Raw genomic sequence first — 57,014 nt, 5'->3', positions numbered from 1 at the left:
ATGTTCTGGCTGAAGGCGCTGGGGTCGCTGGATTTGGCGGCGTTCTGGAAGCCGGCCAGTAGGGCGGCGCCGCTCTTGCCGCGCAAGGCGGTCTGGGCAGCGTTGATTTCCGCGGTGTTGAATTGAGCGGTGCCGTCGAGCACGATGGATGACAGGCTGCGGCTGTCGAATTTGGCCATGTCGATATAGGTGCCGACAGTGGTGGCCTTGTTGAAGGTCGGCGCCTTGCCGTTTTCCAGCGCCGTCGCATAGAGCTGGTCGAGCACCTTGCGGGTGCCGGTCGCCACGTCGGCAATGTCGGGCGGGGCGGTCTGCTTGCCGGCGTCGAGCAGCACCAGATAGAGCGCCACCGGATCGTCGTCGCCGGCGTCGGGCATGGTCTTGGGATCGGTCTGCAACTGCTTTTGTGCATCGGTGACGGCGGCGCGACCGGCGATCCAGTCGGCGCCGGCCTTTTCCTCGGCGCTGAGGCTGTCGAGATAATCGGCGGCGGCCTTGTAGAGGCCAGTGAAATTGCCGGTGACCTTGGCGACGGCGGCGGGGCCGGACAATGCCGCCTCCAAGCGACGCTGCATTTCGAGGCCGGCGGCGGTCCGTTCATCGGGGCTGAAACTGTCATCGCTGGCCATGGCGAAGAGTTCGCGGGGGTCGAGGCTGGTCAGGTCGAGGGCGAGTTTGCCGGCTTGCAGCGGCGAGGTGCGGTCGGCGTCCTTGAGCAGGGCGGTCAGCTTGGCGCGGGTGTCGGTGATCACCGTGGCGAAATCGCGCTCGGTCAGAGCGGCGCGGGCCTCGTCGGAGAGGGTCACCATGGTCGCCGCAGAATCGGTGGTGCTGCTGCCGGTGGATGCAGCGGAAGCGGTGCTGGCCTTGCTGGCAGCGTGATTGGAGGCGGCGGCCTGATAGTAGCTGCTGGTGGGGTAGGTGGTGTTGATGCCAACCATCGGACACTCCTGCATTCGGTCAGGGACCGTCATGCAAGCTCTATGCCGACAAAAAACCGTGCAGAATCAATGACGGGTGGAGCAGGGGCGGCAGAATGTGCCGGGTGGGGGACAAAAAAGGCCCCGCCCGAGGGGATGGGCAGGGCCTAGGGGTCATCAGCCGAAGCATCTGACCTTGGAGGAACGGCGCCACGAACGCCGTTGATCTGGTCGAGATGACTATCTGATGACGGCAGGCGCGACACAAACGCGCAATGGGAAGTGCTGCCATGCAGATTCGCTGGTCGGCGCCGGCATATAGGCAAAAAAAAGAGGCTCCAACCGAAGTTGGAGCCCAATGATAGGGCCGAAGCCAAATCTTAGTAATGGCCCAGCGCAAGGGAGGAGGATATGCGCCGAACCGGGTGGACAGAGGCCGAGGGAGGAGAAAAGGCCTAAGTCCGGTGTCGCAAGAAGCGGGTCCGAGGGAGGAGGTACGGAGCGGCTTCACCAGCGACAAGGCCAATATAGGTTTTGACCGTCTGGTCAGCAAGGGAAAGGTCAGCATGACTGCCATGCAATTCTGACAGCGGCAATCTGTCCATGCCTTTCTGAACGCTCAGAATATCGCCAGATATTTCAGCAGCGAGATGATGCCGATGACGATCACCACGATCTGCACGATCTGGCGCATGCGCGCTTCGATCGGCAGGCGCTGAACCAGCCAGAGAATGAGGACGATCACCAGGAAGGTCAGGATGCTGATCAGAACGGAAGTGCCCACGGAATTCTCCAAACGCGCAGGTTGCGCGATGCTCAACGCGGCGGTTGGTGTTTCGTTGCGTCCAGCGGCACCGACGAAAAAAAAAGGCCCTGTCCGAAGACAGGGCCTGATGACTGGGCCGAAGCCAAATCGAAAGTGGGGCAGAGAGCAAGGGAGGAGGAGATGCGCTCTGCCATTGAACCTGGATCGAGGGAGGAGGATACGATCCCGGTTCGGTGTCGCGATACTTGGTCCGAGGGAGGAGGGTTCAGACCGCGTCTCAGCGACAGGTGCAATATGTACTCTAGTGAGTTGGTAGACAATAGGATCACCAACATGTCAGCCATGCAAATTTCGCGTAGGCCGAAAATGAATGTGGCCCCACTCGAGGGGAGAGTGGAGCCACATCAGTTTGCAGGGGCAAGCCCCCGCAAGGAGGGAACGCAGCAGGCGCAAGGGAGGAGGAGAAGCGCCCGCTGTGCTGGTGGGCATATAGGCCGCGAGCTTCTGCTCATCAATCGAGCAGGTGACATGGAAGCCATGCGTCTTGCGCATGTGGTTTTAAAAGAGGTCGGTGAAAGGCTTGGCAATTAACCGGGTTATTGCAGCGAATCGAAGCTGGCGATGGCCGCAGCCAGCTCGCCCAGATGGGCGATTTTGATGTAATGCGGCTCATTGGCGGGTTCTTCGGCCTGCTCATAGGCCCAGGTGAGGTCATGCGGCACATAGGCGGCAAAGCTGCCGGCAGCCAGCGCGGGCAGGATATCGGAGCGCAGCGAATTGCCGACCATGATGGTGCGCGCAGCGCCATCGGTGTGACGCTCGAAGATGCGGGCATAGATCGCCGAATTCTTGTCGGCGACGATTTCGACGGCGGCGAAATACTCGGCGAGACCGGAGGCGGCGAGCTTGCGCTCCTGGTCGAACACATCGCCCTTGGTGATCAGAATCAGCCGGTGGGTCTGCTGCAACTGGTCCAGCGCGGCATCGACATAGGGCAGGGTCTCGATGGGGTAGCGCAGAAGTTCGCGGCCGGCAGCGAGGATTTCGGCGATGACGGTGCCGGGAACGCGGTGGTCGGTGACCTCCAGCGCCGTCTCGATCATCGAAAGGGCGAAGCCTTTCATGCCGAAGCCGTAAAATGACAGGTCGGGCGCGTCGGTATAGTCGCGCAGCAGATCAACGAAGCGCTGCTCAGTGAGGCGGAAGAACTGCTCGTTTTGCCAGAGGGTGTCGTCGGCGTCGAAGGCGATGGTGGTGATGGGCATGGGCATGGGGCTATGCCGTCGTGTGCTGGAGCAGGGACCGCCATTCGGGCGTAGCCCTCATGGCCTTCTGACCTAAAATCACGCCACTGGCGTGATTTTGCCTTGGCCGGTCAGAAGCTCCACTCACGCGCTTTGCCGACGAGGAAGTCGCGGAACACGCCGACGCGCTTGGAGTTTTTCAGGGCTGGCGGATAGACGAAATAGGCCTCGTAAGCCGGCAGCTCGACCTCGGGCAGCACCTGGATCAGGCCATCGGCCTTTTCGGTGACATAGGCGGGCAGCATGGCGATGCCGATACCGGCGCGGCAGGCCTGCAGCATGCCATAGATGGCATTGACCTTGAGCGCGGCGCGACGCGGGCTCGAATCGGTGCGGCCCATGCGTTCGAGATAGTTGATGTCGCCCAGATAGGACGGCACCGGCTCGCCGAAGCTGATGATGCGGTGATCATCGAGCTGCTCGGCGCTGGTGGGCACGCCATAGGCGTCGAGATAGGCGTTCGACGCGTAGAAGTGGTTGTGCACGGTGAACAGCTTGCGCTGGATCATCTCGGACTGGTTGGGGCGGTGCAGGCGGATGGCCACATCGGCCTCGCGCATCGCCAGATCCAGCTCGGCGTCGTTGAGGCGGATTTCGAGCTGGATCAGCGGATAGAGCTTGAGGAATTCATCAAGCCGCGAGCTGAGCCAGGTCGAGCCGATGCCGACGGTGGTGGTGACGATCAGGGGACCGGTGGGGACATCCTGGCTTTCGGACATCTGGGTTTCGACCTGCGCCAGCTCCCAGCTCATGCGGTGGGCGGTGCGGAACAGCTGCTCGCCCACTTCGGTAAGCACGAGGCCCCGGGCGTGGCGAATGAACAGCTTGAGACCCAGATCATCCTCAAGCGCGGAAATCTGCCGGCTGACCGCCGACTGGCTCATGCCGAGTTTTTCGGCGGCATGCGTGAAACTGCCCGACTCGGCGGCGGTGTGGAAAATCCGGAGTTTGTCCCAGTCGAGCATTTCGTTTGACGCTTTCTAATTTGGCCGGCTGTTACTCCGCCGCCTCGGCAAGTTCGTGTTCGGCGAGATAGCGCTCGGCTTCGAGCGCTGCCATGCAGCCCATGCCCGCCGCCGTCACTGCCTGACGATAGACATCATCGGTGACGTCGCCGGCGGCATAGACGCCGGGGATATTGGTTTCGGTGGTGCCCGGCTTCACCAGCAGATAACCGCCGGGCTTCATGTCCAGCTTACCTGCAAAGATGGATGTGGCGGGGGCATGGCCGATGGCGACGAAAATGCCGTCGATCGGCTGCTCATAGGTGCGATTGGTGGGGATATCGCGCAGCGTCACCGAATTGACCGAGGGCGGCATGGCCGTGCCGCCGATATCGGCGATCTCGGTATTCCAGCGCACTTCGATCTTGGGGTGTTTGAACAGGCGGTCCTGCAGGATGCGCTCGGCGCGGAACTCGTCGCGGCGATGCACCAGGATGACCTTGCTGGCAAAATTGGTGAGGAACAAAGCTTCCTCGACAGCGGTATTGCCGCCGCCGACGACCAGCACTTCCTTGTTGCGATAGAAAAAGCCATCGCAGGTGGCGCAGGCGGAAACGCCAAAGCCCTGGAATTTCTGTTCGCTCGGCAGGCCCAGCCATTTGGCCTGGGCGCCGGTGGCGATGATGATGCTGTCGGCGGTGTAGATGTCGCCGCTATCGCCGGTGAGCACGAAGGGGCGCTTGTCGAAATCGACATCGACGATGAGGTCGTTGACGATTTTGGTGCCCACATGCTCGGCCTGCGCCTTCATCTGGTCCATCAGCCAGGGGCCTTGAACCACGTCAGCAAAACCGGGGTAATTCTCGACATCGGTGGTGATGGTCAGCTGCCCACCGGGCTGCAGACCCTGAATCATCACGGGTTCAAGCATGGCGCGCGCCGCATAGATGGCGGCGGTGTAGCCGGCCGGGCCGGAACCGATGATGATGACTTTCGCGTGCATCGCAACGCTCTCCGACTAAATGCGAATTATCCTCAGGCCCTAGTTAAGGGTCTAAGGCCCACTCTTTCAAGGCAAACCATTGCGTAGAGCTGCATGTGCCTGTGGAACACACGCAAATGTCACAGCCATGCCGGACAGCGGCCCGCGTTTTGGGGCCGGCAACGAGAAGCGGCGGCAGGATGCCGCCGCGAATCGCATGCAAAGCTGGCGTGAGCGCCCGAAGGCGTCAGGCGTATTTGACCTTGAGGATCTCGTAGCTGCGGGCGCCGCCCGGGGCCGAGACCTCAAAGGAATCGCCGACTTCCTTGCCGATCATGGCGCGGGCGATGGGCGAGGAAATCGAGATGCGGCCAGCCGAGGCATCCGCCTCGGGATCGCCGACGACCTGATAGGTCTTTTCTTCCTCGGTATCCTCGTCGACATAGGTCACGGTGGCGCCGAACTTGACGGTGGTGCCGGACAGCTTGGTGATATCGATGATATCGGCCAGCGCCAGAATCGTCTCGAGTTCCTTGACCCGGCCTTCGTTGAGGCTCTGCTGCTCCTTGGCAGCATGATACTCAGCGTTTTCCGACAAGTCGCCATGGGCGCGCGCTTCGGCAATGGCCTCAATGATGCGACGGCGCTCAGTGGCGGTGCGATGCTCAAACTCGACGACCAGCGCCTTATGGCCGCCAATTGTCATCGGGATCTTTTCCATTTCGTCGCCTCCATGCGGCACGGCAGATAAATAGCCTCATCCCCAGCCAAAATCCGTGCGGCATGCGCTTCACGATTAAATTTTAGGGGAATTTGGCCCACGTTGCCCGCCGGCCGCGTTTCGGTCAAGCGGGTGTGTCACTGAAGATGGTCATGTCCACACACGCATTCAAGTTTTGAACCCAATAGCGTCGAAAGGCCCCACCATGCCCGGATTTCGGATTTCCCTGCTTGCCATGCTGATGGCGGGTGTCGCCAGCCTGCCGGTGATGGCCCAGACCATCGAATCAAGCGCCGGCCCGCTCAGTGCCACCGTGGTTGCCGAAGGGCTGGACCATCCCTGGGCGCTGGGCTTTCTGCCGGATGGGCGGATGCTGGTGACCGAGCGCAGCGGGCAGCTGCGGGTGATCGCCGATGGGGTGGTGGGGGCGCCGATTGCGGGCGTGCCCAGAGTCTATGCCGAAGGGCAGGGTGGCTTGCTCGATCTGGCGCTGGCGCCCGACTTTGCCAGCAGCGGGCAGATTTATCTGAGTTTTGCCGAGCGTGCCGCGGATGCGGGCCTGCAACGCGGGCAGGGCACGGCGGTGCTGTCGGCAAAATTGGTGCTGGAGGGTGACAGCGGGCGGCTGGAAAACAGCCAAGTGATTTTCCGCATGAATAATTTCACCACCACCAATCGGCATTTCGGTTCGCGCATCGTGGTCGGGCAGGACGGCAATCTGTTCGTGACGCTGGGCGAGCGCGGCGATGCCGAGCGGGCGCAGGATATGGGCGATCTGGCGGGGGCCATTGTGCGTATCGGCCCGGATGGCTCGGTGCCGGCGGATAATCCCAAGCTGGAGGGTTGGGCGCCCGAATTGTGGAGCAAGGGCCACCGCAATCCGCAGGGCGCGACACTGCGCGAGGATGGGACATTGTTCACCGTCGAGCATGGGGCGCGCGGCGGCGATGAGGTGAATATGCCGCAGCCGGGCGGCAATTATGGCTGGCCGGTCATCACCTATGGCGTCGATTATTCCGGGCTGGCGATCGGGGAAGGCACTGAGAAAGCCGGGATGGAGCAGCCGCTACATTATTGGGACCCGTCCATCTCGCCTTCGGGACTGGATTTTTACGAGGGCGATTTGCTGGCTGACTGGCAGGGCGATCTGCTGGCCGGGGGGCTGAGCGGGCAATTGCTGGTGCGGCTCGATGTCGAGGGCGATGCCATTGTCGGCGAGGAACGGCTGTTCGCCGGACAGCTGGGCCGGATTCGCGATGTGCGGGTGGGGCCGGATGGGGCGATCTATCTGCTGACCGACGAGGCGAATGGCCAATTGATCCGGGTGGCGCCGGAGGGGCAATAGGCGCAATCGGGCTTGCTTCGTCGGGACGGTCCGTCGAAACTGCGCTAACAGCAAGCCGGAGCAGATCAATTGGCCGATACCAGCCACATCGTCGGGGGCGGACCCAAGAAGGTTCTCTATACCCTCGCCACCATTTCCCGCATGGGCGTGGGCAAGGCGGCCAAGGCGCTGACGGCCAAGAATACCTGCAAGGCCTGTGCCTATGGCATGGGCGGGCAGCGCGGCGGCATGACCAATGAACTCGATGAGTTTCCCTCGGTCTGCAACAAGAGCGTGCAGGCACAATCGACCGACATCCAGCCGGCGATTCCGCACGAGATTTTCGAGCATGAGCTGGCCGACCTGCAGGAACTGACCGGGCGCGAAATGGAGCATCTGGGGCGGCTGGGCACGCCATTGTTCAAGGCGGCGGGGGCGGACCGCTTTGCCCCGGTGGATTGGGATTTCGCCATTGCCCATGCGGTGAAGAAGCTGGCGGCCACGGCGCCGCGCCGCAGCTTTTTCTATTCGTCGGGGCGCTCGTCCAACGAGGCGGGCTTTATTTTCCAGCTGCTGGCGCGGGCCTATGGCACCAACAACGTCAATAACTGCTCGTATTATTGCCATCAGGCGACCAGCGAGGGGCTCGGCAGCACCATCGGCAAGGGCACGGCCGGCGTCGAGCTGGAGGATTTGACCGGGGCGGATCTGATCTTCGTCATCGGGGCCAATCCGTCGTCCAACCATCCGCGCTTCATCCACATGCTGAAGAATTGCCGCGACCGGGGCGGCGAAGTGATCGTGATCAACCCGGCCAAGGAGCCGGGACTGGTCAAGTTTGCCGTGCCCAAATCGCCCAGCTCGATGCTCAAGGGCGGCAGCGAAATCGCCTCGGACTATGTGCAGCCGCGCATCGGCTCGGATATTGCCCTGCTCAAGGGCATCGCCAAGGCGGTGCTGGAGCTGGGGTTTGCGGCGGATGAGTTTATCGCGGCGCACACCTCTGGCTTTGCCGCGTTCAAGGCCGATATCGCGGCGCTGAGCTGGGACGCGGTCACCGATGCCTGCGGGATTTCGCGCGACGAAATCGAGCATATTGCCCGTCGTTACGGGCAGGCCGAGCGGGTGGTGTTTGCCTGGGGCATGGGCATGACGCACCATATTCATGGCGTCGCCAATGTGGAGGCCATTGCCAATCTGGCGATGCTGCGCGGCATGGTCGGCAAGCGCTATGCCGGGCTGTTGCCGCTGCGCGGGCATTCCAATGTGCAGGGCATCGGCACCATCGGGGTCAAGCCGGTGCTGGCCAAGGATGTGCTGGCGAAGATGGAAGCCGAGTTCGGCGTCAAATTTCCCGAGGAAGTGGGTTTCGACACCATGGCCTGCCTCAAGGCGGCCGAGGCGGGGGAGATCGATAGCGCGGTGATCATGGGCGGCAATCTGTGGGGCGCAACGCCCGACACCGCTTTTGCCAGTCGCGCCATGGAAGCCATCGGCTTCAAGCTGTTCCTGACCACGACGCTGAATATGGGCCATGTGCACGGGCTGGGCGAGGGCGAGGTGCTGGTGCTGCCGGTGACGGCGCGCGACGAGGAATGGGAGCCGACGACCCAGGAATCGATGTTCAACTATGTGCGGCTCAGCGATGGCGGCATTCGGCGGCTGGAGAATGTGCGGCCGGAAAGCTGGATTCTGGGTGAAATCGGCCAGCGCCTGCTGCCGGACTCGCCGATCGAATTCAAGGCGTTCAGCGCGCATTCCAAGGTGCGCGAGGCGATTGCCGCGATTGTGCCGGGCATGGAAGAACTGGCTGATATCGACGTGGCCAAGCGCGAATTCCACATCAAGCACCGGCTGATGCACACGCCCGAATTCGGCACGCCGGACGGCAAAGCGCATTTCGTGGTGACGCCGCTGGCGCAATTGGCGCGCGAAAAGCTGCATCTGGCGACGGTGCGCAGCGAGGGCCAGTTCAACACCATCATCTATGAAGACAAGGATAGCTATCGCGGTGGCGCCGGGCGGCATGCGGTATTCCTCAATGGCGAGGACATGGCGGCGTTCGGGGTGAGCGAAGGGCAGGCGGTGACGCTGGCGTCGGACACCGGGCGGATGACGGCGATTGTGACGCAGTTCGACCTGCCGCGGGGTAGCGCCATGGCGTATTATCCGGAGGCCAATGTGCTGGTGGGGACCGAGGTCGATCCGCGCAGCAAGACGCCGGCGTTTAAGTCGGTGCCGGTGTGGATTGAGGCGGGGCTGTAGGCCCTCTCAATTACCCAACCCCTACCGCGCGTCACCCCGGCCTTGAGCCGGGGCCCATCTCCATATCATGCCAGCACCGCCATCTCAGGATGGGTCCCGGCTCAAGGCCGGGATGACGCCGTGGTTGTGGGGACGGCAGCGACCGGACTGGCCTCCTCCTCTCCACCGCCGAATTTCTGCACCAGATCGGCTGCTGCGGCGGCGAGGCGGGCGATTTCGGCTTCGGTGAAGGCGCGCGGTTCGTAGTCGAGCAGCACCAGGGCGCCGACGCAGGTGCCGTCGGGCAGGACCAGCGGGGCGCCGGCATAGAGGTCGATGCCATTGGTTTGCAGATAGACATTTTCGCCGACCAACGGGTGGGGGGCGGCGGAATGGACGATCAGCGGGGCGGCGGTTTCGGCGACGATGCTGGTCAGCTGGTAGGCGCCGTCATCCTCGATATGGCGCTCGTCATTGAGCAGGTTGATGGCGGCGACGGGAATGTCGAACTCATCGGCGATTTGCTGGATGGCCTGGCCGAGCGCGTCGTCGCCGCGACCGGCGCCGGCAAAGGGCTGCTTTTTGTTGCTGACCGCGCGGGTGGCGGCCTGCTGGCGCATCTGGCCGATGACGGTGCTTTCCACCGCGTCGTCGAGCGTGCGGAAGATGGCGTTGACATGCAGCGTATCCGGCGTTTCCTCGAGATTGAGGGCGGTGAGCGCGCAGACCAGGATGCGGATATCGGGCGCCATGCGGTTGATGCGGCGCGAGACATAGCGCACCTGGGCGCGGATATCCTCGCCCATGAACACCAGCGCGATCACCTCCACCCCCTCCAGATCGAGCCGGCCGATGGCTTCCTGGCGGATGGCCAAAGGCGGCAACACGCGGCTGGGCAGGTTTTCCTCGGCCAGATTCAGGGCGAGCAGAGTGGCAGCGCATTCGTCGATTTCGGTGCGGCCGCCGATCAGCAGGATCTTGCTCCGGTCGGGCCTGTCGATGTCGGCGATTTCGGCGATGATGGCGTCGAAGGATTGCACCAGCTGGCGGCGCTGTGGCAGGGCCTCAGGGCGATCGGACAGCTCGTTATTGGCTAGCGTCAATGCCGGCATCATCACCTCGCTCAGATAGCGATTGGTGTCGTGATCCTCGATAAAGTCCTCGCTCAGATCGATGGCGTCCTCGGCGTCGCCCTTGAGCATGCGCTGGTAGAGCCGTTCGGCGGGGGAGAGCACGGGTTCGCTGCCGAGCATGGTTTCGAGGAACTGGAATTGCGGCAGGTGACGGCCGATGACCACCAAGCACACCGTCATTGGCGTGGCGAGGATCAGCCCGACCGGGCCCCAGAGGGTGGCCCAGAACATGGCCGAGAGCAAGATGGCGATGGGGGAGACGCCGGTGCTGGAGCCATAGAGGCGCGGTTCGATGACATTGGCGGTGGTCAGGTCGAGCGCCAGAAACAGGCCGACCGACATCAAGAGCATGCTCCAGCCGGGATCGACGGCGAAGGCCAGCAGGAAGGGCACGGTGGCGATGATCAGCGCGCCGACAAAGGGGATGTAGCGGAAGAGGATGATCAGCAGCCCCCAGAGCACGGCGCTGGGGACGCCGATGAGCCACAGGCCGAGGCCGAAAATGATGCCATAGGTGACGTTGACTGCCAGCTGGATCAGCAGATAGCGGCCGACCCGGCGGCTGGCGTCGGCGATGGCGATATTGGTCTTGGAGTAGCGGCCGGCGCTGACCAGCCGAATGAAGCGCTCCTGCAGATCGCCCCGGCCCAGCAGCAGGAAAATCAGGAAGACGGCGACGATAGCGACGGTGGCCACCGGACCGATGATCGAGCCGAGCAGGGAGCTGACAATGCCGAGCGGGCCGATTTCGTTGGAAATGGTGACCGGCAAGGGTGCGCCGGCGCGGCGCGGTTCGTCGGCGCTGGTGCCGGACAGCCGGGCGCTGAGCTCGCCGAGGGTATTGCTGATTTGTTCGAGGAAGCCGCCACCGCCGAACTGGGCCTGCAGCGCGGCGATCTTGGTCGAGATGGTTTCCTGATAGCCGGGCAGTTCCTGCGCCAGCTTGATCACCTGATTGCCGGCGATGTAGGCAAAGCTGCCAAGCAGGCCAAGCGCCAGCACCACGGCCAGGATCACCGCCAGCGCATCGGGCAGATGCAGGCGGCGATTGAACCAGGTGACCAATGGGGCCAGGGCAAAGGCGAGCAGAATGGCCAGCACCAGCGGCACCAGAATGCCGGCGCCCAGATAGAGTAGGGCGGCCATCAGGGCGAAGGTGGCGATGCCTTGAAAAATCGCCGTATTCGGCCGCTCGTCCGGATGCTGCAGATGATGTTCAGACACAGGCCATTTCCCCCAATGAGCCTGCTCAATGCCGGCGGGAGGGAAACGTTCCGCGTTCCGGGCAGCAGGGAGGGGTGATGCGGCGCGCTACCCGTTGCCCAGTGCGTCGGCTTGCCTTACATAGACGGCCAAATCTCCCAACACTGCGAAGAGGGTCAGCAAGCCTATGGCTCGCCAGTTCATCTACCACATGCACGGAATGTCCAAATCCTATGCCGGCGGCAAAAAGGTGCTGGATAATATCCATCTCAGTTTCTACCCCGACGCCAAGATCGGCGTGCTGGGTCCCAACGGCTCGGGTAAGTCGACGCTGCTCAAGATCATGGCCGGCGTCGATACCGAGTTCCAGGGCGAAGCCTGGGCCGAAAAGGGCGCCAAGGTCGGCTATCTGTCGCAGGAGCCCGAGCTGGACCCGGCGCTGAACGTGCTCGGCAACGTCATGGTTGGCGTCAAGGAAAAGAAGGCCGTCATCGATCGTTACAACGAGCTGATGATGGACTATTCCGACGAGACCGCCGACGAGGCCAGCAAGCTGCAGGACCAGATCGACGCGGAAAATCTGTGGGATCTCGAATCGCAGGTCGAAGTGGCGATGGAAGCGCTGGGTTGCCCGCCGGGCGATGCCGACGTGACCAAGCTGTCGGGTGGCGAACGCCGCCGCGTGGCGCTGTGCGCGCTGCTGTTGAGCAAGCCCGATCTGCTGCTGCTTGACGAGCCGACCAACCATCTCGACGCCGAAACCACTGCGTGGCTGGAACGCCATCTGCGTGAGTTCGCCGGCGCCGTGCTGATCATCACCCACGATCGCTACTTCCTCGACAATGTCACCGGCTGGATTCTCGAGCTCGATCGTGGTCGCGGCGTTGCCTATGAAGGCAATTACTCGGCCTATCTCGGGGCCAAGGCCAAGCGCTTTGCCCAGGAAAAGAGCGAGGACGCAGCACGCTCCAAGGTGCTCGAGCGCGAAAAGGAATGGATGGGCCAGAGCCCGCAGGCGCGCCAGACCAAGTCCCGCGCCCGTCTCAAAGCCTATGACGAACTGGTCAAGATCAACGAAGCGCGTACGCTGTCGCACACCGCGCAGATCATCATTCCGCCCGGCGAACGGCTTGGCCACAATGTGATCGACGTGGAAAATCTCTCCAAGTCGTTTGGCGATCGGCTGCTGATCGACAATTTGACCTTCAAGCTGCCCCCGGGCGGTATTGTGGGCATTATCGGGCCGAATGGCGCCGGCAAGACCACCTTGTTCAAGATGCTGACCGGGCAGGAACAGCCTGACTCGGGCACCGTCACCGTCGCCGAGAATGTGCATCTCGGTTACGTCGACCAGAGCCGCGATAGCCTCAACGCCAACAAGACCGTCTACGAGGAAATCTCGGAAGGCGATGAAGTGCTGATGCTGGGCAAGCGCGAAGTGAACGCGCGCGCCTATACCTCGTCGTTCAACTTCAAGGGCGGCGATCAGCAGCAGAAGGTGGGCAACCTCTCGGGTGGGCAGCGTAACCGCGTGCATCTGGCCAAGATGCTCAAGTCGGGCAGCAACGTGCTGCTGCTTGACGAGCCGACCAATGATCTGGACACCGAAACCCTCGCTGCGCTGGAAGAAGCGCTCGAGGAATTCGCCGGCTGCGCCGTGATCATCAGCCACGATCGCATGTTCCTCGACCGTCTGGCGACCCATATGCTGGCCTTTGAAGGCGACAGCCATGTGGAATGGTTCGAAGGCAACTTCGCCGACTATGAAGCCGACAAGATCCGCCGGCTTGGCGCCGACGCGGTCAATCCCAAGCGCGCCACCTACAAGCCGCTGACGCGCTAAGTTCTGCCGGGCGCTCCACTGCTGTGGAGCGCCCGTTTGCCTTGGAAACCATGCGCTCGCAGGGATGGTGCGGGCCTGGCAAAACTATGCGACATAATAGGCGATATGGTGGTGATTGCCGGGCGCCTGCGGGCAGGCCTCACGGGCTTTGGGGGTAAGATGAGACTTCTGACGGCGACCCTGATCTGGGGCGCAATGGTGACACTGGCAGCGGCCGAGCCAGCGCAGTGTACCGTCACCGGCTACGACACCTTTGATTGCGATGTGGTGCTGGATGGCGGGGGGCTGACTTTTGGCCTGCCGGACGGAAGTATATTTGCCTTCACGCTGGAACAGGACGGCGTGGGATCGGCTTTCATCGTGGCGGCCGATGCCAGCCCCGGCTGCTGGGCGCGCGACGAGGAATTCGCGTTCTGCGTGCTGGTCCAGCAATAGGACTGCGCACACACCACAGGGAGATTAGCCGTGGTGGGCGAAACATTTTCAGTTTCCGTCGGCAAGGCGAAACTCGCCGGCCGGCAACTCGGTGCCGGCGGCCTGCCGGTGGTGTTTCTGCATGCCGGGGTCTGCGACAAACGGATGTGGGACAGCCAGATGGACGTGGTGGCCGAAGCGGGCTGGCACGCCATCGCCTATGACCGGCGCGGCTATGGCGAGAGCGTCAGCGCCGACGAGGCGTTCAGCCATATCGACGATCTCGAAGCGGTGCTGCAGGCCTTCGATATTCATGCCGCCGTGCTGGTCGGCAGTTCGCTGGGCGGCGGGCTGGCGCTGGATTTCGCGCTGCGCCATCCGGGTCGGGTGATAGGGCTGGTGCTGATCGGCACCTCGGTCACCGGTGCGCCCTGGAGCGCCACCGAAGTCGAGCAAATGATCGAGGACGCCGAGGAAGATGCCTGGGAGCGCGGCGATGCCGATATGCTCAACCGGGTGCAGGCGCATGAATGGCTCGATGGGCCGCGCGCCAGCAGCGGCCGCGTTGGCGGCGCAGCGCGCGAGCTGTTCCTCGAGATGAATGCGCTGGCGCTTAATCAGCCCCGGCTGACTCAGGAAGAAGCCCCGCCCGATGCCTGGCGCCGGGTCAGCGCCGTTGGCGCGCCGACGCTGTTGCTGGTGGGCGACGAGGATTTCACCGCGCTGATCGACCGGCACGAGCATTTGTCGGAGGAAATGCCCAACACCTTCGCCGCCATGCTGGAAGGCGTGGCGCATATCCCCAGCATTGAGCGGCCGGAACTGGTCAACGCCATGCTGCTGGAATTCCTCGATGCCATCGAGGGGGATGATGAGGATGAGGGCGACGGCGACGAGTGAATGGGCACCCACCGTGATCGAGCCGGGTGGGGGTGCGAGAGCCCCGATATTGGGGCCAAACCACCCCCCACCCTTGATCCCTCCCCGCAAGGGGGAGGGTGTCGACTGGGCGTTTGTGGTTCCAGTTATTCCGAGATGTACCCACTTGCGCGATCTCAGGATGGGCCCCGGCTCAAGGCCGGGGTGACACCGTGGGTGGGGGAATTCCCAGCAAAGCTAAGCCGCCAGAATCCCGTCGAAATGCTGGTCCAGTTGGGCGGTGGGGGTGTTGGTCAGGTCCTTGTTCAGCTCGCCGACGATGGTTTTCTTGACGGTGGGAGAGATCGCCTTGCGCAGATCGCCCAGGGCGATGGGGGCGGCGGCGAGGATCAGGCGGTCGAAGGCGCCCTGCTGGTGCTGGCGGTCGAGCGTGGCGGCGACGGTTTTGAGGAATTCGGTTTCGCGATAGTCCACCGGGTCGGTGCGTGGCTCCATGGCGCTGCGGGCGCCGCCGGAGGAGCGGCCGCGGCCGGGCTTGTCGCTGACGATGTCCTGCGCCTGCAGCGGATCAATGGACCAATCCAGCCCGTCGACCTGTCGGAGTCCTTTGCCCGGGCCGGTATTTTCGACAATCCGCGCTTGCGCGCCGTTGGCGATGAGAACCCAGGTGACGATCTTCCGCATGATATGCTCCTGCTGGTGGTCGTGGTAAGGGCGGGCTCAGCGCTCGAGGCCTGCCGCGCCGACCTTTAGAAGGTTGGCCAAGACCATCAGCTTTGCAAGGCCCGCCGATCACAAACTCTGATTGGCCGACGCGCTCCGGCACTGCTATCAGAAGGCTTTCAGGCATCCGACCGGATGCGGAGTTTTTTATGTCCCTTCCCGAATCTGCCCCGGCGGCGATTACCCCGGAGGCGGCCGCGGCGCCATCCAGCGCGACCGCGCATGATGGCCGCAACGGCATTCTGGCGGCGCTGGCGACCTATACGATGTGGGGTTTCCTGCCACTGCTGTTCCGGCAAGTCGAAGCGGCCGGTTCGGTGCTGATCGTCGCCGAGCGGACCGTGTGGTCGCTGGTGCTGCTGACCGTCATCCTCGTCTTTTCCGGTGGCTTTGGCGACGTGCGGGAGCTGTTCAAGGACCGGCGGCGCGTGTTGGGCACGCTGCTGTCCTCGGTGCTGCTGGCGGGCAATTGGCTGCTTTATGTCTGGGCGGTAGAAACGGGGCAGGTGCTGGAAGCCAGCTTTGGCTATTTCATCAACCCGTTGGTCAATGTGCTGATGGGCATGCTGCTGCTGGGCGAGCGCCAAAACCGGCTGCAGACGATTTCCATCGGCATCGCGGCAGTGGCCATCGCCATTCAGGCCGTCGGGCTGGGCAATATTCCCTATATTTCGCTGGGATTGGCGCTGTCTTTCGGGTTTTACGGCTATATCCGCAAGACTGCCCATCTTGGGCCGGCCTCGGGCCTGTTTGCCGAGACGGCGCTACGCCATTGGCGGTGGGCTATGTGCTGTATAGCCTGGTGACCACCGGGCCGGGCATTCACGCCGATCCCTATCACATGACGCTGCTGGTGCTGACCGGGCCGGCCACGGCAATGCCGCTGCTGCTGTTCGCCCTGGCGGTGCGCCGCCTGCGGCTGACCACCATCGGCATGCTGCAATATATCGCCCCGTCGATCCAGTTTCTGCTGGCGATCTATCTGTTCGGCGAGCATCTCAACGCGATTCGGCTGTTCAGCTTCGGGCTGATCTGGGTGTCGCTGATGGTGTTCAGCTATGACAGCTTTCGCCGCCGCAAAGGGGCCGTCGCGGCTTAAAGCTCACAGCCGCCGCGTGGTGCGGATCAGTTCGGCCATGGTCTCAAAGATCTGGCCGAAGGGCGTCGCCTCGCGCCAGACCAGCGACAGCAGCCGCCCGGCGCCGGGCGAGATCAGGCTGTGGATGGCGATGCGCGGGTCGGTCGCTTCCTTGCGCAGGGCGATGGCTGGCAGCAGCGTCACCCCCTGACCATTGGCGACGAATTCGACAATGGTCGACAGCGAGGTGGCGGCAAAGGTGCGGCCGGACGTGTCGCTTTCCAGCCGGCAGGCGGCAATGGTCTGGTCGCGGAAACAGTGCCCCTCATCGAGCAGCAGAATGCGGTCGGGGTCGAGGCTGGCGAGCGAAACCGGGGTGGTGGTGGCCTCGTTGCGGCTGGTGGCCAGCACGAAGGCGTCGTCAAACAGGGGACGCTGCACCAGGCGCGGGCCACTGCCGGGCGGATCGGTGCCGATCAGGGCGACGTCGAGGCTGCCATCGGCAAGACCGGCGAGCAGCGCGTCGGTGCGGTTTTCGCTGACGATGAACGTCATGCCGGGCAGGCCCTGGGTGAGGGCGGGGAAAATATCGGGTAGCAGATAGGGCGCGACGGTGGGGATCAGGCCGAAGCGGATCGGGCGGGCCGGATGGCCGGCCTGGTGATAGGCGAAGGCGTTGAGGCTATCGGCCCGGTCCAGCACCTGGCGGGCGCGGGCGACGAATTCGGCGCCGAACGGGGTGAGCCGCGCCCCGGTGCGCAGCCGGTCAAATAGCGGGGTGCCGCAAAGCTCTTCGAGGCTCTGTATTTGCTGGCTCAGTGCCGGCTGGCTGATGCTGCAGGAGGCGGCGGCGCGACCGAAATGGCCGGTTTCGGCCACCGCCACGGCATAGCGCATCTGCTTAAGGGAAATTGTCATGATAGGCACAGCTTATCACAATGAGAGGATCAATCAATTTGCCTAATGGTGGTGTGTGAGGCACAACGGGAGATGAGTTTAGAATCGTTACAAGGAGCGCCGACATGAGCGACAAGATCAGAATGACCACAAGCGCTGGCGCGCCCGTGCCTGACAACCAGAATTCGGAATCGGCCGGTCCGCGCGGTCCGCTGCTGATGCAGGACTATCAGCTGATGGAAAAGCTGGCGCACCAGAATCGCGAGCGGATTCCTGAGCGCGCGGTGCATGCCAAGGGCTGGGGCGCGTTTGGTACGCTGACCATCACCAATGACATTTCCAAATACACCATCGCCAAGGTGTTTGGCGAAGTGGGCAAGCAGACCGATCTGCTGATCCGGTTTTCCACCGTGGCCGGCGAAGCCGGTGCGGCGGATGCCGAGCGCGACGTGCGCGGTTTCTCGCTGAAATTCTATACCGATGAGGGCAATTGGGACCTGGTGGGCAACAATACCCCGGTATTCTTCGTGCGCGATCCGCTGAAGTTCCCCGACTTCATCCACACCCAGAAGCGCCATCCCAAGACCAATCTGCGCTCGGCCACGGCGATGTGGGATTTCTGGAGCCAGAGCCCGGAAAGCCTGCATCAGCTGACCACGCTGTTCTCGGATCGCGGCCTGCCGGTGGCGCCGATGTTCATGAATGGCTATGGCAGCCACACCTATTCGTTCTGGAACCAGGACGGCGAGCGCTTCTGGGTGAAGTTCCACTTCAAGACCCAGCAGGGCCACAAGCATTACACCAATGCCGAAGCCGAAAAGATCATCGGCCAGAGTCGCGAGAGCTATCAGGAGCATCTGTTCGGCACCATCGACCGGGGCGAGTTCCCGCGCTGGACCATGAATGTGCAGATCATGCCCGAGAGCGACGCGGACCAGACGAGCTATAATCCGTTCGACCTGACCAAGGTGTGGCCGCATGCCGACTATCCGCTGATCGAGGTCGGCGTGGTCGAGCTGAACCGCAATGCCGAGAACTACTTCGCCGAAATCGAGCAGGCGGCGTTCTCGCCCTCCAACAAGGTGCCGGGCATCGGCTATTCGCCCGACAAGATGTTGCAGGCGCGGGTGTTCTCCTATGCCGACGCGCAGCGCTACCGCCTGGGCACGCATTACAACTCGATCCCGGTCAACCAGCCCAAGTCGCCGGTGCATCACTATCATCGCGGCGGGCAGATGAACGTCGATGGCGGTCTCAAGACCGGCAATCCGGACGTTTACTACGAGCCCAACAGCTTTGGTGGCCCGGTGGAAGACAAGTCGATCCAGGAGCCGCCGCTGCGTCTCAATGGCGATGCGGACCGCTACAATCACCGCGACGGCAATGATGATTACGGCCAGCCGCGCGCGCTGTGGGCGCTGTTCGATGACGCCCAGGAGGGCCGGTTGTACGACAATCTGGCCGCAGCAATGGCCGGGGTTCCGGATGCGATCATCGAGCGTCAATTGGCGCATTTCCACCTGATCCACCCGGATTACGCCGAAGGCATCCGCACGGCTCGCGCCGCGCTGTCCGCACAGGTCAAGGACAGCATTTCCACGCAGGAAAACGTCGCGGCTGAGTAAGGCTGTTTGGCAGACGATGGCGTGGGCGAAAGTCCACGCCAAGCCCCTTGCGGCAGAATTGATCCTCGGCGAGATTGTTGCTGGGGGCTATCATGATACAATTCACGCCAGAACGCAGGCAGATTTTACTCTGCGACTACAATATGGCCGGCGTAGATCCCGAGATGCGTAAGGTGCGGCGTGTGGTTGTTGTCTCTCCGCGATCCTATAATAGGGCGGGGCGATGTGTTGTTGTCCCATTTTCCGCTACGCAGCCGCGTTCGCTTGAGCCGTCTCATGTGCCATTCGCCGACGGTGTGTATCGGGCCCTGACGATCGCCACCTGGGCAATTTGCGATACTGTTTCCCACGTATCGTTCACGCGGCTGGACCGCGTAAAATCTGGGCAAACCTATCTGCGCGAGTTCTTGTCGCGGGATGATATGGCACGTGTCGAGCAAGGTCTTGGGCATGCCCTGGGGCTGGTCTTATCTTGAATTTGTGCCCGCATTGGACTATGTAGAGAACACATCCCGAAAGGGACCTGTGGGGCCCGTGTGAACTGGAAACAGTTCCCGGGCCCTAAACTTTGTCCACATCCCCTAAAATTTGAATCAAATCTCGCTGTTCGCCTTCAGGGCGTGCAAGACACTGACGGCGCATGTTCAGGCTCTAGAGTGACGGCAGAAGCCGGGAGTGCGTGAAAATGAGCGAACTTGACCAGGGCCAACGGGCGTTTTCGAGTTTCCGGGTGCTGAATGGCGAGGATAACCATTCCGAGCGCGAGCAATTGTTCCGCAACATGGCGCAGCTCTTCAGCTATGTGTCGGATCGCTGCGACGACGACCAGGTTGCCCAGTATGACGAAGTGCTGTGTCAATTGGCCGAACTGGTCGAGGTCGAAGCGCGGGCGCATGTCGCCCAGCTGCTGGCGCCGCTGGAGCGGGCGCCAGGCACGGTGGTGGTCATGCTGGCCAATGACACTATCGAAGTGGCAAGGCCGCTGCTCGAATTCTCCACCGTGCTCTCCGACGATGATCTGATCGACATCATCGGCCGCCAGAGCGAAGAGCATCGCATCGCCATTGCCGGACGGGCCAAGGTGCCCGAGCGGGTGGGCGAGGCGATTGTCGCGCATGGCGAGACTTCATCTGTGGTGCGCCTGGTTCGCAACAGCAGCGCCGAGTTCGACAAGGCAACGCTGGAAAAGCTGGTAGAGCGCGCCGCGCGGGACGCTGAAATCGCCGCCGATTTGCGCAACCGTCCCGAGATTGACTGGAAGTCGCTGCGCGGGGAAATCGACTCGGTGGCCAGCAAGGTGCTGGAAACGCTGGGCGAGGTAAATCGTGGCATCGATCCGGTGGCGGCCGGCAAGGTCAACGCCGTGGTGTATAACCGGATGCGCAACCGCGCCGGCTTCTCGGCCACCGAATGGAAGGTCGCCTACAATCAGGTGAAGGCCCTGAGCGACCGCAAGCAGCTCGACGACCGGGCGCTGGCCCGTTTCGCCCGCTTCGGCTACGGCCACCACGCCGCAGCCGCGCTCACCGTGATCCTGCGCGTCGGCCCCGAAGTGTTCGTCAAATGGCTTGCCGGCCAGGATTATGTGGCGATAACCGTGGCGCTGAAGGCGGCGGGCCTGGCCTCGGATCTGTTCGAGGCGATTGTGGCGACGTTGCCGTGGCGCGACCTGCCTAGCGAAGCCGACAAGGCCATGGTGGTGAGCCGCTTCGAAGCGATCGATACGGACGAAGCCATCGGCATTTTCGAGCTGTGGCGGGCGCATTCCTTCCGCAAGCGCGCCGTCAGCGAAGGCCGGACCGCGGTCGCTTAATCTTCGCGTTTGATTTGATGGCATGGAGGCCCCGCGAAAGTGGGGCCTTTTTGTTTTCAGCGGAAGGCGGGTGCGTTGCTCCCCTTGTATCCATCGCATAACCCGCACATCCCTCTGGACCTGCTCCTCAAAATCAATATAAAGATATCTTTATATCTCGTGAGGGAGTGGATGGCGGCTTTGGATGAATTGGTGAGCGTATTGAAGGCGGCGGGCGAGGGCACGCGGCTGCGCCTGCTGGCGCTGCTGGCGGATGGCGATCACTCGGTCAAGGACTTGACCGAAATCCTCAAGCAAAGCCAGCCCCGCGTGTCGCGCCATCTCAAGCTCCTGGCCGATGCCGGGCTGATCGAGCGCAATGCCGAGGGGGCCTGGGCCTATTACGGGCTGGCGCAGGAAGGCCATGGCGCGGCGCTGGCGAGCTGGCTGATTGCCCGCGTCGATTGCAATGATCCCGACCGCAGCCGCGATATCGAGCGGCAGCAGGCGGTGCGCGCCGGCCAGCAATCGCGGGCCACCGAATATTTCGCCAAGGTTGCCGGCAGCTGGGATTTGCAGCAGCGGCTGCATGTCCCCGAAGCGGCGGTGGAAGCCGCCGTGGTGGCGGCGCTGGATGGCCGCAAGGTCGAGACGCTGATCGATCTGGGCACCGGCACTGGCCGCATGCTGGAGGTGCTGTCCGACGCTTACAAGCGCGGTATCGGCATCGATGCGAGCCGCGAAATGCTGGCGGTGGCACGCTCGCGCCTGGCCAGTTCGGGCATCAGCCATGCCCAGGTTCGGCTCGGCGATATCGGCGATGTCGAACTCAATGCCGGGCCGGCGGATGTCATCGTCATCCATCAGGTGCTGCATTATTTCGACGACCCGGGCCGCATGCTGGCGCAGGCGCGACGCCTGCTCAAGCCCGGCGGGGAGATGATCATTGTCGATTTTGCCCCGCATGACCTCGAATTCCTGCGCAGCGAGCATGCCCACCGGCGGCTCGGCCTGTCGCAAACACAGATGAGCGGCTGGGCCGCTGCCGCCGGCCTTGAGGTTGCGGCGGTGCGCGAGTTTCCCAGCAATAACAGTGAACGCGGACTGACGGTTTGCCTGTGGCGCCTCAGCGACAAGACCTGAACGGAACGATTATGCTCGACGACAATCTTCGCGCCAGCCGGCTGACGGCAGACCAGCGCCCGGAGCTGCAGATTTCCTTTGAGTTCTTCCCGCCCAAGACCGACGTCATGGAAGAAAAATTCTGGGACAGCGTGCACAAGCTGGCGCCGTTGCGGCCGCGTTTCGTCTCGGTGACCTATGGCGCCGGTGGCTCCACCCGTGAGCGCACTCTGCGCATGGTCAGCCGCATCAAGGCCGATACCGGCGTCGATGCGGCGGCGCATCTGACCTGTGTCGGGGCCACGCGTGACGAGGTCGACGCGGTGGTGCGCGGCTATCAGGAGGCGGGTATCAACCGCATCGTCGCTTTGCGTGGCGATCCCCCGGAGGGGGTGGGCCAGCCCTTCACGCCGCATCCCGACGGCTATCAGAACGCCGCCGATCTTGTGGGCGGGCTGCGCCGTATTGGCGATTTCGATATTTCGGTGGCCGCCTATCCGGAAAAGCATCCGCAAAGCCCGGACTGGGCGACCGAGATCGACAATCTCAAGCGCAAGCTGGATGCCGGCGCCGACCGGGCTATCACCCAGATGTTCTTCTCCAATGGCGATTATCTGCGCTATCTCGAACGCGCCCGCGCTGCCGGGATCACCGCGCCGATCGTGCCGGGCATCCAGCCGATCCACAGCTTCAAGCAGATCGCCAATTTCGCCGGGCGCTGCGGCACGTCGATTCCAGCCTGGCTGGCCGAACGCTTTGACGGGCTGGATGACGAGCCGGAAACCCACGCGCTGGTGGCTTCGGCCGTGGCGGCCGAGCAGGTGACCGAATTGCTGGATGAGGGCGTCACGGAGTTCCATATCTACACCCATAACCGCTCGCCGCTGGCGCTGGCGCTGGGGCGAATCTTGGGCCGGCGGCCGTAGGGGTAGGGGGACACGCCACTCAGTAAGGCCGGTGCGTGTGACACCCCCACCCTTGATCCCTCCCCACAAGGGGGAGGGAGACGATGAGCACTGACACCGCAACCTGCGCCTCCCTCACCTCGATGGGGAGGGAATGAGGGTGGGGTGGGGCCAAACACGCCGATCCAGCCCACCAGCCTTTAACCATACGTTCACCATGATCTGGTGCCATCAGCGTCTGGTCTGTGGGTCGGGAAGCGGAACGGCGTCATTCAGCTTCGGTTCAGCTCGCAGGCCGCATTGCTGGGCTTTGACCGCCATTTCATAAAATGGCCACGAAAATCCGGCTCTTTCGCCCTGCGGGCGGAGCAAATCGGGACGTAGAACCATGAAGATCGACCGTCGCATCACCAATGGCCTGGCTTGGGCCGGGGTTCTTCTTGTTGTCGGCGTGCCGGCAGCGGATTTGCTGTCGGCGCAGTTCATGGGTGGGCCAGATCGTTCGGCGCCGCCCCAAATCGCGGTGATCGAGCCCGAAGCGCCGGTGCCGGCGCCGCTGGAGCAGCGCCCCGATGCGGAGGAAGCAGCATCCGTTGCGCCGGTGGTGATCCAGCCGGCGGCGCAGACAGGCGATGCGGTCGACAGCTTCGTGCAATCGGGTCGTCCGCTGCCCAGTTATATTACTGGTGCTGACGCGCCGGTTGCGACTGCGCCGGTCCAGCCCAGTGCGCCAGCGCCCAAGCCTGCGGTCGCTACCCCGGCAGCGCCACCAGTGGTCAATACCGACCCGGTGGAGGTCGCAGCCCTGCCGCCCAAGATCGCGCCGGTGCCGATGCCGCTATCGATGCGGCCCCGGCCGGTCGCGCCGCCGCTGGCCAACGCCCAGCCTGCCGTGGTCATTCCGCCCAGCGTCACGGCGCCGTCCGCGATCACCGCTGCCGACCTCGAAGACTGGGAAAGCGGCCCGCTTTCGGAGTTTCTGGCCCGGCGCCAGCAGCAGGGCAGCGCTCCCGTTGTGCAGCCCGATTATGATCCCAACGGCTTCTTCCTCGATCAGGCCCCCAACCAGCCGCGCAATCGCGTCATCGCCCGCGAAGTGGACCCGCCATTCTTCTTCGGCAACTGAGGCAAGGCCGCCCTGCGTCCTCGGTGATGGACCGGGCGGCGGCCAGCCGGTATCGTGGTGGTCTTAATCGGGCAGGGCGGCTGTTCGATTCCCTCCAACCGCGCGGCGGATAGACAAGTGCATGCGCCAGCCTAGCGAGACGACGGACATGTGGCAGAGACTCGGCGAGCTGGTCGGCTCGTTCAGCCAACGCACTGGCCTAGCGGGATCGCTGGTCAATGCCCTCGACCCCGACAATTGGTTGCCGGGTGGGCGCGATGCTGCCTTTACCCTGGCGCTGATCGCGCTGGCCGCCAAGATGGCGGTCGCCGATGGCGTGGTGACGGCGTCCGAAGAGCGCGCCTTCCGCGCCACGGTGGAAATCGCTGCAGGGCATGAAGAGCAGGTGGCCCGGGTGTTCAATCTCGCCAAGCAGGATGTGGCCGGCTACGACGCCTATGCCCGCAAGGTGACGCGGTTTTTCGCCGATAGCCCCGATACGCTGGAGCATGTGCTCGACAGCCTGTTCTACATCGCCACCGCCGATGGCATGGTGCATGAGGCCGAGCTGGAATATCTCAAATCGGTCAGCGACATTTTCGGTTTTGACGATGTGCGCTTCGAACAGTTGGCCAGCCAGCATGTGCGGCTAGAAGCTGGCGTCGACCCCTATGCCGTGCTGGGGCTGGCGCCCAATGCCGATCCTGCCGAAATCCGCCGGGTCTATCGCCTGCTGGTAGCCGAGCATCACCCCGACCGGCTGATCGCCAAGGGCGTGCCCGAAGCGCTGATCGATGTGGCGACCGACCGGATGAAGGCGATCAACCTGGCCTACCAGGCGCTGACCAAGCCGCCGCTTTTGCCGCAGCTGACTGCGAATCCCGTCGCATAACGCCCCGCGAACGGCTTGACGCCCAGAGCGCGCTCCCGCACAACAGCGCCTGCCAGTTGACCGGGTGACCGCTGGCAGTGGGGTAACCCATTGCTGGAGGAAAGTCCGGGCTCCTTCGAAACACGGTGCCGGTTAACGGCCGGCGGGGGCGACCCCAGGGAAAGTGCCACAGAAAGTAAACCGCCAGCCTTCGGGCAGGTAAGGGTGAAAGGGTGCGGTAAGAGCGCACCGGGTGCCTGGCAACAGGGATCGCACGGTAAACCCCACCGGGAGCAAGACCAAATAGGGATGACGCGGGGCTTTATGCCCCAGCTTGTTTTGAGGCCAGATCATCCGGGTTGGTTGCACTAGGCGTCTGGTAACAGGCGTTAGAGATGAATGGTCACCACGTCGCAGGCCTCGGCCTGGGGCCCTACAGAACCCGGCTTATAGGTCAACTGGCGTTTTCCTTTCGGGTGGTGGCCTTCACCCCAAAAATCGCACGACCACCCGTGTGCCGGGGGCGGCGGTTTCGTAGTCCACCGTGGCGCCCAGGCTTTGGGCCATGGCTTTGACGATGCGGCTGCCGAGGCCCGTGCCCTGCGGTTTTCCGGTGCCGTCCCAGCCGATGCCGTCATCGGCCACGATCAGTGCGATGGACTGGCCGTCACAGCGGGTCATGGTGATGCGGATGTCGCCGCGGCCAAGGCCGGCATAGGCGTATTTGATGGCGTTGGTGACCAGTTCGGTGACGATGACGCCGATGGAGGCCGCTTTTTCGGTGGCAATGGCGAGGTTATCGGCAGTCACCAGAATGCGGGCGTCGTTGCCGGTGGCGCGCATGGTGGCTTCCAGCTCGGCGCCGAGGCCATGCAGATAGTCGCCGATCTGCACCGAGCGGACGTCGTCGGTGGTGTAGAGGTGGCGATGCACGCCGGCGATGGCCTGGATGCGGGCCTGGGTCTCGGCCAAGGCGTTTTTCGCCTCTTCATTGGATACGGCATTGGCCTGCAGCCCGACCAGGGCGGCGACCATGGCCAGGCTATTGGCGACACGGTGGTTCACCTCGCCGAGCAGGATTTCGGCGCGCTCCCGCGCTTCACGAATCTCCTGCACCGCCTGCGCCTTGGCGCGGTTGAGCTGCATCACCTGGACGGCCTGCTCGACAGCGCTGCCCAGCAGCTCGCGGAAATCGTCATCGACGGTCTTGAGGACATAATCGTCGGCGCCGGCCTTGAGCGCGGCGATGGCGACATCGGTTTCGATGGTGCCGGTGACATAGACCACCGCCGGCCGGTCGGGCAGGCCGACCATCTGCGCTAGCACGTCGAGGCCGGTGCCGCCGGGCAGATAGTGGTCGAGCACCACGACGTCGATGCCGCCCTGCCGGATGCGGGCCAGGCCCTCGGCACCATCCACGGCGTGTTCGACGATGAAGTTACGTCGCTCCAGCGCCTTCTGCACCAATCGGGCGAGGCCGGTATCGTCATCGACATAAAGCACGCATGGCGACCGGCTGGGCATGGTCAATCGGATTCCGGCACTTGCATCACCGAGAAGAACAGGCCGAGCTGACGGATCGCATTGGCGAATCCGTCATAGTCAACCGGCTTGGTGATATAGACATTGGCGCCCAGATCGTAGCAGCGCTGGATTTCGCGCTGGTCGTCGGTGGTGGTCAGTACGACCACGGGTGAGCGCCGCGTGTGTTCGTTGCCCTTGACCTTTTCGAGGATGTCGACGCCGGTCATGTCGGGCAGGTTGAGGTCGAGCAGCACCAGCAGTTGGCGGCCCTTGTTGATGGCGCCGGTGCCGTCCGGGCCCATCAGATAGGCCAGCGCTTCGGTGCCATTGGTGAAGGCGACGATCTGGTTGGCCACCCCGGCGCGACGGATGTTTTTCTCGATAAGGCGGGCATGCCCCTCATCGTCCTCGATCATGATGATGGTGACCGGCTTGCCGTCATGGCTCATGTCGTTTGACTCCCGAGATAGAGGCGCAGATCGCGCGGCAGGGTGATGGTGAACGTGGTGCCAACGCCCGGTTGCGAGCGCAGGATGATGTCGCCCCCGAGGCTTCTTACCATGGTGCGCACATGGGCGAGGCCAATGCCTTCGCCCGGCTGGGTCTGGGTGCCGGCGCGGCGGAACAGCTCGAACACGCGTTCGTGGTCGGTGGCGGCGATGCCGCGACCATTGTCCTCGACCTCGATTTCGATGTGATTGCCGGGGGCGGGGCGGGCGCGCAGGGTCACCGCTAGCGGCCGGTCAGGCTGCTGATACTTGACCGCATTGTCGAGCAGATTGCCCAGCACCTGCTCGAGCGACAACCGGTCGGACATGATGCGCGGGGCCTTCACGTCGACAGTCACCGAGCCGCCATTCTCGACCACCTGATGTTGCACGCTGGCGACGGTGGTTTCGGCGATCTCGGTCAGGTCGAGGGTTTCGGGCTTCAGCCGGCGGCGGCCTTCGCGGGAAATCTTGAGGATGGCGTTGATCAGCCCGTCCATCTTGCGGGTGGCGGCGCGGATGAAGGTGATGGCCTCGGGCAGGTCCTCGGTCGCGGCGACCCTGGCCTCGGCGAATTTGGGATCGCCGTCATCGGGGCGGTCCTTCATATAGTCTTCGAGCTGGGCGACGCTGGTTTCCAGCTCGCTGGTGAAGCCCATGATATTGACCAGCGGGGCGCGCAGATCATGGGTCACGATATAGGCGAAGCGCTGGATTTCCTCATTGGCGCGGCCGAGATCGGCGGTGCGCTCGCGCACCCGGTCTTCGAGGCCGAGATTGGCCGCCTCGATTTCGGCGCGAGCACTGGCGAGCTCGCGCGTATAGACCATCACCGTCCAGGCCGAACCGCCGACCACGGTGAAGATGACGAAGGCGGCGATGACGGTGACCCAGCGCAGGGCGGTGGCGGTACTACGCTGGTCGGTCACGCCCTCGGTCAGCCGGTCGTCGGCGCCGCCGATCAGCGAATCGAACAACACCCGGGCGCGGTCCATGGCGGCCTTGCCGGCATTGGTGTCGACGATGGCGATGGCCTGCTCGGCCTGACCGGTGCGCACCAGCTCGATGGTGCGGGCCATTTCGTTCAGCTTGAAGTCGATATCGGTGCGCAGCTCGGCCAGCGAGTCAGTGACCTCGGGGTAGGGGGCCAGCATCGCCGTCAGACTGGCGTATTTGGTCTCGATCAGCGTCAGCGCTGCCGCGTAGGGCTCCAGATAGGCTTCGTCCTGCGTGATCAAGAAACCGCGCTGGCCAGTCTCGGCGTCCTGCAAGGCAGTGCGCAGATCCACCGCCGTGGCGCGTGTATCGCGGGCTTCGACAACTTCATCGAAGTAAACCTGGGTGCGTTCAACCAGCCAGATTGTAGTCCCGACAATGCCGACCAGCGCCAAAAGGCCGATCAACAACAGCATTACAGTGGACCGCACGAAGGCGTTGGTTGAAATGGGCAAGGCAGGCTCCAGCTGTGTCTCTGTTCATGGCGCAGAACCCGGACCCTCGCAATAGGCAATGGCCTTTCCCCGGTGATTTTGGACTGTAGCGTTGCTGGCGGGCGAAGATCGGTGTGCCAAACCGCTAATGGGAAACAGAATCTTAAGCGTCCTCATTCAAAGTGCTGGGGAATTTACCAACCGGCTTTCTCGGCCGGGATGTGGAGTAGTGGCCTCTATGGGCAAGCGTTCCATGCCCGAAACCAGCCCCAATGCTGGCCCGCATGTTCCCGTCCTGCTGGACGAAGTTTTAGCTGCGCTGTCGCCTTTGGCGGGCAAGCGCATTATCGACGGCACGTTTGGCGCGGGCGGCTATTCGCGTGCGCTGCTGGAAGCGGGCGCCAGTGTCATTGCCATTGACCGCGATCCGTCGGTCCAGCCGTTTGCCGATGCGCTGACTGCCGAGTTCGGCGAGCGCTTCGTCTTTGTCCCCGGCACGTTTTCCGCACTCGACAGCCTCGCCGCCGAGCATGGCTCGATCAATGGCGTTGTGCTCGATATCGGCGTCTCCTCTATGCAGCTCGATCAGGCCGAGCGCGGCTTTTCCTTCATGCGCGACGGGCCGCTCGACATGCGGATGAGTGGGGCCGGCCAGAGCGCCGCCGACCTGGTCAATACGCTGGATGTCGAGCCGCTGGCCAATCTGCTCTATGCCTTTGGCGAAGAGCGCAAATCGCGCCGCATTGCCCAGTTCATCGTCGCGGCGCGTGAAATCGCGCCGATCCAGACGACGCTGGAGCTGGCCCGCATCATCGAAAAATCCATCGGCCGCAAGCCGGGTGACGCCCATCCGGCGACCCGCTCGTTCCAGGCGCTGCGCATTGCCGTCAATGCCGAGTTCGATCAGCTGGTCGAAGCGCTGTTCGCCGCCGAGCGCCTGCTGGACGAGGGCGGGCGGCTGGTGGTGGTGACCTTCCATTCGCTGGAAGACCGCATCGTCAAACGCTTCTTTGATCCCGACAAATCCGGCCCGGCCCAGTCGCGGCATTTGCCGCAGGTGGTCTCCGAAGCGCGCCGCTGGGTCGAGGTGGCCAAGGCGGTCAAGGCCGGCGAAGCCGAAGTGAGCCGCAATCCGCGCGCCCGCTCGGCCATGCTGCGCGCTGCCAGCCGGTCCGACGCGGCGTCGCGTCCGGTCAAGTTCGACGGTCTTGGCGTGCCCCGGATCAGGGGTGAAGCATGATCCGCAATCTCAATATCATCCTGATTTTCACCAGCGTGTTCATGCTGTCCGGCGTCTATGCGCTCAAATTCTCCATCGAGAATACCGCCAGCGAACGCACGGCGCTGATTGCGCTGATCGATAGCCAGGAGGGCGAGCTGTCGCTGGTCAAGGCCGACGAGGCGGTGCTCAGCCAGCCGGGCCATATCGACCCGATCGTGCAGCGGCATCAACTGGCGCTGGCCATCGTGCCGGTCAAGCAGGAGCAGTTCGGCGCGTTTGACGCGCTGCCGATGCGCCCGGCCAAGCCGAACAGCGCCGCCATGGACTCCCTGTTTGAGTCGCTGGAAGCCGGTGTCGATCCGATCGACGCCATCCTCGAACTGGAGGGTATCGAATAATGGCGGCCACGACTGAGGGCAGCGGTTTTACCATCTCGCTCGACGGCGCCCGCAAGGCGCGCGGCAATCTCACCCAGGCCCGCATCCGCTGGATGGTGCTGGCGCTGGTGCTGGGCTTTGGCCTGGTCGGCGGCCGACTGGTGCAATTGGGCATGGTGGTGTCGGATTCCACCATTGAAGGGCAGGCGCGCGACGTCATCACCGCGACCCGCCCGCCGATTCTGGACCGTAACGGTCTCGAAATGGCCGTCGATATTCGCGTGCCGTCGCTGTTCGCCGAACCGCGTCGTATCATCGATGTCGAAGAGGCGGTGACCAAGCTGCGTACCGTGCTGCCCGACCTCAGCGAGGCGTGGCTGCGCACCCGGCTGACCGGCGACAAGGGCTTCGTCTGGGTGCAGCGCGAGCTGTCGCCGGCGATCCAGGAACGCATCATGCGGCTGGGTATTCCCGGCATCGACTTCATCACCGAATCCAAGCGCTTCTATCCGGGCATGAGCGAAGCCAGCCATATCCTGGGCTCGACCAATATCGACAATCAGGGCATTGCCGGCATCGAGCGGCATATGGATGGCGAAGACGTGGCGCTGCTGCAGGAGCTGGGGCTGGCGCGCGGCAATGCGCTGGCGCCGGTGGAGCTGAGCGTCGACATGCGCGTGCAGCACGTCATGCATGAGCAGATGCTGGATGCCATGACCCGCTACCAGGCGGTCGCTGCGGCTGGGGTGATGATGGACATCTATACCGGCGAGATCGTCGGCCTGGTGTCGGTGCCTGACTTCGACCCGAACGATCCCAAATCGGCGCTGGTCAAGGACAGCTTCAACCGCATCACCGCCGGCATTTTCGAGCCGGGCTCGATCTTCAAGACCGTGACCATGGCCGGCGCGCTCGATAGCGGCGCGGTGCGGATCAACGACCAGTTCGACGCGCGCTTCGGCATTCGCTTTGGCCGTTTCACCATCGACGATTTCCACGGCAAGCATCGCATTCTCAGCCTGCCGGAGGTGTATAAATACTCCTCCAATATCGGCACGATCCGCGTCATGCAGGCGATGGGCAAGGATAATTTCCGCGCCTTCCTCACCACCATGGGCTTCGATCAGCGCGTGCCGTTCGAGCTGCCGGAAATGCGCCTGCCGACGGTGCCCAAGGAATTGTCCGAAGTGGGCTCGGCCACGGCGTCGTTCGGCCACGGCCTGTCGGTGTCGCCACTGCACATGGTCACGGCCTATGCCGCCTTCGTTAATGGCGGCAACTATATCGCCCCCACGCTCTACAAGCGCGATGTGGCCGAGGCCGAAGCGCTATATCGGCGGGTGCTGCGGCCGGAGACCAGCGCGGATATCCGCTATCTGATGCGCCTCAACGCCCTGGAGGGTTCCGGCTCGCAGACCAACAAGGCGTCATTGGGCTACCGCGTTGGCGGCAAGACCGGCACGGCCGAAAAAGTGGTGGATGGGCGCTACTCGTCGAGCAAGGTCACCAATTTCTTCGCCTCGGCCTTCCCGATGGACAATCCGCGTTACGCCATGCTGATCATGGTCGATGAGCCCAAGGCGGAAAATCCGCAATCGGGCACCACGGCCGGCTGGAACGCGGGCAATGTCACCGGCCGCATTGTGCAGCGGGTTGCGCCAATGTTGGGAGTTGCCCCAGATTTCTCCGAAATGCTGGATACCAATCTCGTTCCACGTGTTCTCAGATAGCTTGATCCCGAAGGACTCCACCCCGTGTCACTCAGCGTAACACAGCTGCTCGAAGGCTCCGGCGCCCGGCCCAAGAAGGGTTTGGGGGCGGTTTTCGGGCTGAATTCCGACAGCCGCCGCATCGAACCCGGCGATATCTTCTTCGCGCTGCCGGGCGCCAATGTGCATGGCAACCAGTTCGTCCCCGACGCGGTGCGGCGTGGGGCGCTGGCGGTGATCAGCGATACTGCTCCGGTCGGCGATCCCGGCGTGCCGGTGATCATCGTCAAGGATGTGCGCGCCGCGTATGCACGCGCCGCCTCGCGCATTTTCGAGCCGCAGCCGGAAATCACCGTTGCCGTCACCGGCACCAATGGCAAGACCTCGGTCGCCTCCTTCGTGCGCCAGATCTGGGGCTATGCCGGCATTCCCGGCGGTAGTATCGGTACGCTGGGCGTCGAAACCGCCAACCGGTTGATCGAGGGTAGCCTGACCACCCCGGATTCGCGCACGCTGCACCAGTCGATGCGGGCGCTCAAAGCCCAGGGCATCGATCATGTGGCGCTGGAAGCCTCCAGCCATGGGCTCGATCAGCGCCGGCTCGACGGCATGCATTTTGAGGCGGTGGCCTTCACCAATCTCAGCCGCGACCATCTCGATTATCATGCCGATATGGATGCCTATCGCGATGCCAAGCTGCGGCTGTTCACCGATCTGCTGGTCGATAGCGGCCCGGCGGTGGTCAATGTCGATGATCCCGAATACGAGCCCTTCATGTTCGCGGCGCTCAGCGCCGGGGCCACATTGCTGACGGTGGGCCGCGAGGGCGCCTATATCGAAGTGCTGTCGATCCAGCCGGAAGGCTATGGCCAGCGCGTCGAAGTCCGCCATGTCGGCGAAAAGCTCAGCTTCCATCTGCCGCTGACCGGCGAGTTCCAGGTTTCCAATGCCATCGTCGCGGCGGCGCTGGCCATGTCGACCGGCGTCGACAAGGCACAGGCCTTTCCGGCGTTGAGCGAACTCAAGGGCGCCAAGGGCCGGCTGGAGCTGGTGGCCGAGCATAATGGCGCGGCGATCTTTGTCGACTATTCGCACACGCCCGACGCGCTGCGCACCGCGCTGGAGGCCCTGCGCCCCTATGCCACCAACACGCTACGGGTGGTGTTTGGCTGCGGCGGCGACCGCGACAAGGGTAAGCGCCCCCAAATGGGCGCCATCGCCAGCGAGCTGGCCGACGACGTCATCGTCACCGACGACAATCCACGCACCGAGGACGCCAAGACCATCCGCGCCGAAATTCTCGCGGCGGCCAAGGGCGCCCGCGAAATCGGCGACCGCAAGACGGCGATCGCCACGGCGGTCAAGGCGCTGCAGCCCGGCGATGTATTGCTGGTGGCCGGCAAGGGCCACGAGGATTACCAGATCGTCGGCACCACCAAGACGCATTTTTCCGACCACGAAGCGGTGGCCGCAGCGATCAAGGGGTAGGGCAGTGCGCGGTTGGCAGGCACCTTGCTGCACCTCTCCCTTTGGGGGAGAGGTCGGCGCGCAGCGCCGTGTGAGGGGGCCTGTCCCACGCATTTCACTCGGCAAAGGCCCCCTCACCCGACCCAAGAGGGTCGACCTCTCCCCCAGAGGGAGAGGTGCAGCCAGCGGCAAAATTTATTCATGACCCAGCCCCTCTACACCATCGACGCCATCCTCGCTGCGACCGGCGGCAGCACGGAGCTCGATCCGTCCACCCCGATCAATTCCATCTCCATCGACTCCCGCGAACTCGGGCCCGATGCGCTGTTCGTCGCCATCAAGGGCGACCGCTTCGACGGCCATGATTTCGTCGAGACGGCGCTGGCCAATGGCGCGAGTGCCGCGTTGGTCAGCCGGGGCGTGGGAGAACGCCGCATTGTCGTGCCGGATGCGCTGGAGGGGCTCTCCAATATTGCCCGCGCCGCCCGCGCGCGCAGCCGCGCCATCATCGTCGGGGTGACCGGCAGCGTCGGCAAGACCACCACCAAGGAAGCCATCCGCGTGGTGTTCGAGGCGGCGGGGCAGACCCATGCCTCGATCAAGAGCTTCAACAATCACTGGGGCGTGCCGCTGATGCTGGCGCGGCTGCCCGAGACGGCGCAGTTCGGCGTTTTCGAAATGGGCATGAGTGCGCCCGACGAAATCCGGCCGCTGTCGCAGCTGGTGCGGCCGCATATTGCCGTCATCACCACCGTCGCCCCGGCGCATCTCGAAGCCTTCGGCTCGCTGGATGGCATTGCCCGCGCCAAGGCGGAAATCTTCGCCGGCCTCGAAGCGGGCGGCACTGCTGTGCTCAATGCCGACCACCCGCAGATCGACCTGCTGCTCGCAGAGGCCGAGGCAGCGGGCGTGGCGCGCGTGGTGACCTATGGCGAGACCGAGGGTGCCGACTGGCAGATTGTCGATGTGGAAATCGTCGCCGGCCGCAGCTTTGCCACCGTCATCCATCAGGGCGAGCGCCATGCACTGCTGCTCAATGTGCCCGGCCGCCACATGATCGCCAACGCCACTGCGGCGCTGGCCGTGGCCTATCTGGCCGGCGTCGAGCCGGAGGTAGCGCTACGGGCGCTGGCCGGTTTTGGTGCGCAGGCAGGGCGGGGGGCGCAGAGCCGGCTCGGCCCCACGGCCAAGCCGCTGCTGCTGATCGACGAAAGCTACAATGCCAATACCGCCTCGATGGCGGCGGCGCTCGACGTGTTCGCGGCCCAGCCGGCGCTGGGGGGGCGCAAGGCAATCATTCTCGGCGACATGCTTGAGCTGGGTCCGCAATCGGCAAATCTGCATGCCAGCCTCGCGCCGGCGGTGATCGCTTCAGGCGCCGAGCTTGTCTATCTGGTGGGCGCGGAAATGACCGCATTGGCCGCTGCGCTCGGCCCAGACCGGGTGACCGCCCATGCCCAGACGGCAGCGGATATGGCGGAGATCGTGCTCAACGATCTTGCCTATGGCGATGCAGTTATGGTCAAAGGGTCCAACGGCGTGGGGCTGAACAGCATCGTGGACAAGATCCGCCATCGGTTTGACGACAACTGATCCCACCCAACAAGGACCCTCCCTTTCATGTTGTATTTTCTCGGCCAGTTGGGTGACGCGCTCTCGGCGTTCAACGTTTTCCGCTACATCACCTTCCGCACCGCCGGCGCGGTGATCACGGCGCTGTTCTTCGTGTTCATGTTCGGTCCCGGCATGATCGCGCTGCTTCGCCTGAAGCAGGGCAAGGGCCAGCCGATCCGCGAAGACGGTCCGGCCGGGCATTTGCTGACCAAGAAGGGCACGCCGACTATGGGCGGGCTGATGATCCTGTCCGGCGCGGTGTTTTCGACGCTGCTCTGGGCCAATCTCAGCAATGGCTATGTCTGGGTGGTGCTGTTCGTCACCGTGGGCTTTGGCGCCATCGGCTTTTACGACGACTATCTCAAGGTCAAGCGCATGAGCCACAAGGGCTTTGGCGGCAAGCAGCGCCTGTTGCTCGAAGCACTGATCGGCGGCATCGCGGCCTTTGCCATTTCCCAGCTGGCGCAGGGCTCCTATGGCACCTCGCTGCTGTTCCCCTTCGTCAAGGATCTGGCGCTCAATCTGGGCTATTTCTACATCCTGTTCGGCGGTTTCGTCGTCGTCGCCGCCGGCAATTCGGTCAATCTTACCGATGGGCTGGATGGTCTGGCCATCGTGCCGGTGATGGTCGCCGCCGCCTGTTTCGCGCTGATCGCCTATCTCGTCGGTAGCGTGAGCTTCTCCGATTATCTGCTGCTCAACTATGTGCCTGGCACCGGCGAATTGTCGGTGGTGTGCGGCGCGCTGATCGGCGCCGGGCTGGGCTTTTTGTGGTTCAATGCGCCCCCGGCGCAGATCTTCATGGGCGACACCGGTTCGCTGGCCCTGGGCGGCGCGCTCGGCTCCATCGCCGTCGCCACCAAGCATGAAATCGTGCTGGCCATCATTGGCGGGCTGTTCGTGCTGGAGACCGTTTCGGTCATCGTGCAGGTGGTGTCGTTCAAGCTGACCGGCAAGCGGGTGTTCCGCATGGCGCCGATCCATCACCATTTCGAGCACCTCGGCTGGACTGAAAGCCAGGTGGTGATCCGCTTCTGGATCATCTCCTTCGTGCTGGCCCTGATCGGGCTGAGCAGCCTCAAGCTGCGCTAGACGCTGAGGGGCGGCGCGGCCTTCGGCCCCGCCCCTCACGCCGCCGCTTCCGTGGCGGAGTCCCTGCGCGATCCAGCGCAAAACGAACACCACAAATGCCGCCAGCCGCCGCCGCGTCGGCCTCGCCTTGGCGCTCGCATCGCCATTTGCGGGCTTGGGACGTTAGACGAAGGTCTAGTCCCGAAAGTTATCCTTCATTTTCAACTATTAAAACGATTTAACTCTGGCATTTCAGCGTTCTGGCGGCAAGTTTCATAAACTTAAGCTAAAATAGCTGAAGCATAGTTAGCCTTTACATTCCGTCTTCAGGGGGAGGCTTGCGAGCGTAAGTGATTGAGTCCGATCATTTCGCAGCTTTTTATTGGAGATTTTGCCATGAAAAATCGTGTTCTTACGGTTATTGCTGCCGCGATGCTTACGGCGACGGCATTTGCGCCGGCGGCGTCGGCACAGAGCCTTTTGGGTCTGGTCGGCGGGGGTGATAGCGGCGCGCTCATCACCTTGAGTAATGGGTCGGCCGGGGATTCCGGGGCGATCAATCTTGGGCTCGGCGGTGGCAACGGCAATCTGCTGGATGCCAGTGTGCTGCCGAATTCCGGTGGCTCGCTGGTTGATGCCAATGTCAGCCTTGGCGGCAGCAAGGGCCTCGTCGACGCCAATGTTGGCCTGCTCAATGGCGGCGTGACCGTCGATGCCAATGTCGGCGGCAGCAAGGGGCTGGTCAATGTCGGCGTCGGTGTTGGCAATAATGGCGGCGGCGGCAACGGCGGCGGCGGGAATGGCGGTGGCGGGAATGGCGGTGGCGGCGGTGGTGGCGATAACGGCGGTGGCAACGGTAACGGCGGCAATGGCGGTGGCAACGGCGGCAATGCTGTGGCCGTTCGGGGTGGCAGTGGCGGCGGTGGTGCCGCTGTCTGTGCCGGCGCTGATCCGACCAAAGCGTGGGGCCTGTTCGAAGGCACCTCGTTCTCGGGTTGGGAGCGTGCCTCCAATATCGAAATCATCGCAGTGCAGCTGTGCCCCGATGACCGGCAGAAGATCTCCCAGATGATCCGGGGGCAGCACAAGCATGGTCAGTTGCAGCAGGCCGTGCGCTCGGATGCGCTGATCAACGCAGCGCTGAGCCGTTCGCCCTACAACGCGGAGCGGGTGCTGGGCGTCGATCGTTCCGGTTCGCGGCTGAAGGTCTATGTCTATTAAGCTGCCGCTTCCTTGATCCGTGAGGCCCCGCGACCCGTTTGCGGGGCCTTTCTTTTGCAAAACGCAATGCTGATTTGGAAATCGGTAACCAACCGGCTGTTACAATTGCAGCTAGTTTGTATCGAGTAGCCCCGGCCTTGTGATGATGTTCTCCCGTGCTGAAAAGACGCCTCTGGCCGAGTGGTGGTGGTCGATTGACCGGGAACTGCTTGGGGCCCTGATCCTGCTGATGACCTGCGGCATGGTGCTGAGCTTCGCGGCCAGCCCGCCAGTGGCCGAGCGGCTGGGCCTGTCGCCCTGGCACTTCGTCATCCGCCACGCCATGTTCTGCATCCCGACACTGGCGGTGATGGTGGCGACCTCGTTCCTCACCCACCGGCAGGCGCGCATCGGCGCCTTGGTCACGCTGGTGATCAGCCTGGCGCTGCTGTGGGCCACTTTGCGCTTCGGCACCGAGGTCAAGGGCGCGCGGCGCTGGATTTCCTTTGCCGGCCAGTCGATCCAGCCCTCCGAATTCGTCAAGCCGGCCTTTGCCGTGCTGGGCGCCTGGCTGTTCTCGGAATCGATGATCCACAAAAACGTGCCGGGTAAAATCCTGGCCTCGGTGATCATGCTGGCGATTGTCGCCGGCCTGCTGCTGCAGCCCGATATCGGGCAGACCGCACTGGTGGTTGCCACCTGGGCGGTACTGCTGTTCCTGGCCGGAATTTCCTGGTTCATCATTTTTGGTATGGCCGGCTCGGCCCTGGCGCTGCTGTTTGGCGCCTATGTGTTTTTCCCGCACGTGTCGCGCCGTATCGATACCTTCCTCAACCCCGAGGGCGGCGGCAATACCTACCAGATCGACCGCGCCCTGCAGTCGCTGCTCGAAGGTGGCTGGTTCGGCCGCGGGCCGGGCGAATCCATCGCCAAGAAGCTCATTCCCGATGCTCATGCCGACTATGTGTTCTCGGCGGCGGCGGGCGAATTCGGCATCCTGTTCTGTCTGGTGCTGGTGGGGCTGATCGCCTTCATCGTGCTGCGCGCCATGATGGGAGCACAAAGGCAGACCAGCCTGTTTGCGCGTCTTGCCGCATCGACTTTGGCCATCCAGTTCGCCATGCAATCGGGTATCAACCTAGCCGTGAATCTCAATCTCATGCCGCCCAAGGGCATGACCTTGCCCTTCGTTTCCTATGGCGGCACCTCGATGATCGCCATCGCCTTCGGCATGGGGCTGATGCTCGCTTTTACCCGCACCAAACCCGAGGAACGCATGGCCACCGGCATCCCCAGCTACAAGAGCGCCATCGCGCCGCTGGCGCCCGCAGAATGAAGAAATTTGTTTTGATGGCAGGCGGCACGGGTGGACATCTCTTCCCGGCCATGGCGCTGGCGCAGGAGCTGGGGCGACGCGGCCATCTGGTCGAGCTGATGACCGATCATCGCGTCGAAAGCTACGGCGCCGATTTCCCGGCCAGTGCCATCCATATAGTACCCTCGGCCACGCCGTCGCTGCGCAACCCGATCAAATTCATCACCGGGGGCCTGACCATTGTCGGCGGCATTGCCGTGGCCTTTGGCAAGCTGCGCCGGAGCAAGCCCGACTGCGTGATCGGCTTTGGTGGCTATCCTACCTTTCCGCCCTTCATTGCCGCCCATTTCCTCGGCATTCCCGGCATTCTGCATGAGCAGAATGCGGTGATGGGCCGGGCCAATCGGGCGCTGGGGCGGTTTGCCGACCTGCTCGCCATGAGCTTTGCCCAGACCAAGTTTTCCGAGACGCTGAATCTGGAAAAAATCGTCACCGGCAATCCGGTGCGCGACCGGGTGCGCGCCGTATCGATCACGCCCTATCCCGAGCTCACCGTCACCAGCCCCATTCGTCTGGTGATCTTCGGCGGCAGCCAGGGCGCCAAGGCGCTGTCCGACATCGTGCCGGCTGCCATCGCACTGATCCCCGAGGCGCTGCGCCAACGGCTGCAGATCGTGCAGCAATGCCGCGCCGAGGACCTTGACCGGGTGGCCGAGATGTATCGGCGGGCCAAGGTCAATGTGGAGCTGGCATCGTTCTTCGCCGATCTGCCGGAGCGGATTTCGCGCAGCCATCTGGTGATTGGCCGCTCCGGCGCCTCGACCATTGCCGAGCTGACAGTGCTGGGCCGACCGGCCATTCTGGTGCCGCTGCCCGGCGCCATCGATGCCGACCAGAAGAATAATGCGCTGGTGGTGGAAGCCGCCGGGGGCGGGTGGGTGGAAGAGCAGGCCACGCTGTCGCCTCAATCGCTAGGCACTCGCCTCACGGACCTGTTAACCGACCCTGCCAGCCTGATTAATGCCGCCGCCGCCGCCCGTTCGCTGGGCCAGCCGCGCGCCGTCGAGAAGCTGGCGGACCTCGCCGAAATGCTTTCCGGCCGAAACCTCGAAGTGGATACGCGCTCATGAATATGCCGGAAACTCTAGGCCCAGTGCACTTTGTCGGCATTGGCGGCATCGGCATGAGCGGCATCGCCGAAATTCTGCACAATCAGGGCTATATCGTGCAGGGCTCGGACGCCTCGCTCAACCCCAATGTGCAGCGGCTGCGCGACATGGGCATCACTATCCATATCGGCCAGTCAGGCGATAATCTGGGTGAAGCCGAAGTCGTGGTGATTTCCTCGGCGATCAAGAAGGACAATCCCGAGCTGATGGCCGCGCGCGCCCGGGCGCTGCCGGTGGTGCGTCGCGCCGAGATGCTCGCCGAGATCATGCGCTTCAAGAACGCCATCGCCATTGGCGGCACCCATGGCAAGACCACCACGACGACGCTGGTGGCGACCCTGCTCGATGCCGGCGAACTCGATCCGACCGTCATCAATGGCGGCATCATCAACGCCTATGGCACCAATGCCCGGCTGGGCGGCGGCGACTGGATGGTGGTGGAGGCCGACGAAAGCGACGGCACTTTCGTCAAGCTGCCCGCCGACGTGGCTGTGATCACCAATATCGATCCCGAGCATCTCGACCACTACAAGGATTTCGACGGCGTCAAACGCGCCTTCCGCCAGTTTGTCGAGAACGTACCCTTCTACGGCTTTGCCGTGATGTGCCTCGACCATCCGGTGGTGCAGGTGCTGGTCGGCGAAATTCAGGACCGCCGCGTCATCACCTATGGCACCAACCCGCAGGCCGACGTGCGGCTGGTCGATCTGCAGACCATCAATGGCGTCAGCCATTTCGCCATCGAAATCCGTGACCGCATCCGCCAGACGCAATTGCGCATCGATGGGCTCGAACTGCCGATGCCGGGCGAGCACAATGCGCTCAACGCCACCGCTGCCATCGCCGTGGCCGATCAACTGCGCGTGCCGGCCGATGCCATCCGTAGGGGGCTCAAAGGCTTCTCGGGCGTCAAGCGCCGCTTCACCAAGACTGGCGAAGTCGGCGGCATCACCATCATCGATGATTACGGCCATCACCCGGTCGAAATCGCCTCGGCCCTGCGCGCGGCGCGGCAGTCGACCCGCCGCGATGTCATCGCCGTGGTGCAGCCGCATCGCTATTCGCGCCTGCATGATCTGTTCGACGATTTCGCCGCCTGCTTCAACGATGCCGATACCGTGCTGGTCGCTCCGGTCTATGCCGCCGGCGAACAGCCGATCGAGGGCGTGACCCATGAGGAACTGGTGCATCGCATCATCGCCCTGGGCCACCGCGACGCCCGTGTGCTCGACCGCTCCGAAGACCTCGCCAGGCTGATCGCCAGCCGCGCCGAGGATGGCGACTATGTCGTCTGTCTGGGCGCCGGCAATATCACTCAATGGGCCGCCGCGCTGCCGGGCGAACTCGGCGCGCTGCTGGGCCAGGAGGCAAAATGAGCTATCCCGATCTGATCCCGCAGCTGCAGCCCTGGATTGCCGAAGTCCGCGGTCGGCTGATCCCCAATCAGCTGCTGAGCGAAGTCACCTGGTTCCGCGTCGGCGGTCCGGCGCAATTGTTCTTCACTCCGGCCGATGAAGCCGATCTCGCGTTTTTCCTCAAGAACCTGCCCGCCGAAATCTGTACTACGGTGATCGGGCTGGGCTCAAACCTGCTGATCCGCGATGGCGGGCTCGACGGCGTGGTGATCCGCCTCTCGGCCAAGGGCTTTGGCCAGGTCGAAGTGCTGGACGATCACCAGATCCGCGTCGGCGTCGCGCTGCCCGACGTCAAGGTCGCCACGGCTGCCGCCGAGGCCGGCGTTGACGGGCTGAGTTTTTATCGCGGCATTCCCGGCGGCATTGGCGGGGCGCTCTATATGAATGCCGGCTGCTACGGCACCGAAACCCGCGACCGCATGGTCGAGCTGCGCGCCGTGACTAGGCAGGGCGACATCGTCACCCTGAGCAATGCCGAGATGGGCTACCACTACCGCAAGTCGAACGGTCCGCGCGGGGCGGTGTTCACCTCGGCAGTGTACCGGGGATTTGCAGGAAAACCGGAAGAAATCTTGCAGAATATGCGAGAAATCACCGAGAAAAGAGAGAGCAGTCAGCCGACAAAAGCCAAGACTGGCGGCTCCACTTTCAAAAATCCCGAAGGCCATTCGAGCTGGAAACTGGTCGACGCCGCCGGGGGCAGGGGCCTCAAGGTCGGCGGCGCGCAGATGAGCGAACTCCACGCCAACTTCCTGCTCAACGTCGACAACGCCACCGCGCTCGATATCGAAACGCTGGGCGAGACGGTGCGCAACAAGGTCCGCGCCAATTCGGGCATTGAATTACAATGGGAAATTCGCCGCATGGGCCATTTCCTGCCCGGCCAGGAAGTTCGCGAATTCCTCGATGGCGATGTGTTCACGGGGGCGGTGTGACCGCCTTGCTTCATACCCATAATCAAGATCGGACCCAGCCATGACCAAACACGTCGCCGTCCTCATGGGCGGCTGGTCCAATGAACGCCCGGTATCGCTCGCCTCGGGCGCCGGCTGTGCCGCCGCGCTGCGTAATGCCGGCTATCAGGTCAGCGAAGTCGATGTTAATCGCGATATTTTCAATGTGCTGACAGCACTTAAGCCCGATGTGGCGTTCAATTCGCTGCATGGCACCTTCGGCGAAAGCGGCATGATCCAGGGCGTGCTGGAGCTGCTGCAGATCCCTTATACCCATTCAGGCGTGCTGGCCTCGGCGCTGGCGATGGACAAGCACCAGTCCAAGATCATGTTCAAGGCCGCCGGCATCCCGGTGACCGACCACGTCATCGTGTCGCGGGCCGAAGCGGCGCGGGCCCATGTCATGCCGCCACCTTACGTCATCAAGCCGATTGCCGACGGGTCGAGCTTTGGCGTGTTCATCGTCAAGACCGGCACCAGCCACCCGCCGCAGGAGATCCTGCGCGAGGACTGGAACTCGGGCGAGATGGTGATGGTGGAGCGTTATATCCCCGGGCGTGAGCTGACCTGCGCGGTGATGGGCGACGTGGCGCTGGGCGTCACCGAGATCGTTACCGATCTGGGCTTTTACAATTATGAGGCCAAATACGCTAAAGGCGGTTCAGTCCACATTATTCCGGCCCAGCTGCAACCGAAAATTTACGACAAAGTGCAAAAGCTGAGTCTAGCCGCGCATGCGGCTCTTGGTTGCCGGGGCGTGACGCGGGCGGACTTCCGCTACAACGACGCTGCCGGTCCCGATGGGGAACTGGTCTGCCTTGAGATCAATACCCAGCCGGGCATGACCGAGACGTCGCTGGTGCCCGAACAGGCTTTGCATGCCGGGCACTCCTATGAAGATCTAGTCGCCTGGATGGTGGAGGACGCGAGTTGCAACAGGTAAAAAGCGAGACCTTTCTCGCTGGCGCGCGGATGATCGATCCTCGTGCATTGCCTGTTCCTGTCCGTTCGCCCCGGCGCAAGCTCGCCAATAATCTCGGCCGTGCCTGGGTGTTGCACCGCAAGGCCATGTTGCGCGGCGCTGCCATCGCGGCGCTGCTGGTGACCGCTGTCGGCCTTTATGAATTGCGCGCGCCCATCGGCATGGCCGCCGCCACGCTGGGCGATGTGGCGCAGGGGCGCTTTGCCGCCTCGGGCCTCGCCATCGGCGAAATCTCCATTTCCGGCCAGACGCTGACCAGCGAACAGGCCATTTTCGACGCGCTTGGCATCGAGCCCTATACCTCCACGGTCGCCTTCGATGTCGAAGCGGCGCGCCAGCGGGTGGGCGACCTGCCGGCCATCGCCAGCGTCACCGTGCGCAAAACCTATCCGGGTGACGTCATTGTCTCCGTCACCGAAAAGCTGCCGGTGGCGCGCTGGCGCGTCGATGGCATCACCTTTGTGGTTGATGCGACCGGCGAGCAGATTGGTGAGGATCGTGGCGCCTATCACGATCTGCCGCTGGTCGTGGGCGACGGTGCCAATGACGATGCCATGGTGATGATCCGCGCGCTCGACCAGCATCCGGCGCTCAAGGCCGATCTGGTGGCGCTGTCGCGCATTGCCGACCGACGCTGGGACCTGATCTACGACACCGGGCTGCGGGTGCAGCTGCCCGAGCTGGGCGTGGCGCGCGCGCTGCGCAACCTCGAAGCCTACCAGGCCAATTTTCAGTTGCTCGACCGCGACCTGACGGTCATCGACATGCGCGTGGACAGTTTGGTGGCGGTGCGCCCGACCAAAACCGATGCCGAACTGGCCGCCGATGAAAAGGCCCGCAAGGCCGCCATCATCGAGCGTGCGCGGTCGGGTCAGCCCTATCCGATGCCACCCCGCACGCTTCCCTCCCTCACTCTTGGCCAAGCGACCACCCAGCAATGATGACCGATGCCATGACCTCCCGGCTTCGCCCCGTTCAGCCCGGCAAGACCTCGCTGGTCGCCGTGCTCGATATCGGGTCGACCAAGATTTGCTGCGTGATCGCCCGGCTCACCCCGCGCGCCGAAGGCAAGGCGCTGCGTGGCCGGACCCATCGGGCCGAAGTGATCGGCTTTGGCTATGGCCCGTCCTCGGGGGTCAAGAGCGGCGTGGTCACCGATATCGAAAAGGCCGAACAGGCCATCCGCTCGGTCGTCGGCATGGCCGAACGGGCGGCTGGGCTGACGCTGGAAACCGTCATCGTCAACGTCACCGCCGGCCGGCTCGGCTCGGAAACCTTCTCTGCCGCCGTCTCGCTCGATGGCCAGGAAGTGGAAAAGGGCGACATCCATCGCGTGCTGCGCGCTGTCAACGAGCGCAGCGTCCGCCCCGAGCGGTCGATCATTCATGCGCTGCCGATAGGCTATTCCCTCGACGGGCAGAAGGGCATCCGTGACCCCAAGGGCATGGTCGGCGACAAGCTCGGCGTCGATGTCGCCGTGGTCAGTTCGGAAACGCTGGCGATGCGCAATCTCGAACTGGTGCTGCATCGCTGCCATTTGCAGATCGAAGCGCTGATCGCCACGCCCTACGCTTCCGGCCTCGCCACACTGGTCGATGACGAAGCCCAGCTCGGCGTGGCCTGCATCGACTTTGGTGGTGCGACCACCACTGTCTCAGTGTTCAATGACGGCCATCTGGTTTGCGCCGATGCCATTGCCATTGGCGGCCATCATCTGACCCTCGATATTGCCCGCCAGCTCTCGGTCAGTGTGGCCGATGCCGAGCGGCTCAAGACATTTTACGGTTCGGTGCTGCCCGGTCAGGCCGATGAGCGCGACCTCATCGCCATCCAGCCGGTTGGCGCCAGCCATGACGAAGCGCCGGGGCAGGTGGCCCGTTCGGTGCTCACCCGCATCATGCGCCCGCGTATCGAGGAAATCCTCACCGCCATCCGTGACCGGATGCAGGCCACCGGCATGATGGATGTCTGCGGCCGCCGTTTCGTGCTCACCGGTGGCGCCAGCGAAATGACCGGCCTGCCCGAAGTGGCGCGTCGCACCCTGGCCCGCAATGTGCGCACCGGCCGGCCGATGGGCATTGCCGGCCTGCCGGAAATGGCCAAGGGCGCGGCCTTCGCCACCGTCGCCGGCATGCTGATCTATCCGCAGGTCTGCGCCAAGGAATATGCCGAGCCGCGCGGCAGCCGCAAGCTGATCGGTACCGATGGCTATTTCTCCCGCGTCGGCAATTGGCTGCGCAGCAGTTTCTAGGCGCGGTTGACATGGGGTCGTGGTCGGCGCAACAGAGGCCGTCTTGATGGCCTCGCCATTGCATTATCGAGAAACACTCATGAACCCCGACAGTCGCAGTTCGACGTCGCCTCTGCTTATCGCCTCCCGCTGCTGACGGCATTGCTGCTGGGCGGGCCGGGTGCGGTCATTGCCCAGGAGTTAGCCTATGTTGCGCAGCTATCAGAATAACCTTGCCCGGCTGGTTGAAGTCCCCACTGCCGAACTGAGCACGGCCACCAATCTGGTGTGGCTGGACCTGCTTCATCCCACGCCAGAGGAAGAAGCGCTGGTCAACGGCCTGTTGGGCATCGAGATTCCGACCCAGGCCGAGATGGAAGAGATCGAGCTGTCGGCCCGGCTCTATACCGAGGACGGCGCCGAGTTCATGACCATGACGGCGCTGTCGGGCCTCGATACCGACGATCCGGTCAAGACGGCGATCACCTTCATTCTCAAGGGCACCACGCTGGTCAGCGTGCGCTTCGCCGATCCCAAGCCGTTCCTCGCCTATACGTCTCGGGCGCAGAAGCCCAAAAGCGTCGCCTGCAAGACCGGCGCCGACGTGTTCCTGGGGCTGCTGGAGGCGATGACCGACCGCACGGCCGATGCGCTGGAGCGGCTGGGCAATGAGATCGACCAGATTTCCCGCGATGTGTTCCGCAAGAAGAATTCCACCGCTGAAAAATTCCAGCAGGATCTGCGCTCGATCATCGAGCAGATCGGCGGCAAGGCCGAATTGCTGACCATGGTGCAGGAAAGCCTGGTCAGCGTGTCGCGGCTGACCGCCTATCACGGTGCCTCCAACGAGGGCGCGACCAAGGCGGCCCGCGAGGCCCGCCAGCTGTCCAAGCTGATCCAGCGCGATGCGCTGTCGCTGGGCGAGCATGCGCGGACGCTGTCCAACAAGATCAATTTCCTGCTCGATGCGACGCTGGGGCTGATCAATCTTGAGCAGAACCAGATCATCAAGATTTTCTCGGTCGTGGCGGTGGTGCTGCTGCCGCCGACGCTGATCGGTTCGGTCTATGGCATGAACTTCGACATCATGCCCGAACTGCATTGGGATTTTGGCTATCCCTTCTCGCTGGGGCTGATGGTGGCCTCAGCAGTGCTGCCGTTCCTGTATTTCAAGCGCCGCGGCTGGCTGTAGCGGCGAGCACTCAAGATGGGCCCCGGCGCAAGGCCGGGGTGACACCGTGGTTGGGGCAATGACTCAAGACGCGCTGGCATCGGAGAGGCGTTACCCTCCGGCATAGGCCTTTTCCAGGTCGGCGATGACGAGCTTCTTCATCTTCAGCATCGCCTGAGTGGCGCGGCCGGCGGCGGCTTTGTCGTGCCCGAGGACTGTGGTGTACATCTGCTTGGGCACCACCTGCCAGGACAGGCCGAAGCGGTCCTTACACCAGCCGCACATGCTTTCCGCGCCGCCATTGCTGACGAAGGCGTTCCAGAAATAGTCGACTTCGGCCTGATCGGCGCATTCAATCATGAAGCTGACCGCTTCGGTGAATTTGAATTGCGGCCCGCCATTGAGCAGCATGAATTTGTGTCCCTCCAGCTCGATAATGGCGGTGAAGGCCGGCCCGTTCGGGTCCTGGTGGGTCACCTCGAGCACCTTGGCGCTCTTGAAGGTCTCGGTGTAAAATTTGATGGCGTCGTCGATGCGGTCATCGAACCACAGGCAGGGCATGAGCTTGGTCATGATCGTTCTCCTCTTAACGTCCTGAACTTTATCCAGAACCAATATGTTATATTGCTAAATGGTTATATGAAGCCTGTCAAGCCGATCCGGGGGCGGCGTGGTTAACATTGGGTCAATCCGTAACGCCCCTGTGTCGCAAATTGCGTTCACGTTAACACCCGTGAGACAATTGTTAGGGGCCGGTTAACGTTTGGGAGGGTAAATCTTTACCAACCACGCCACTATGAGGCCATTCATGACCATCAACCTCACCATCCCGGATATTCAGGAACTCAAGCCACGCATCACCGTCTTCGGTGTTGGCGGTGGCGGCGGTAACGCCGTTAACAATATGATCGAGTCCGGGCTCGATGGGGTCGACTTTGTCGTCGCCAATACCGACGCCCAGGCTCTGGCCCTGTCCAAGGCCCAGCGCATCATCCAGCTCGGCGTCGGTGTTACCGAAGGCCTCGGCGCTGGCTCGCATCCCGAAGTGGGTCGTGCGGCCGCCGAAGAGAGCTGGGACGAGATCAACGACCATCTCAGTGGCTCGCACATGGTGTTCATCACCTGCGGCATGGGCGGTGGTACCGGTACCGGCGCTGCGCCCGTTGTGGCTCGGGCAGCGCGCGAGCAAGGCATTCTGACCGTTGGCGTGGTCACCAAGCCCTTCAACTTCGAAGGCAATCGTCGCACCCGTCTGGCTGACGATGGCATCGATGAGCTGCATCGCCATGTCGATACGCTGATCGTCATCCCCAACCAGAACCTGTTCCGCGTTGCCAACGAGAAGACCACCTTTGCCGACGCGTTTGCGATGGCCGATCAGGTGCTGTTCTCCGGCGTCGCCTGCATCACCGATTTGATGGTCAAGGAAGGCCTGATCAACCTCGACTTCGCCGACGTGCGCGCCGTGATGCGCGGCATGGGCAAGGCGATGATGGGGACCGGCGAAGCCTCGGGCGAAGATCGTGCCCGTCACGCCGCCGAAGCCGCCATTGCCAATCCGCTGCTTGACGATGTGTCGATGCAGGGCGCGCGCGGTCTGCTGATCTCCATCACCGGCGGTCCGGACCTGACACTGTATGAAGTCGATGAAGCGGCCAGCCGCATCCGCGAGGAAGTCGACCCCGATTGCAATATCATCCTGGGCGCGACCTACGATCCGAGCCTCACCGGCACGCTGCGCGTGTCCGTCGTGGCCACCGGTACCGACGCCACCATGGTGCAGGCCCTCGAGCCGGCTAAGCCGCATGCGTCGCGCACTCCGCTGGAAGTGCGTCGTCATGTGCCGGTCGAGCCGACTCGCGTGCAGGTCGAACGGGCGTCCGTGACCACGCCGGCCATGTCGCAGGCGATCGAGCATCAGGTCGAAGCGGCCGTGGCCGAGGCGTTCCACGCCGACTCCGCGCCGGCCCATTATGGTCATGAAGACGATGGCGTCTTCGTCGAGCCCTATACGCCTTCCGCCACTGAGAGCCTGCATGAGGCCGACGAGCCGGTCGCCATGGAAGAACAGCCGGTGCCAAGCGTCTATGTGCCGTCGCACGCGGCGCGCCCCGAGGGTCAGCGCCGCATGCCGCGCACCGAGGAGCTGCCGATTGTTGCGAGGCGGACACAGGAAGCGCAGGAACGTCCTGAGGCAGAACCGCGCAATGCGCGCGCTCTGTTCAAGAAGCTGGCCTCCAATGTCGGTCTTAATCTGGGTCAGCCCCAGCCGGCTCCGCGCGAAGAAATTTCCTACGCCGCCGCTGACGACGCCGCTGCCCGCAGTGCCATAGAGGCAGGCGGCGCAAGGGCTTCGCGTGCCGGTGCGCCGCTGGACGGTGCCCGTGGCAACCTTGATGCTCATGGTCGCCAGCCGGCCCCGGCGCCGCAGAAGGAGAGCCTCGAAATCCCGGCTTTCCTGCGCAAGCACGGTTAACGGCGCGCCGCCAATTCGAGAAAACATTACTCGGTGCGACTTTCGCACCGAGTTTTTTTTGGCTAACACAGTGCCGGACGTTCAGGGCCTGGGGTCGGAGTAATATTGCGTATGCACAAACTGTCCACGCGCCAGCGTACCCTTTCGGCTGCGATCAGCTTTTCTGGCTATGGTGTCCATAGCGGGCAGCCGGTGACCATGACGATCAAGCCGGGCCCGGCGGATTCTGGCATCACCATCTGCCGCGAGCTGGGCGATGGCACCACCACCGTACCCGTACAGGTGCATTTTTCGCGCGTGACCCGCACGACGCTCTGCACCACGCTCGATCTGGGTGGCAGCATCAGCGTCGCCACCATCGAGCATGTCACCTCGGCCCTTAGCGGAATGGGCGTCGATAATGCTCTCATTACCCTCGATGGCGGCGAATGCCCCATTCTGGACGGCAGCGCGCGCCCCTTTGCCGAAGCTATCCTGCAGGTCGGTCTCGACATCCAGCCGGCGCAGCGAAAATTCCTCAAGGTCATCCGCGCCGTCACCGTGCGCAACAATGACGCTTTCGCTGCCCTCGAGCCCTATAATGGGCGGGCGCTTGATCTCGAGATCGATTTTGACAGCAAGGTCATCGGCCGCCAGCGCATGATCTTCGACTGGACGCCGCGCCGCTATTATGAAGACGTGTCGCGCGCCCGCACTTTCGGTTTCGTGCGCGATGCCAAGATTCTGCGCCAGGCCGGCTATGCGCTGGGCTCCAGCCTCGACAATTCCATCACGGTACACGAGGATCGTATCCTCAATCCGGGCGGGCTGCGCTATGAGGACGAGTTCGTCCGCCACAAGTTGCTCGACGCCATTGGCGATCTGTCGCTGGGTGGGCTGCCGATCTGGGGGCGCTTCCGCTCCTATAAGGGTGGGCATGCGCTTAATGCCCATGTGCTGACCGGTCTCTTTTCCAGCGAAGCCAACTATGAGATAGTCGGCGCAGAGGACCTGCCACTGGAATTCGAAGCCTTCGAAGACCAGCCGGATGGGTTGGAGGTCAATCATTACCTGCGGTCCGTGCGCTGACCCCCGAAGGGGGGCGAGGCGTAGCGCCACAGTTTTGATCCATTTACTAACTACGCCGCCGCAATGCGGTTTTCGTTATAAGGACGGGGCAGTTCGTGACAGTTGACGCAATTGGTGGTTTCACCAGCCGGGCCGCCCGGTTCCTCACCGTTGCCGTGATGGTGGCGGTGCTCGCCGGCTGCAGCCTGTTCGGGCCAGTCAAGAACAAGGAAGAGCCGATCATTCCGGCCGCCACGCTGTATCAGAAGGCGCTGGACGATATGGATCGCCAGTATTTCGCCACCGCGATCAAATCGCTGGAGCAGCTGGATCGCCAGCACCCGCGCGATCCGATGGTGGAAAAGTCCAAGCTGATGCAGGTCTATGCCAATTACCGCAGCGGCAAGCTGAACGAGGCGATTCTCGCCGCCGACCGCTTTATGGCGCTGTATCCGAATGGCAAGGACGCAGCCTATGTGCTGTATCTCAAAGCCAATTCCTATTTCGCCCAGATCAAGGACATCACCCGCGACCAGCAATTGTCGCGTGATGCCATCGACACCTACAGCTTGGTGATTTCCAACTATCCCAAGTCCGAATACGCCAACGACGCCAAGGAAAAGCTGCTGGTGGCGTTTGACCAGCTGGCGGGCAAGGAAATGTCGGTTGGCCGTTACTATCTGGGGCAGGGCCAGTACACCGCGGCCATCAACCGCTTCCGCGTGGTGGTGGAAACCTGGCAGACTTCGACTCACATCGAGGAAGCCCTGTTCCGCCTGACCGAAGCCTATCTGTCGCTGGGCCTGACCAACGAAGCCGCGACTGCTGCCGCCGTGCTGGGCCACAATTATCCGTCCAGCACCTGGTACAAGCAGGCCTTCGAACTGCTGGGCAAGCAGGGCCTCGCCCCCGCTGTCAACAATGGCAGCTGGATGGCCGGGCTGAAGAAATAACGTCGTTGAAGTAATTTGTTGCTAGTTTGTTCCGGGGCGCTAAGATGCGCCCCGGTTCGTTTGTGTGGATTGCTTGGCGTGATCTGGCCGAATCCTCGACGTCAGTCCCGCAGCGGCGGGAATCTCCCTGTGCGAAAGGGGGATTCCCGCTTTCGCAGGCATGACGCCCTGATGGTAAGACTAAGACAAGATCTGCGCCGCTTGGCGGCCGAAGTTTGGGAATAACCCGCGCATGCTGAACGCGCTCTCGGTTCGCAACATTGTTCTTATCGACCAGCTCGATCTGGCGCTCGATGGTGGCATGACCGTCCTCACCGGCGAGACCGGTGCCGGAAAATCCATTCTGCTCGACGCCCTGACCCTGGCGCTGGGCGGGCGCGGCGACGCCTCGCTGGTGCGCAGCGGGCAGGAGAGCGGGCAGGTGGTTGCCGTGCTGCAACTGGCCGCCGATCATCCGGCCCGCGCGGCGCTGCGTGACAATGCCATTCCCGACGACGAAGACGTGATCCTGCGCCGGGTACAGTTTGCCGATGGCCGCACCCGCGCCTTCATCAATGATCAGCCGGTTTCCGCCGCCTTGCTGCAAAAGGTCGGCGGGCAGATCGTGGAAATCCACGGCCAGCATGACGACCGGGCATTGGTCGATGGTGCCACTCACCGCGCCACTCTCGACGCTTTTGGCGAGCTGGAAGGCCAGGTCGGCAAGCTGCGCGACGCCTGGCAGGATCTGGCCGACGCTCAGGACGCCGTGGTGGCGCAGCAGGCGCTGGTGGCCCAGGCGCTGGCCGCCGAGGACTATGCCCGCCATACGGTGGAAGAACTGGGCAAGCTCAAGCCAGCGACCGGGGAAGAGGACGAACTGGCCGAGCGCCGCCAGCATTTGCAGCAGGTCGAGCGGTCCGCCGCCGATGTCATCGAAATCGACGGCATGCTCAACGGCCCGTCGGCGCCCGCGCCGGCCCTGGCCAGCCTGATGCGCCGGCTGATGCGCAAGATCGATGGTGGCTCCAGCCTGTTCCAGCCCATCGTTGATTCCCTCGACGCCTCGCTCGCCGCCCTCGACCACACCGGCGACGCCCTCGAAGACCTCAAGCGTGAAATGGCCTATGATCCGGCCGAGCTGGAAAGCGTCGAGGAACGCCTGTTCGCTCTGCGCGCCGCCGCCCGCAAGCACCAGACCAGCTGCGACGGGTTGGCCGACGTGCTTGCCAAATATCGCGACGATCTCGAAACCCTGCAAAGCGGCGAGACGCGGCTGACGGCCCTCCAAGCCGCTGAAGCCAAAGCGATGGACACCTATCGCAAGCTCGCCACGACGCTGAGCGCCGGGCGCGCCAAGGCCGCTGCGGCGCTGGGCAAGGCGGTGGGCCTTGAGCTGCCCGACCTCAAGCTGGGCGCAGCCAAATTCATCGTCGACCACCAGATCGACACCGCCCGCATCGCCGCTTCCGGCTTTGACCAGATCGCCTTTCACGTCCAGACCAATCCCGGCACCGCCGCCGGCCCGTTGCTCAAGGTGGCTTCGGGCGGCGAACTCAGCCGGTTCCTGCTGGCGCTCAAAGTGGTGCTGGCCGACCGGGGCTCGGCTCCGGTGCTGATTTTTGACGAAATCGACACCGGCGTCGGTGGCGCGGTCGCCGACGCTATCGGCCGCCGGCTGGCGCGCCTTGCCGGCAAGGTGCAGGTGCTGGCGGTAACCCATGCCCCCCAGGTGGCGGCACGGGCCCAGCGCCATCTGCTGATCGAAAAGCAGGCGGTCAAGGAAGGCGCGTTCATGCGCACCCACGTCAAGCCGCTGGACAATGCCGCCCGCCAGGAAGAAGTCGCCCGCATGCTGGCCGGCGCCCAGGTGACCGACGAAGCCCGCGCCGCCGCCAGCAAGCTGCTGAGCGAAGTGGGTTAGGGGATAGCTCAACATACCCCCTCCCAACCTCCCCCTGACAAGGGGGAGGCGCCGCGCGGTGGGCGTGGCACGATGGAGCCCGATCCTCGATGTGTACCGCCCCCTATCAGGGGGAGGTTAGGAGGGGGTATCCTCTTCACAACCAACAGTACTGGCCGCCGAGTATTTCATGACCGACCTGTCGCAAAAACCCGTTGATGAGCTGACCGAAGCCGAGGCGCAGGCTGAGCTGGCGCGGCTGGCCGAGGCCGTTGCCGCCGCCGATGTCGCCTATCACCAGAACGACGCCCCCGAGATCACCGACGCTGCCTATGATGGGATGCGCCGGCGCAATGACGCTATCGAGGAAGCCTTTCCGGCGCTGGTGCGCGATGACAGTCCGTCCAACTCCGTCGGCGCGCCGCCCGCGGAAGGCTTTGCCAAGGTGCGCCACGCCGTGCCGATGCTCAGCCTCGCCAAGGCCTATAGCGACGAAGACGTGGTCGATTTCATCACCCGTGGCCGGCGCTTTTTCGAGCGCGACAAGGACCTCGAAATCGCTTTCACCGCCGAGCCCAAGATCGACGGGCTCTCCGCTTCGCTGCGCTATGAAAATGGCGTCTTCGTGCAGGGCGCGACGCGCGGCGACGGTGCGGTAGGCGAGGATATCACCGCCAATCTGCGCACTATCAAGGATATTCCCGAACGGCTCGCCGGCTCGGGCTGGCCCGAGAACATCGAAATTCGCGGCGAGGTCTATATGACCTATGCCGAATTCCAGGCATTGAAAGCCCGTTCCGCTGCCGCTGGCGGTCAGGATTATGTCAATCCGCGCAATACCGCAGCCGGCTCGCTGCGCCAGAAGGACGCCTCGGTCACCGCCAGCCGCAATCTGCGCTTTTTCGCCTATGCCTGGGGCGCCATCACGGCAGACCCGGCGCCGACGCAATATGAGGCGGTGCAGAAATTTGCCGAATGGGGCTTTCAGGTCAGCCCGCTGATGGTGCGGGCCAATTCGGTGGACGAACTGATCGCGCAATATCGGCTCATCGAAGAGCAGCGCTCCTCGCTCGGCTACGATATTGACGGTGTGGTCTACAAGGTCGACCAGCTCGAATTGCAGCGCCGCTGGGGCTTCGTTACCGGTGAGCCGCGCTGGGCCGTGGCGCATAAATTCCCGGCCGAACAGGCGACCACTGTCATCAAGAAGATCGACATTCAGGTCGGTCGCACCGGAACGCTGGCACCGGTAGCGCGGCTGGAGCCGGTTACTGTCGGCGGCGTGGTGGTGGAAAACGTCACGCTGCACAATGAGGACTATATCAAGGGTTTCGACAGCTTTGGCCTGCCGATCCGCGAGGGCATTGATATTCGCCTCGGCGATACCGTGGTCATTCAGCGGGCCGGCGACGTCATTCCCCAGATCGTCAGCGTGGTGCTGGAGAAGCGCCCAGCTGACGCGGTGCCCTATGAATTTCCCCAGACCTGCCCAGTTTGCGGCTCGCCGGCCACGCGCGAGCTGAACGAGAAGACCGGCAAGGAAGATTCCCGCCGCCGCTGCACCGGCGAATTGATCTGCCCGGCGCAGGCCATCGAACGGCTGCGCCATTTTGTGTCGCGCGGGGCGCTGGATATCGAAGGCCTGGGCGCGGAAAACATCGACCTGTTCTTCAATGCCGGCCTGATCAAGACCGCCGCCGATATCTTCACCCTCAAGGATCGCCGGGCCGAGGTCACCCATGCCATGGCGACGCGGCGCGAAGAGCAGGCGCTCGCGCGCGAAGCCGCTTCGGGCAAGACGCGCAAAAATGTCCGTAGCGTTGAGGACCGCAATTATGAGGGGCTCGACAAGCTGTTCGCTGCCATTGATGCGCGGCGCAATCCGGAGCTGGACCGGTTCATCTTCGCGCTGGGCATCCGCCATATCGGGGAAACCACGGCGGCGATGCTGGCGCGGACCTTCTCGACCATGGAAGAATTGATGCGCGTCGGGAAGGCAACCGCTGCCGCTGAGGACCCGCTGACGGTGTTCCCTTCGGTCGATGGCATTGGTGGCACGGTGATCAAGGCGCTGGTCGATTTCTTCGGCAATCAGCGCAATGACGATGTGGTGGAGGCGCTACTCGCCCAGGTGCAGCCCAAGCCTTATGTGGTGCAGGTTTCGGCCGATAGCGTAGTGGCGGGAAAGACGGTGGTGTTCACCGGTTCCCTCGAAAAAATGACACGATCGGAGGCCAAGGCTATGGCTGAACGGCTGGGCGCCAAGGTGGCCGGGTCGGTGTCGGCCAAGACCGACATTCTGATTGCCGGGCCGGGCGCCGGGTCCAAGCTGAAAACTGCCGAGGCGCTGGGCGTCGAGGTGATCAGCGAGGATGAGTGGTTCGTGCGCGTCGGCAAATAGCCACACGGGGATTAGGCCATGCGAGGATTGAGAACTGCGGCCGTCGCCGCCCTGCTGCTGCCCGTGGCGGCGCAGGCCAGCGAGTCCGGCGATCAACTCGCCCTGCGCCTCTATGACGGCACGCTGGGGGAGGCGCGCGACACCGTCCTCCGACAATGTGGCGAACGCCATTCTGACGCCTGTTTCGCCGCCGGGCTGCTGAGTTTGGTGGATGGCGTGGAAGCGGCGGCGCAGGCGTTTCACCGTCATGGCGCCGCTACGCCCGGCATGCCCATTGCGGCCAGATTGCTGGGGGTGGGGCCTGACGATACGCCCGGCGGCCCCGCCAATCCTGATCCGAAGCCGCTCAGTTATGAGCAGCTATACGCCATCCTCGCCGATTTCGTGACGGCGCTGGATACGGCATGCGGACATTTCGAAAATGCCGGCGCGGCGGGCGATTACGTCATCAGCATCGATCCGCTCAGGGTGCGCATTGATCTCGATGGTAATGGCACGGCGGACGCGCATGAAACGCTGGGCGCCTTGCTTGTTTCAGTCGGTTATTTCGCCGATATCCCCTTTGCCGATGCCCCATCGCAAGCGGTCGCGGATACCAGCATCGGTTTCGATCGCGCCGACGCGCTATGGTTTGCCGGCTATACCCAGATTGTCGCGGCGCCGATCGACCTGCTGCTGGCGCATGATTTCTCCGGCTTGTTCAATGCCTATCTGCACCGGATATTTCCCAAGGCCGGACTGCCGATGCAGGATTTTGCCGTTGGCGGCTCGCTGTTCATGGATGCGCAGAGCGATGGCGACATTGCCGATTTGATCGCCGCCATCCACACGCTGGATTTCTCGGTGACCGACAGCGCGCGGCTGGCCGGAGTGCTGGAGCGGCTGAAAGCCATCACCGGCTTTTCCCGCCGCAACTGGGAAGCCATCCTCGCCGAAACAGATGACAATCGCGAGCTGGTGCCGTCCCCACGCCAGACCTCCATCGTGCCCGACATGGCGGTGACGCAGGAGATCGTCGACGCCTGGCTCGCCACGCTGGATACGCTTGATCAGGTGTTCGCCGGCGAGCTGCTGGTGCCGCATTGGCGCTTCAAGCAGGGCTTTGATCTGAAAGCCTATTTCGAGACGGCGACGGAAACCGATCTGGTGCTACTGCTCACCGGGTCCGGCGCACTGCCCTTCCTGCGGGATGGGCCGGTGGCCGATGCGCAGAGCTTTGCTGCCGCCAATCGCAGTTTTGGGGCTGACTGGCTCAACTACGCCTTCTGGTTCAATTAGCGTCACCTGGAGAATCACCATGCGCCTAGCCGCACTCGCCGCCGGCCTGTTCTTGACCCTGACCGGGTTCGCTGCCGCCCAACCCTATGAATCGCCAGAAGCGCTGCTCGAAGCCTTTTACGAGCCCTATTTCAGTGGCGATTTTTACGAGGACGAGACCCAGTTCCGTTCCGAGGCGCTGCAGGCGCTCTACGACAATGACGCCGAAATCACCCCCGAAGGCGAAATGGGCGCCATCAGCTTTGATCCCTATATCGATGGTCAGGACTATGAGGTCACCGATCTGGTGATCGGCACGCCCGCCATGGATGGCGATGCGGCCACGGTGGAGGTCAGCTTCAAGAATTTCGGCCAGCGCCGCCGCCTCGTCTATGAGCTGGTGCTGGAAGACGGCTGGAAGATCGACGATGTGGTATCGACCAGCCCGGATAATCTCTATCGTCTGAGCGAGATTTTTGCCGAGGCGGCAGCGGCGTATTAGGCGGCATCCTTTCAGTCGACACCCTCCCCCTTGCGGGGAGGGATCAAGGGTGGGGGCGCGGGCGCTGAGCTTGCGGAGCCAAACCCCCACCCAGCTCGATCAAGGACTTAGCGCTGGGCTAAGTCCCTATCTCGCTGTCCCTTCCCGCAAGGGGAGGGTGACGCCGGTGGGTGGGCAGCCGTCCTAAACCGCCGCCGTCGCGCCCTTCAGCCAGTCCCGCACATTGCCCGTGACCTTGGGCCCGATCTCGGCCCACACCCGCTGGTGATAATCATCCAGCCACGCCCGCTCATCATTCGTCAGCAGTGCGGTGTCGATCAGGCGCTTGTCGATCGGGGCCAGGGTCAGGGTTTCAAACTCGAAA

Annotated in this window: 50 protein-coding genes and 1 other RNA gene (2 of these 51 running past the window's edge); 37 read left to right on the top strand and 14 right to left on the bottom strand. The window is 63.3% G+C overall.

Going from position 1 to position 57,014, the window contains the following annotated elements:
* From ACX3OZ_RS03040 to greA, 6 genes are all read right to left on the bottom strand, one after another.
* A protein-coding gene (locus tag ACX3OZ_RS03040; protein ID WP_459103787.1) for a hypothetical protein crosses the window boundary here: on the bottom strand, positions 1 to 941 show its 5' portion. It extends 169 nt beyond the left edge of the window; 941 of the gene's 1,110 nt are visible here — the first part of the coding sequence; its start codon is at positions 939 to 941; its stop codon lies beyond the left edge, outside the window.
* A 598-nt stretch (positions 942 to 1,539) separates the two neighbouring features.
* On the bottom strand, positions 1,540 to 1,704 hold the full coding sequence (locus tag ACX3OZ_RS03035; protein ID WP_459103786.1) for a Thivi_2564 family membrane protein: 165 nt from the start codon (positions 1,702 to 1,704) through the stop codon (positions 1,540 to 1,542).
* 578 nt (positions 1,705 to 2,282) lie between these two features.
* Positions 2,283 to 2,957 (bottom strand): HAD family hydrolase, encoded by a 675-nt coding sequence (locus ACX3OZ_RS03030; RefSeq protein WP_459103785.1) that lies wholly within the window; start codon positions 2,955 to 2,957, stop codon positions 2,283 to 2,285.
* Between the two features lie 104 nt (positions 2,958 to 3,061).
* On the bottom strand, positions 3,062 to 3,955 hold the full coding sequence (locus ACX3OZ_RS03025) for a LysR family transcriptional regulator (RefSeq protein WP_459094912.1): 894 nt from the start codon (positions 3,953 to 3,955) through the stop codon (positions 3,062 to 3,064).
* 31 nt (positions 3,956 to 3,986) lie between these two features.
* A complete protein-coding gene (gene trxB / locus ACX3OZ_RS03020) occupies positions 3,987 to 4,937 on the bottom strand; it encodes a thioredoxin-disulfide reductase (protein WP_459103784.1) in 951 nt (316 codons plus the stop codon).
* 226 nt (positions 4,938 to 5,163) lie between these two features.
* Complete coding sequence (gene greA / locus ACX3OZ_RS03015) at positions 5,164 to 5,637, bottom strand: transcription elongation factor GreA (RefSeq protein WP_459103783.1); 474 nt, start codon at positions 5,635 to 5,637, stop codon at positions 5,164 to 5,166.
* A gap of 205 nt (positions 5,638 to 5,842) precedes the next feature.
* On the opposite strand from greA, the gene ACX3OZ_RS03010 reads away from it, so the two are divergent.
* Both ACX3OZ_RS03010 and ACX3OZ_RS03005 read left to right on the top strand, forming a co-directional pair.
* Complete coding sequence (locus ACX3OZ_RS03010) at positions 5,843 to 6,982, top strand: PQQ-dependent sugar dehydrogenase (protein WP_459103782.1); 1,140 nt, start codon at positions 5,843 to 5,845, stop codon at positions 6,980 to 6,982.
* A gap of 69 nt (positions 6,983 to 7,051) precedes the next feature.
* Positions 7,052 to 9,226 (top strand): FdhF/YdeP family oxidoreductase, encoded by a 2,175-nt coding sequence (locus ACX3OZ_RS03005; RefSeq protein ID WP_459103781.1) that lies wholly within the window; start codon positions 7,052 to 7,054, stop codon positions 9,224 to 9,226.
* A 101-nt stretch (positions 9,227 to 9,327) separates the two neighbouring features.
* On the opposite strand, the gene ACX3OZ_RS03000 is transcribed toward ACX3OZ_RS03005, so the two are convergent.
* Entirely contained in the window at positions 9,328 to 11,562 is a 2,235-nt protein-coding gene (locus ACX3OZ_RS03000) for an AI-2E family transporter (RefSeq protein WP_459103780.1), read from the bottom strand.
* A gap of 166 nt (positions 11,563 to 11,728) precedes the next feature.
* Between ACX3OZ_RS03000 and ettA the strand changes: the two genes are divergently transcribed.
* The 3 genes from ettA (at position 11,729) to ACX3OZ_RS02985 (ending at position 14,698) form a co-directional block, all read left to right on the top strand.
* The gene (ettA, locus tag ACX3OZ_RS02995; protein WP_459094918.1) at positions 11,729 to 13,384 is read left to right on the top strand and encodes an energy-dependent translational throttle protein EttA; all 1,656 of its coding nucleotides are present in this window, start codon (positions 11,729 to 11,731) and stop codon (positions 13,382 to 13,384) included.
* A gap of 159 nt (positions 13,385 to 13,543) precedes the next feature.
* Positions 13,544 to 13,819, top strand: a complete 276-nt coding sequence (locus ACX3OZ_RS02990; RefSeq protein ID WP_459103779.1) for a hypothetical protein — start codon at positions 13,544 to 13,546, stop codon at positions 13,817 to 13,819.
* A 30-nt stretch (positions 13,820 to 13,849) separates the two neighbouring features.
* On the top strand, positions 13,850 to 14,698 hold the full coding sequence (locus ACX3OZ_RS02985) for an alpha/beta fold hydrolase (protein WP_459094920.1): 849 nt from the start codon (positions 13,850 to 13,852) through the stop codon (positions 14,696 to 14,698).
* 216 nt (positions 14,699 to 14,914) lie between these two features.
* Here ACX3OZ_RS02985 and ACX3OZ_RS02980 read toward each other — a convergent pair whose 3' ends face one another.
* Entirely contained in the window at positions 14,915 to 15,361 is a 447-nt protein-coding gene (locus ACX3OZ_RS02980; protein WP_459094921.1) for a host attachment protein, read from the bottom strand.
* Positions 15,362 to 15,549: 188 nt separating this feature from the next.
* On the opposite strand from ACX3OZ_RS02980, the gene rarD reads away from it, so the two are divergent.
* Both rarD and ACX3OZ_RS02970 read left to right on the top strand, forming a co-directional pair.
* Positions 15,550 to 16,206 carry an EamA family transporter RarD gene (gene rarD, locus ACX3OZ_RS02975; protein WP_459103778.1) on the top strand — a complete coding sequence of 219 codons (657 nt, stop codon included), beginning with the start codon at positions 15,550 to 15,552 and terminating at the stop codon, positions 16,204 to 16,206.
* Positions 16,188 to 16,499, top strand: a complete 312-nt coding sequence (locus ACX3OZ_RS02970) for a hypothetical protein (RefSeq protein WP_459103777.1) — start codon at positions 16,188 to 16,190, stop codon at positions 16,497 to 16,499. Before rarD ends, ACX3OZ_RS02970 begins: the two co-directional genes overlap by 19 nt.
* A gap of 3 nt (positions 16,500 to 16,502) precedes the next feature.
* Here ACX3OZ_RS02970 and ACX3OZ_RS02965 read toward each other — a convergent pair whose 3' ends face one another.
* Positions 16,503 to 17,396 (bottom strand): hydrogen peroxide-inducible genes activator, encoded by an 894-nt coding sequence (locus tag ACX3OZ_RS02965; RefSeq protein ID WP_459094923.1) that lies wholly within the window; start codon positions 17,394 to 17,396, stop codon positions 16,503 to 16,505.
* A 104-nt stretch (positions 17,397 to 17,500) separates the two neighbouring features.
* On the opposite strand from ACX3OZ_RS02965, the gene ACX3OZ_RS02960 reads away from it, so the two are divergent.
* From ACX3OZ_RS02960 to rnpB, 8 genes are all read left to right on the top strand, one after another.
* The gene (locus ACX3OZ_RS02960; protein ID WP_459103776.1) at positions 17,501 to 19,000 is read left to right on the top strand and encodes a catalase; all 1,500 of its coding nucleotides are present in this window, start codon (positions 17,501 to 17,503) and stop codon (positions 18,998 to 19,000) included.
* 92 nt (positions 19,001 to 19,092) lie between these two features.
* The gene (locus tag ACX3OZ_RS02955) at positions 19,093 to 19,476 is read left to right on the top strand and encodes a type II toxin-antitoxin system PemK/MazF family toxin (protein WP_459094925.1); all 384 of its coding nucleotides are present in this window, start codon (positions 19,093 to 19,095) and stop codon (positions 19,474 to 19,476) included.
* Between the two features lie 209 nt (positions 19,477 to 19,685).
* Complete coding sequence (locus ACX3OZ_RS02950) at positions 19,686 to 20,813, top strand: DUF2336 domain-containing protein (RefSeq protein WP_459094926.1); 1,128 nt, start codon at positions 19,686 to 19,688, stop codon at positions 20,811 to 20,813.
* 192 nt (positions 20,814 to 21,005) lie between these two features.
* Positions 21,006 to 21,935: an ArsR/SmtB family transcription factor gene (locus tag ACX3OZ_RS02945; RefSeq protein WP_459094927.1), complete on the top strand. Its 930-nt coding sequence runs from the start codon at positions 21,006 to 21,008 to the stop codon at positions 21,933 to 21,935.
* Between the two features lie 11 nt (positions 21,936 to 21,946).
* A complete protein-coding gene (gene metF, locus ACX3OZ_RS02940) occupies positions 21,947 to 22,840 on the top strand; it encodes a methylenetetrahydrofolate reductase [NAD(P)H] (RefSeq protein WP_459094928.1) in 894 nt (297 codons plus the stop codon).
* Between the two features lie 367 nt (positions 22,841 to 23,207).
* A complete protein-coding gene (locus tag ACX3OZ_RS02935) occupies positions 23,208 to 23,945 on the top strand; it encodes a hypothetical protein (protein ID WP_459094929.1) in 738 nt (245 codons plus the stop codon).
* Positions 23,946 to 24,093: 148 nt separating this feature from the next.
* Complete coding sequence (locus tag ACX3OZ_RS02930) at positions 24,094 to 24,816, top strand: TerB family tellurite resistance protein (RefSeq protein WP_459094930.1); 723 nt, start codon at positions 24,094 to 24,096, stop codon at positions 24,814 to 24,816.
* A 52-nt stretch (positions 24,817 to 24,868) separates the two neighbouring features.
* Positions 24,869 to 25,261: RNase P RNA component class A (gene rnpB / locus ACX3OZ_RS02925), an RNA gene on the top strand.
* 20 nt (positions 25,262 to 25,281) lie between these two features.
* On the opposite strand, the gene ACX3OZ_RS02920 is transcribed toward rnpB, so the two are convergent.
* The 3 genes from ACX3OZ_RS02920 to ACX3OZ_RS02910 are packed head-to-tail and all read right to left on the bottom strand — an operon-like array spanning position 25,282 to position 28,258.
* Positions 25,282 to 26,319: a sensor histidine kinase gene (locus tag ACX3OZ_RS02920; protein WP_459095461.1), complete on the bottom strand. Its 1,038-nt coding sequence runs from the start codon at positions 26,317 to 26,319 to the stop codon at positions 25,282 to 25,284.
* A gap of 2 nt (positions 26,320 to 26,321) precedes the next feature.
* Positions 26,322 to 26,768, bottom strand: coding sequence for a response regulator (locus tag ACX3OZ_RS02915; protein ID WP_459094931.1), 447 nt, complete (start codon positions 26,766 to 26,768; stop codon positions 26,322 to 26,324).
* Positions 26,765 to 28,258, bottom strand: a complete 1,494-nt coding sequence (locus tag ACX3OZ_RS02910; protein ID WP_459103775.1) for a sensor histidine kinase — start codon at positions 28,256 to 28,258, stop codon at positions 26,765 to 26,767. The genes ACX3OZ_RS02915 and ACX3OZ_RS02910 overlap by 4 nt, the downstream gene beginning before the upstream one ends.
* A gap of 217 nt (positions 28,259 to 28,475) precedes the next feature.
* On the opposite strand from ACX3OZ_RS02910, the gene rsmH reads away from it, so the two are divergent.
* The 15 genes from rsmH (at position 28,476) to ACX3OZ_RS02835 (ending at position 46,153) form a co-directional block, all read left to right on the top strand.
* A complete protein-coding gene (rsmH, locus tag ACX3OZ_RS02905) occupies positions 28,476 to 29,477 on the top strand; it encodes a 16S rRNA (cytosine(1402)-N(4))-methyltransferase RsmH (protein ID WP_459094933.1) in 1,002 nt (333 codons plus the stop codon).
* Positions 29,474 to 29,857 carry a hypothetical protein gene (locus tag ACX3OZ_RS02900; protein ID WP_459094934.1) on the top strand — a complete coding sequence of 128 codons (384 nt, stop codon included), beginning with the start codon at positions 29,474 to 29,476 and terminating at the stop codon, positions 29,855 to 29,857. The genes rsmH and ACX3OZ_RS02900 overlap by 4 nt, the downstream gene beginning before the upstream one ends.
* Complete coding sequence (locus ACX3OZ_RS02895) at positions 29,857 to 31,566, top strand: peptidoglycan D,D-transpeptidase FtsI family protein (RefSeq protein WP_459094935.1); 1,710 nt, start codon at positions 29,857 to 29,859, stop codon at positions 31,564 to 31,566. The genes ACX3OZ_RS02900 and ACX3OZ_RS02895 overlap by 1 nt, the downstream gene beginning before the upstream one ends.
* A 24-nt stretch (positions 31,567 to 31,590) precedes the next feature.
* The gene (locus ACX3OZ_RS02890) at positions 31,591 to 33,033 is read left to right on the top strand and encodes a UDP-N-acetylmuramoyl-L-alanyl-D-glutamate--2,6-diaminopimelate ligase (protein WP_459103774.1); all 1,443 of its coding nucleotides are present in this window, start codon (positions 31,591 to 31,593) and stop codon (positions 33,031 to 33,033) included.
* A gap of 180 nt (positions 33,034 to 33,213) precedes the next feature.
* Positions 33,214 to 34,605, top strand: coding sequence for a UDP-N-acetylmuramoyl-tripeptide--D-alanyl-D-alanine ligase (locus tag ACX3OZ_RS02885; RefSeq protein WP_459103773.1), 1,392 nt, complete (start codon positions 33,214 to 33,216; stop codon positions 34,603 to 34,605).
* Between the two features lie 27 nt (positions 34,606 to 34,632).
* A complete protein-coding gene (mraY, locus tag ACX3OZ_RS02880; RefSeq protein ID WP_459094938.1) occupies positions 34,633 to 35,718 on the top strand; it encodes a phospho-N-acetylmuramoyl-pentapeptide-transferase in 1,086 nt (361 codons plus the stop codon).
* 375 nt (positions 35,719 to 36,093) lie between these two features.
* Positions 36,094 to 36,918: a hypothetical protein gene (locus ACX3OZ_RS02875; protein WP_459094939.1), complete on the top strand. Its 825-nt coding sequence runs from the start codon at positions 36,094 to 36,096 to the stop codon at positions 36,916 to 36,918.
* 145 nt (positions 36,919 to 37,063) lie between these two features.
* Positions 37,064 to 38,233: an FtsW/RodA/SpoVE family cell cycle protein gene (locus tag ACX3OZ_RS02870; RefSeq protein WP_459095462.1), complete on the top strand. Its 1,170-nt coding sequence runs from the start codon at positions 37,064 to 37,066 to the stop codon at positions 38,231 to 38,233.
* A complete protein-coding gene (gene murG / locus ACX3OZ_RS02865; RefSeq protein ID WP_459103772.1) occupies positions 38,230 to 39,342 on the top strand; it encodes an undecaprenyldiphospho-muramoylpentapeptide beta-N-acetylglucosaminyltransferase in 1,113 nt (370 codons plus the stop codon). The genes ACX3OZ_RS02870 and murG overlap by 4 nt, the downstream gene beginning before the upstream one ends.
* Positions 39,339 to 40,757 carry a UDP-N-acetylmuramate--L-alanine ligase gene (murC, locus tag ACX3OZ_RS02860; RefSeq protein ID WP_459103771.1) on the top strand — a complete coding sequence of 473 codons (1,419 nt, stop codon included), beginning with the start codon at positions 39,339 to 39,341 and terminating at the stop codon, positions 40,755 to 40,757. The genes murG and murC overlap by 4 nt, the downstream gene beginning before the upstream one ends.
* A complete protein-coding gene (murB, locus tag ACX3OZ_RS02855) occupies positions 40,754 to 41,731 on the top strand; it encodes a UDP-N-acetylmuramate dehydrogenase (protein ID WP_459094942.1) in 978 nt (325 codons plus the stop codon). The genes murC and murB overlap by 4 nt, the downstream gene beginning before the upstream one ends.
* 40 nt (positions 41,732 to 41,771) lie before the next feature.
* Positions 41,772 to 42,692 (top strand): D-alanine--D-alanine ligase, encoded by a 921-nt coding sequence (locus ACX3OZ_RS02850; RefSeq protein ID WP_459094943.1) that lies wholly within the window; start codon positions 41,772 to 41,774, stop codon positions 42,690 to 42,692.
* The gene (locus ACX3OZ_RS02845) at positions 42,680 to 43,672 is read left to right on the top strand and encodes a cell division protein FtsQ/DivIB (protein WP_459094944.1); all 993 of its coding nucleotides are present in this window, start codon (positions 42,680 to 42,682) and stop codon (positions 43,670 to 43,672) included. Before ACX3OZ_RS02850 ends, ACX3OZ_RS02845 begins: the two co-directional genes overlap by 13 nt.
* The gene (ftsA, locus tag ACX3OZ_RS02840; RefSeq protein ID WP_459103770.1) at positions 43,669 to 44,982 is read left to right on the top strand and encodes a cell division protein FtsA; all 1,314 of its coding nucleotides are present in this window, start codon (positions 43,669 to 43,671) and stop codon (positions 44,980 to 44,982) included. Before ACX3OZ_RS02845 ends, ftsA begins: the two co-directional genes overlap by 4 nt.
* 187 nt (positions 44,983 to 45,169) lie before the next feature.
* The gene (locus tag ACX3OZ_RS02835) at positions 45,170 to 46,153 is read left to right on the top strand and encodes a magnesium transporter CorA family protein (protein ID WP_459094946.1); all 984 of its coding nucleotides are present in this window, start codon (positions 45,170 to 45,172) and stop codon (positions 46,151 to 46,153) included.
* A gap of 90 nt (positions 46,154 to 46,243) precedes the next feature.
* Here the strand turns inward: ACX3OZ_RS02835 and ACX3OZ_RS02830 are convergent, their stop codons facing one another.
* Positions 46,244 to 46,705, bottom strand: coding sequence for a VOC family protein (locus ACX3OZ_RS02830; RefSeq protein WP_459094947.1), 462 nt, complete (start codon positions 46,703 to 46,705; stop codon positions 46,244 to 46,246).
* Between the two features lie 235 nt (positions 46,706 to 46,940).
* Between ACX3OZ_RS02830 and ftsZ the strand changes: the two genes are divergently transcribed.
* The 7 genes from ftsZ (at position 46,941) to ACX3OZ_RS02795 (ending at position 56,650) form a co-directional block, all read left to right on the top strand.
* Positions 46,941 to 48,608, top strand: a complete 1,668-nt coding sequence (gene ftsZ / locus ACX3OZ_RS02825; RefSeq protein ID WP_459094948.1) for a cell division protein FtsZ — start codon at positions 46,941 to 46,943, stop codon at positions 48,606 to 48,608.
* A 111-nt stretch (positions 48,609 to 48,719) separates the two neighbouring features.
* The gene (gene lpxC / locus ACX3OZ_RS02820; RefSeq protein WP_459094949.1) at positions 48,720 to 49,676 is read left to right on the top strand and encodes a UDP-3-O-acyl-N-acetylglucosamine deacetylase; all 957 of its coding nucleotides are present in this window, start codon (positions 48,720 to 48,722) and stop codon (positions 49,674 to 49,676) included.
* A 95-nt stretch (positions 49,677 to 49,771) separates the two neighbouring features.
* The gene (locus ACX3OZ_RS02815; RefSeq protein ID WP_459094950.1) at positions 49,772 to 50,608 is read left to right on the top strand and encodes an outer membrane protein assembly factor BamD; all 837 of its coding nucleotides are present in this window, start codon (positions 49,772 to 49,774) and stop codon (positions 50,606 to 50,608) included.
* Positions 50,609 to 50,840: 232 nt separating this feature from the next.
* Positions 50,841 to 52,511 (top strand): DNA repair protein RecN, encoded by a 1,671-nt coding sequence (gene recN / locus ACX3OZ_RS02810; protein WP_459094951.1) that lies wholly within the window; start codon positions 50,841 to 50,843, stop codon positions 52,509 to 52,511.
* 178 nt (positions 52,512 to 52,689) lie between these two features.
* The gene (gene ligA, locus ACX3OZ_RS02805; protein ID WP_459095463.1) at positions 52,690 to 54,891 is read left to right on the top strand and encodes an NAD-dependent DNA ligase LigA; all 2,202 of its coding nucleotides are present in this window, start codon (positions 52,690 to 52,692) and stop codon (positions 54,889 to 54,891) included.
* 18 nt (positions 54,892 to 54,909) lie between these two features.
* Positions 54,910 to 56,169, top strand: coding sequence for a hypothetical protein (locus ACX3OZ_RS02800; RefSeq protein ID WP_459103769.1), 1,260 nt, complete (start codon positions 54,910 to 54,912; stop codon positions 56,167 to 56,169).
* A 19-nt stretch (positions 56,170 to 56,188) separates the two neighbouring features.
* A complete protein-coding gene (locus ACX3OZ_RS02795; RefSeq protein WP_459094953.1) occupies positions 56,189 to 56,650 on the top strand; it encodes a YqhG/Tai3 family protein in 462 nt (153 codons plus the stop codon).
* A 183-nt stretch (positions 56,651 to 56,833) separates the two neighbouring features.
* Here ACX3OZ_RS02795 and ACX3OZ_RS02790 read toward each other — a convergent pair whose 3' ends face one another.
* Positions 56,834 to 57,014, bottom strand: the final stretch of a protein-coding gene (locus ACX3OZ_RS02790; RefSeq protein WP_459094954.1) for an aminopeptidase P family protein. Its footprint extends 1,643 nt past the window's final position; the window shows 181 of its 1,824 coding nt (coding positions 1,644-1,824); its start codon lies off the right edge, out of view; it ends in the stop codon at positions 56,834 to 56,836.

Source organism: Devosia sp. A369, from assembly GCF_054489345.1.
The sequence above is the reverse complement of the archived record's forward strand: the minus strand, read 5'-3'. Positions and strand labels throughout refer to the sequence as shown.

Excerpts from the sequence above, each read along its gene's own strand:
- ACX3OZ_RS03030 (WP_459103785.1), bottom strand. The coding sequence starts at position 2,957 with ATGCCCATGCCCATCACCACCATCGCCTTCGACGCCGACGACACCCTC.
- ACX3OZ_RS03025 (WP_459094912.1), bottom strand. The coding sequence starts at position 3,955 with ATGCTCGACTGGGACAAACTCCGGATTTTCCACACCGCCGCCGAGTCG.
- trxB (WP_459103784.1), bottom strand. The coding sequence starts at position 4,937 with ATGCACGCGAAAGTCATCATCATCGGTTCCGGCCCGGCCGGCTACACC.
- greA (WP_459103783.1), bottom strand. The coding sequence starts at position 5,637 with ATGGAAAAGATCCCGATGACAATTGGCGGCCATAAGGCGCTGGTCGTC.
- ACX3OZ_RS03010 (WP_459103782.1), top strand. The coding sequence starts at position 5,843 with ATGCCCGGATTTCGGATTTCCCTGCTTGCCATGCTGATGGCGGGTGTC.
- ettA (WP_459094918.1), top strand. The coding sequence starts at position 11,729 with ATGGCTCGCCAGTTCATCTACCACATGCACGGAATGTCCAAATCCTAT.
- ACX3OZ_RS02990 (WP_459103779.1), top strand. The coding sequence starts at position 13,544 with ATGAGACTTCTGACGGCGACCCTGATCTGGGGCGCAATGGTGACACTG.
- ACX3OZ_RS02980 (WP_459094921.1), bottom strand. The coding sequence starts at position 15,361 with ATGCGGAAGATCGTCACCTGGGTTCTCATCGCCAACGGCGCGCAAGCG.
- rarD (WP_459103778.1), top strand. The coding sequence starts at position 15,550 with ATGTCCCTTCCCGAATCTGCCCCGGCGGCGATTACCCCGGAGGCGGCC.
- ACX3OZ_RS02965 (WP_459094923.1), bottom strand. The coding sequence starts at position 17,396 with ATGACAATTTCCCTTAAGCAGATGCGCTATGCCGTGGCGGTGGCCGAA.
- ACX3OZ_RS02960 (WP_459103776.1), top strand. The coding sequence starts at position 17,501 with ATGAGCGACAAGATCAGAATGACCACAAGCGCTGGCGCGCCCGTGCCT.
- ACX3OZ_RS02955 (WP_459094925.1), top strand. The coding sequence starts at position 19,093 with ATGATACAATTCACGCCAGAACGCAGGCAGATTTTACTCTGCGACTAC.
- ACX3OZ_RS02950 (WP_459094926.1), top strand. The coding sequence starts at position 19,686 with ATGAGCGAACTTGACCAGGGCCAACGGGCGTTTTCGAGTTTCCGGGTG.
- metF (WP_459094928.1), top strand. The coding sequence starts at position 21,947 with ATGCTCGACGACAATCTTCGCGCCAGCCGGCTGACGGCAGACCAGCGC.
- ACX3OZ_RS02935 (WP_459094929.1), top strand. The coding sequence starts at position 23,208 with ATGAAGATCGACCGTCGCATCACCAATGGCCTGGCTTGGGCCGGGGTT.
- ACX3OZ_RS02930 (WP_459094930.1), top strand. The coding sequence starts at position 24,094 with ATGTGGCAGAGACTCGGCGAGCTGGTCGGCTCGTTCAGCCAACGCACT.
- ACX3OZ_RS02920 (WP_459095461.1), bottom strand. The coding sequence starts at position 26,319 with ATGCCCAGCCGGTCGCCATGCGTGCTTTATGTCGATGACGATACCGGC.
- ACX3OZ_RS02915 (WP_459094931.1), bottom strand. The coding sequence starts at position 26,768 with ATGAGCCATGACGGCAAGCCGGTCACCATCATCATGATCGAGGACGAT.
- rsmH (WP_459094933.1), top strand. The coding sequence starts at position 28,476 with ATGGGCAAGCGTTCCATGCCCGAAACCAGCCCCAATGCTGGCCCGCAT.
- ACX3OZ_RS02900 (WP_459094934.1), top strand. The coding sequence starts at position 29,474 with ATGATCCGCAATCTCAATATCATCCTGATTTTCACCAGCGTGTTCATG.
- ACX3OZ_RS02895 (WP_459094935.1), top strand. The coding sequence starts at position 29,857 with ATGGCGGCCACGACTGAGGGCAGCGGTTTTACCATCTCGCTCGACGGC.
- ACX3OZ_RS02885 (WP_459103773.1), top strand. The coding sequence starts at position 33,214 with ATGACCCAGCCCCTCTACACCATCGACGCCATCCTCGCTGCGACCGGC.
- mraY (WP_459094938.1), top strand. The coding sequence starts at position 34,633 with ATGTTGTATTTTCTCGGCCAGTTGGGTGACGCGCTCTCGGCGTTCAAC.
- ACX3OZ_RS02875 (WP_459094939.1), top strand. The coding sequence starts at position 36,094 with ATGAAAAATCGTGTTCTTACGGTTATTGCTGCCGCGATGCTTACGGCG.
- ACX3OZ_RS02870 (WP_459095462.1), top strand. The coding sequence starts at position 37,064 with ATGTTCTCCCGTGCTGAAAAGACGCCTCTGGCCGAGTGGTGGTGGTCG.
- murG (WP_459103772.1), top strand. The coding sequence starts at position 38,230 with ATGAAGAAATTTGTTTTGATGGCAGGCGGCACGGGTGGACATCTCTTC.
- murC (WP_459103771.1), top strand. The coding sequence starts at position 39,339 with ATGAATATGCCGGAAACTCTAGGCCCAGTGCACTTTGTCGGCATTGGC.
- murB (WP_459094942.1), top strand. The coding sequence starts at position 40,754 with ATGAGCTATCCCGATCTGATCCCGCAGCTGCAGCCCTGGATTGCCGAA.
- ACX3OZ_RS02850 (WP_459094943.1), top strand. The coding sequence starts at position 41,772 with ATGACCAAACACGTCGCCGTCCTCATGGGCGGCTGGTCCAATGAACGC.
- ftsA (WP_459103770.1), top strand. The coding sequence starts at position 43,669 with ATGATGACCGATGCCATGACCTCCCGGCTTCGCCCCGTTCAGCCCGGC.
- ACX3OZ_RS02835 (WP_459094946.1), top strand. The coding sequence starts at position 45,170 with ATGTTGCGCAGCTATCAGAATAACCTTGCCCGGCTGGTTGAAGTCCCC.
- ACX3OZ_RS02830 (WP_459094947.1), bottom strand. The coding sequence starts at position 46,705 with ATGACCAAGCTCATGCCCTGCCTGTGGTTCGATGACCGCATCGACGAC.
- ftsZ (WP_459094948.1), top strand. The coding sequence starts at position 46,941 with ATGACCATCAACCTCACCATCCCGGATATTCAGGAACTCAAGCCACGC.
- lpxC (WP_459094949.1), top strand. The coding sequence starts at position 48,720 with ATGCACAAACTGTCCACGCGCCAGCGTACCCTTTCGGCTGCGATCAGC.
- recN (WP_459094951.1), top strand. The coding sequence starts at position 50,841 with ATGCTGAACGCGCTCTCGGTTCGCAACATTGTTCTTATCGACCAGCTC.
- ACX3OZ_RS02800 (WP_459103769.1), top strand. The coding sequence starts at position 54,910 with ATGCGAGGATTGAGAACTGCGGCCGTCGCCGCCCTGCTGCTGCCCGTG.
- ACX3OZ_RS02795 (WP_459094953.1), top strand. The coding sequence starts at position 56,189 with ATGCGCCTAGCCGCACTCGCCGCCGGCCTGTTCTTGACCCTGACCGGG.